This window comes from Clostridium arbusti SL206 (assembly GCF_000246895.1).
In the GTDB taxonomy this organism is placed as follows: domain Bacteria; phylum Bacillota; class Clostridia; order Clostridiales; family Clostridiaceae; genus Clostridium_I; species Clostridium_I arbusti.
The window spans coordinates 1-47225 of record NZ_BAEV01000018.1 but is presented as its reverse complement, the minus strand read 5'-3'; the positions used below and the strand labels follow the sequence as shown (position 1 = coordinate 47225).

Annotated in this window: 34 protein-coding genes and 1 pseudogene; 33 read left to right on the top strand and 2 right to left on the bottom strand. The window is 31.6% G+C overall.

Annotation, left to right across the window (positions count from 1 at the left end):
• Positions 1–326: 326 nt before the first annotated feature.
• From spoIIAA to spoVAEA, 7 genes are all read left to right on the top strand, one after another.
• Positions 327–662 (top strand): anti-sigma F factor antagonist, encoded by a 336-nt coding sequence (gene spoIIAA, locus RH99_RS05340; RefSeq protein WP_010234977.1) that lies wholly within the window; start codon positions 327–329, stop codon positions 660–662.
• Between the two features lie 71 nt (positions 663–733).
• A complete protein-coding gene (gene spoIIAB / locus RH99_RS05335; protein WP_010234975.1) occupies positions 734–1162 on the top strand; it encodes an anti-sigma F factor in 429 nt (142 codons plus the stop codon).
• 58 nt (positions 1163–1220) lie between these two features.
• Complete coding sequence (gene sigF / locus RH99_RS05330; RefSeq protein WP_010234972.1) at positions 1221–1976, top strand: RNA polymerase sporulation sigma factor SigF; 756 nt, start codon at positions 1221–1223, stop codon at positions 1974–1976.
• A 96-nt stretch (positions 1977–2072) separates the two neighbouring features.
• Positions 2073–2522, top strand: coding sequence for a stage V sporulation protein AC (gene spoVAC, locus RH99_RS05325; protein ID WP_010234969.1), 450 nt, complete (start codon positions 2073–2075; stop codon positions 2520–2522).
• 9 nt (positions 2523–2531) lie between these two features.
• Positions 2532–3542 carry a stage V sporulation protein AD gene (spoVAD, locus tag RH99_RS05320; RefSeq protein WP_010234965.1) on the top strand — a complete coding sequence of 337 codons (1011 nt, stop codon included), beginning with the start codon at positions 2532–2534 and terminating at the stop codon, positions 3540–3542.
• A gap of 11 nt (positions 3543–3553) precedes the next feature.
• Positions 3554–3910, top strand: coding sequence for a stage V sporulation protein AE (spoVAE, locus tag RH99_RS05315; protein ID WP_010234964.1), 357 nt, complete (start codon positions 3554–3556; stop codon positions 3908–3910).
• Entirely contained in the window at positions 3907–4479 is a 573-nt protein-coding gene (gene spoVAEA, locus RH99_RS05310) for a stage V sporulation protein SpoVABEA (RefSeq protein ID WP_035776522.1), read from the top strand. Before spoVAE ends, spoVAEA begins: the two co-directional genes overlap by 4 nt.
• A gap of 20 nt (positions 4480–4499) precedes the next feature.
• Here the strand turns inward: spoVAEA and RH99_RS05305 are convergent, their stop codons facing one another.
• On the bottom strand, positions 4500–7013 hold the full coding sequence (locus RH99_RS05305) for a transglycosylase domain-containing protein (protein ID WP_010234962.1): 2514 nt from the start codon (positions 7011–7013) through the stop codon (positions 4500–4502).
• 413 nt (positions 7014–7426) lie between these two features.
• On the opposite strand from RH99_RS05305, the gene yunB reads away from it, so the two are divergent.
• The 26 genes and pseudogenes from yunB to RH99_RS05175 all read left to right on the top strand — a co-directional run bounded on the left by yunB (position 7427) and on the right by RH99_RS05175 (position 46143).
• Positions 7427–8092, top strand: coding sequence for a sporulation protein YunB (gene yunB, locus RH99_RS05300; protein ID WP_010234961.1), 666 nt, complete (start codon positions 7427–7429; stop codon positions 8090–8092).
• A gap of 368 nt (positions 8093–8460) precedes the next feature.
• Positions 8461–10245 (top strand): GTPase HflX, encoded by a 1785-nt coding sequence (gene hflX, locus RH99_RS05295; RefSeq protein ID WP_010234960.1) that lies wholly within the window; start codon positions 8461–8463, stop codon positions 10243–10245.
• A gap of 254 nt (positions 10246–10499) precedes the next feature.
• Positions 10500–11390 carry a nucleotidyltransferase domain-containing protein gene (locus RH99_RS05290; RefSeq protein WP_010234959.1) on the top strand — a complete coding sequence of 297 codons (891 nt, stop codon included), beginning with the start codon at positions 10500–10502 and terminating at the stop codon, positions 11388–11390.
• 18 nt (positions 11391–11408) lie between these two features.
• Positions 11409–12827, top strand: coding sequence for a MocR-like pyridoxine biosynthesis transcription factor PdxR (gene pdxR / locus RH99_RS05285; protein ID WP_010234958.1), 1419 nt, complete (start codon positions 11409–11411; stop codon positions 12825–12827).
• Between the two features lie 81 nt (positions 12828–12908).
• Positions 12909–13568, top strand: a complete 660-nt coding sequence (locus tag RH99_RS05280; RefSeq protein WP_010234957.1) for a HEAT repeat domain-containing protein — start codon at positions 12909–12911, stop codon at positions 13566–13568.
• 19 nt (positions 13569–13587) lie between these two features.
• The gene (locus RH99_RS05275; RefSeq protein WP_010234954.1) at positions 13588–14232 is read left to right on the top strand and encodes a YigZ family protein; all 645 of its coding nucleotides are present in this window, start codon (positions 13588–13590) and stop codon (positions 14230–14232) included.
• A gap of 115 nt (positions 14233–14347) precedes the next feature.
• Entirely contained in the window at positions 14348–15085 is a 738-nt protein-coding gene (locus RH99_RS05270; protein WP_010234952.1) for a YebC/PmpR family DNA-binding transcriptional regulator, read from the top strand.
• Between the two features lie 391 nt (positions 15086–15476).
• The gene (gene pdxS, locus RH99_RS05265; RefSeq protein WP_010234951.1) at positions 15477–16346 is read left to right on the top strand and encodes a pyridoxal 5'-phosphate synthase lyase subunit PdxS; all 870 of its coding nucleotides are present in this window, start codon (positions 15477–15479) and stop codon (positions 16344–16346) included.
• Between the two features lies 1 nt (position 16347).
• Positions 16348–16914, top strand: coding sequence for a pyridoxal 5'-phosphate synthase glutaminase subunit PdxT (pdxT, locus tag RH99_RS05260; RefSeq protein WP_010234949.1), 567 nt, complete (start codon positions 16348–16350; stop codon positions 16912–16914).
• Positions 16915–17463: 549 nt separating this feature from the next.
• Complete coding sequence (ptsG, locus tag RH99_RS05255) at positions 17464–19494, top strand: glucose-specific PTS transporter subunit IIBC (RefSeq protein WP_010234947.1); 2031 nt, start codon at positions 17464–17466, stop codon at positions 19492–19494.
• A gap of 223 nt (positions 19495–19717) precedes the next feature.
• The gene (locus tag RH99_RS05250; protein WP_010234944.1) at positions 19718–20101 is read left to right on the top strand and encodes a hypothetical protein; all 384 of its coding nucleotides are present in this window, start codon (positions 19718–19720) and stop codon (positions 20099–20101) included.
• A 255-nt stretch (positions 20102–20356) separates the two neighbouring features.
• Positions 20357–22312 (top strand): DNA gyrase/topoisomerase IV subunit B, encoded by a 1956-nt coding sequence (locus tag RH99_RS05245; protein ID WP_010234942.1) that lies wholly within the window; start codon positions 20357–20359, stop codon positions 22310–22312.
• A gap of 17 nt (positions 22313–22329) precedes the next feature.
• Entirely contained in the window at positions 22330–25245 is a 2916-nt protein-coding gene (locus RH99_RS05240; RefSeq protein ID WP_010234941.1) for a DNA topoisomerase IV subunit A, read from the top strand.
• Positions 25246–25381: 136 nt separating this feature from the next.
• On the top strand, positions 25382–25951 hold the full coding sequence (locus tag RH99_RS05235) for a DJ-1 family glyoxalase III (protein WP_010234940.1): 570 nt from the start codon (positions 25382–25384) through the stop codon (positions 25949–25951).
• Between the two features lie 181 nt (positions 25952–26132).
• On the top strand, positions 26133–27971 hold the full coding sequence (locus tag RH99_RS05230) for an APC family permease (protein ID WP_010234939.1): 1839 nt from the start codon (positions 26133–26135) through the stop codon (positions 27969–27971).
• Positions 27972–28079: 108 nt separating this feature from the next.
• Positions 28080–29297, top strand: a complete 1218-nt coding sequence (locus tag RH99_RS05225) for a M16 family metallopeptidase (RefSeq protein WP_010234938.1) — start codon at positions 28080–28082, stop codon at positions 29295–29297.
• Between the two features lie 224 nt (positions 29298–29521).
• Entirely contained in the window at positions 29522–30583 is a 1062-nt protein-coding gene (hydE, locus tag RH99_RS05220) for a [FeFe] hydrogenase H-cluster radical SAM maturase HydE (protein ID WP_010234937.1), read from the top strand.
• A 27-nt stretch (positions 30584–30610) separates the two neighbouring features.
• A complete protein-coding gene (recJ, locus tag RH99_RS05215; protein WP_010234936.1) occupies positions 30611–32380 on the top strand; it encodes a single-stranded-DNA-specific exonuclease RecJ in 1770 nt (589 codons plus the stop codon).
• A gap of 31 nt (positions 32381–32411) precedes the next feature.
• Complete coding sequence (gene murG, locus RH99_RS05210; protein ID WP_010234935.1) at positions 32412–33485, top strand: undecaprenyldiphospho-muramoylpentapeptide beta-N-acetylglucosaminyltransferase; 1074 nt, start codon at positions 32412–32414, stop codon at positions 33483–33485.
• Positions 33486–33661: 176 nt separating this feature from the next.
• Positions 33662–35197 (top strand): MBL fold metallo-hydrolase RNA specificity domain-containing protein, encoded by a 1536-nt coding sequence (locus RH99_RS05205; protein WP_010234932.1) that lies wholly within the window; start codon positions 33662–33664, stop codon positions 35195–35197.
• Positions 35198–35475: 278 nt separating this feature from the next.
• Positions 35476–35901 (top strand): flavodoxin, encoded by a 426-nt coding sequence (locus RH99_RS05200; RefSeq protein WP_010234931.1) that lies wholly within the window; start codon positions 35476–35478, stop codon positions 35899–35901.
• A 561-nt stretch (positions 35902–36462) separates the two neighbouring features.
• Complete coding sequence (gene nifJ / locus RH99_RS05195; protein WP_010234930.1) at positions 36463–40008, top strand: pyruvate:ferredoxin (flavodoxin) oxidoreductase; 3546 nt, start codon at positions 36463–36465, stop codon at positions 40006–40008.
• Positions 40009–40462: 454 nt separating this feature from the next.
• A complete protein-coding gene (gene nifJ / locus RH99_RS05190; protein WP_010234928.1) occupies positions 40463–43981 on the top strand; it encodes a pyruvate:ferredoxin (flavodoxin) oxidoreductase in 3519 nt (1172 codons plus the stop codon).
• A 142-nt stretch (positions 43982–44123) separates the two neighbouring features.
• The gene (locus tag RH99_RS05185; RefSeq protein WP_010234926.1) at positions 44124–44513 is read left to right on the top strand and encodes a DUF1292 domain-containing protein; all 390 of its coding nucleotides are present in this window, start codon (positions 44124–44126) and stop codon (positions 44511–44513) included.
• 65 nt (positions 44514–44578) lie between these two features.
• Positions 44579–45220 (top strand): HAD-IB family hydrolase, encoded by a 642-nt coding sequence (locus RH99_RS05180; RefSeq protein ID WP_010234924.1) that lies wholly within the window; start codon positions 44579–44581, stop codon positions 45218–45220.
• Positions 45221–45307: 87 nt separating this feature from the next.
• Positions 45308–46143, top strand: a pseudogene (locus tag RH99_RS05175) (aminotransferase class IV).
• Between the two features lie 175 nt (positions 46144–46318).
• On the opposite strand, the gene RH99_RS05170 reads toward RH99_RS05175, so the two are convergent.
• The coding region (locus RH99_RS05170) for an L-lactate dehydrogenase (RefSeq protein ID WP_010234922.1) at positions 46319–47225 on the bottom strand (907 nt) is incomplete at its 5' end.

Here is a 47225-nt window from a genome sequence, read left to right as displayed (position 1 = left end):
ATACTTAATTATCAATATATTAATAAGTATTGCCAATAATTAAATTTTCATGAAAAATATATAAGTTAAAATTATATATTCAATCCATAATAGATAATGGATAAATTCTAAACAAATTATAGATTTTATAATGAATGTAATTCATTGTAACATATATAATAAAAAAATAATTTACTATATTGTATAAAATAAAAAAAATTGGTAAGAATTAAAGATGATAAAAATATTTTATGACAAAAGAAGGAAAATAAAGAAAAGTATAGAATTAGTTTATAGGTTAATATTTACTAAAAGCTAATTAGCATAAAGATGTGGGGGGAGATTTAATGTATCTAGAGTTTTATAAAAATGAAGACAAGTTAATTGTTAAGTTAACAGGAGAACTTGATCATCACAGTGCAGAAGAAGTAAGAAATAAAATTGACGATAGAATTGCAAGAAATGGATCTAGTAAGGTTATATTAGACTTTACAAATGTAAATTTTATGGACAGCTCTGGTATTGGCGTAGTTATAGGAAGATATAAAAAGCTTTCTATGAAAAAAGGAGAAATATGCATTGCAAGTGTTCAGGAATCCGTAAGGAGAGTATTTGAACTTTCTGGAATGTTTAAGATTATAAAATTGTACGAAAGTGTACAAGAAGCAGTTGAAGTTATTTAGAAGTTAAAGTATTTTAACATAGAAATAATATATAAATATAAAATGTAATTATTTTATACGGGGGGATTTTAATGTGCGATAATATGATGAAAGTAGAATTTTTGAGTAAATCTCAAAATGAAAGCTTTGCAAGGGTTGCAGTAGCAGCATTTGCATCCCAGCTGGATCCTACTATCGAGGAAATCACAGATGTGAAAACGGCTGTTTCTGAAGCTGTTACAAATGCAATAATACACGGATATGAGGATAGTAGAGATGGAATAGTTGAGATTAAAGCAGAGTTAAACAAAAATGAAATTACTATAATAATTATTGACCATGGTTGTGGCATTAAAAATATAGAACAAGCTAGGGAACCGCTTTATACATCAAGGCCGGATCTTGAAAGGTCTGGTATGGGATTCACTGTAATGGAAACTTTTATGGACGATGTTGAAGTAGAATCTAATGAAAGTGGTACTAGAATACGTATGAAAAAGAAATTCAATTCTGTGGAATAGATAAATTTTAATTTTTTATAATGAGAGGAGGGAAAGAGCAGATTTTAGCTTAAGGGATATGGTGAGAGATGAGATGAAAAAAGAAGGTTATGATTACAATGAAAATGTAAAACTTATTGCTGAGGCTCAAAAGGGAGATAAAAATGCATTAAATAAGCTTATAGAAAACAATCTACCCTTAGTATCAGCTATCAGTAAAAAGTTTTTGAACAGAGGGTATGAATACGATGATATCTTTCAAATAGGTTCTCTAGGACTCGTTAAGGCAGTCAATAATTTTGATTCAAAATTTAATGTTAAGTTTTCTACTTATGCAGTACCTATGATAATGGGAGAAATTAAACGATTTCTAAGAGATGATGGCATAATTAAGGTTAGTAGAAGTATAAAGAATGCAGCTAGGAAAATTCACTACGATAAAGAAACACTTACTAAAAAATTGAGTAGAGACCCTACTATTGAAGAACTTTCTAAATTTTCCGGTATGAATGTAGAAGAAATATTATTTGCTACAGAGTCTGCAAATAATCTACAGTATCTATACGATGTAATTCATCAAGATGATGGTTCACCTGTTATGCTTATAGATAAGATTAGTCAAAATGCTGAAGAAGATATTAAAGTGGTAGATAGAATAGCCTTAAAGGATGCTTTAAGTAATCTAGATAAAAAATCAAGGCAGGTTATCATGCTAAGGTATTTTAAAGATAAAACTCAAGTACAAGTTGCTAAAATGCTTGGCATAAGTCAGGTACAAGTATCACGAATAGAGAAGAAAGTATTGAAAGTAATGAAAGAAAAACTTAGTGGATAGTATGAGAAATCATGCTATCTTTTTTATTTATATGTTTAAAAATATATTAAATGCAAATAATATTTTTGAAGATGGTTTATGAAGGGAGCAAAAGGCATGGCAAAACAGGAGGATAAAATAAAAGAAAAATTTCATAGAGTGACGAAAGAAAGTTCACCTAAGTCAAAGATATATAAAAATTGTATTTGCGCTTTCCTTGTAGGAGGAGTTATTTGTGATATAGGTCAATTTTTTTACAATTTTCTTATCAGTATGGGTATACCAACAGATGATACTCTTATATGGGTAACTATTATCATGATATTTATAGGATCCCTGTTAACTGGAATTGGAATTTATGATAAATTGGCAAGTTTTGCTGGAGCGGGAACAGTAGTACCCATTACTGGATTCGCAAACTCTATAGTTTCTCCAGCTATTGAGTTTAAAAAGGAAGGGTATATTCTTGGAGTAGGTGCAAAGATGTTTACTATAGCAGGGCCAGTTTTAGTATATGGAATAACTTCTTCGGTAATAGTTGGTATAATATATTATTTTATAAAGTAGGTGATTGGTTTGGGAAAAAGAATAGGAAAACAGACAATAAAAATTGAAAGTAAACCTAGAATAATTTCCACCTATTCTGTAGTCGGTCCAAAGGAAGGAGCAGGACCTTTAAGAGATTATTTTGATTTAATATTAAAAGATGATTTAAACGGCCAAAAAAGTTATGAAAAAGCAGAAAGCAGTATGCTGCATAGTGCTATTACAGAATGCATAAAAAAAGCAGGTCTTACAGAGCAGGATATAAATTATTTATTTGCAGGAGATTTATTAAATCAGATTAGTTCTTCAAATTTTGCGGCAAGAGATTTAGACATACCTTTCATAGGATTGTATGGAGCATGTTCTACAATGACGGAGTCTTTAAGCATTGCTGCTATTTTTATGGATGGAGGCTATGCTAATAATGCAATAGCTGCTACGTCTTCGCATTTTTCAGCAGCTGAGAGGCAATTTAGATACCCTCTTGAATATGGAAGTCAAAGACACCCTACGGCACATTGGACTGTAACTGGAGCCGGTGCAATGCTGCTTAGTAAAGAAGGAAATTTTCCATATATAAGATATATTACTACAGGTAAGGTTAAGGATTATGGCATTACAGATGCAAATAATATGGGAGCAGCTATGGCTCCAGCAGCTATAGATACAATTAAGCAGCATTTTAAGGATACTGGAACAACTCCAAAGGACTATGATTTAATAGCCACAGGTGATTTGGGTAAATATGGAAAAGTAATAACAGAAAAATTACTTAAAGTTTATGGATATGATATAAAGGATATATATATGGATTGCGGAGATAAAATCTATGGAGGAGATGAAGCTGCTAATGCTGGAGGAAGCGGTTGTGGTTGTTCTGCTGTGGTAGATTGTGGGTACATATATAAGAATATGTTAAGCGGAAAACTAAAGAGGGTACTAATATTATCTACCGGAGCACTTATGAGTACTACCTCAAGCTTACAGGGTGAAACTATTCCGGGAATAGCTCATGCTGTATCAATAGAATTTGGAGTGTGATATTTATGATTATGGATTATTTGTGGGCGTTTATTATTGGAGGAATAATGTGCGTAATAGGTCAGATACTTATGGATAAAACCTCCCTTACTCCAGCTAGAATACTTGTAAGCTTTGTTACTATAGGCGTAATTCTTGGAGCTCTAAATATTTATGATGTAATTGTTGATATTGGAGGAGAGGGTGCTAGGGTTCCTTTGCCTGGCTTTGGATATGTTCTTGCTAAGGCTACTATGAAAGAAGTGGATTCAAAGGGACTTATAGGAGCGTTTATTGGAGGAATAAGGGGATCTGCTGGTGGTGTGGCTGCATCAATAGTATTTGGATATGTAATGGCATTGATCTTTAACCCTAAAACTAAACAATGAACAATTTAAGAAAGAGAGTGATTATAGTTACAGATGGTGATAGAATAGCAAGAAAGGCAGTTGAAACAGCTGCTGATAACATTCATGGAAGATGTATTTCCATGTCAGCAGGTAATCCTACAAGTTTAAGCGGTAGTGATATAATACAATTAATAAATATAGCAAAGTATGATCCTGTAATTGTAATGGTAGATGATAGAGGTAACACTGGTAAGGGAAAAGGCGAAAGGGCTATGGAGTATATTATTAATAGCAAGGAAGTTGAAGTGATGGGTATAATTGCTGTGGCATCTAATACTTTTGGAGGAAGAGGAACAAAAGTAGATTTATCGATAGACAAATTTGGAAATGTAGTTAGCTCTGCTGTAGATAAACATGGAAATAAATTAGACAATAAAATTTTAAAAGGGGATACCGTTAATTCAATAGATGATTATTCTAAACTATTTACAGTGGGAATAGGGGATCCAGGGAAAATGGACGATTTGGATAGTATAGAATCTGGATCGCCAATAATTACAAAGGCATTAGAGAAGATAATATCAGAATATAAAAGAACTAGAGCTTAGAATTCTAAGCTCTAGTTCTTTTATTTTGCATTGCTATTTGTTTTGTTATTACTAGCATTACCTGAATTACTACTAGTATTGGTATTATTAGATTTATTATCAGTATTATTTGAATTATTTGTTTTATCGTCACTTGTATTCTGTTTACCTTGATCAGTTTTTGATGGAGTAGTAGCATTTCCGGTAGTATTGCTGCCAGAAGTAGGAGTAGTCTCTTTAGTATTAGAACCATTAGGTTTTTGAACCGGTATAGTTTCAGTGTTATTATTTGCTCCATTGCTATTAGTATTATTATCTTTTGATTGATCAGTAGTGTTTGTGCTGTTAGTAGTATTAGTAGTATTTTGATTTTGTTTATTCTCTGGCACAGGAGTATTTACATCTTTTGATGTATCCTGAGAATTTTTTTCAGTTGTATTAGTAGAGTCAATAGTTGGCTCAGTACCATCTAAAAATAATTGATTATTTAAATCCGTTATACCCTCAGGCCTTTGTAAATCTTTTACAGGAAGGTTTTTTGTAGCTTCCTGCATAATTAGTCCCCATACCTTTGCAGAAGTATAACTACGTGCAGGAGATTCTGATTGATCATCATTTCCAATCCAAACGGCACCAGAGTAATAAGGAGTAAGTCCACAGAACCAAACATTTCTATTATTAGTACTAGTACCAGTTTTACCAGCTACAGGCATATCTCCATAATTAGCAGCATGGGCTGTTCCACCTTGCCCTACTACAGGTCCCTTTAGTAAATCGTACATTATATAAGCAGTTTGTGGTGAAATTATCTTTTTAGGTGAAGCCGAAGTTTCTAATATATTATTTCCATTTTTATCTACCACTTTTGTATATAATCTAGGAGGAATATAAAGTCCACTGTTACCAAAGGTACCATAGGCAGAGGCCATAGTAGTAGAATTACTACCATAATTTAATTGGCCAAGGGCTATAGCCGCCATGGCTGTGGGTCTCTTATCCTCAGAATTTAATGTTAAACCAAATTTCTCACCATAAGCGGCACCGGTAGTTACTCCTAATTCATTTTCTACCTTTACTGCAACTACATTAACAGAACGTGTAATAGCATCGCTTATAGTTGTAGGACCGCCATATGAATTATCGTCATTGTGAGGCTGATAACCACTGTATTTACTTGATATACTTGAAGATAGAGGACTATCATCCACAACAGTTCCAGCAGTTACAACTTTGTTTTCTATAGCAGGAGCATATACTGTAAGTGGTTTAATACTAGAACCAACAGCTTGATGGAAACTTGCACCATAAGCTCTATTATAAGAGCCTGGTGGCTGGGTGCCTCTTCCGCCTATTAGTGCTTTAACTTCACCAGTACGATAATCTACTATGCTAGCTGCTGCTTGAGGTTCTACTAGACCTCTCCTATCTTTTGTAGATATAAAACCATAGGATGAATCATTATCTAAAACTTTTTTAGTTGCATCTTCAAGATTCCTATCCATAGTAGTATATATTTTTAGGCCACCATCACTAAGTAAATTATTAACTTGCTCATCAGTGTAATTATATTGAGCTTTTAAATCAGTTTTAACCTGCTCCATTGCTGCAGAAGAAAACCATTGATAAGTATAAGTGCTACTGTTTGAACCCTGATTAAAAGCTAATTTATTATTATCTAAATCCGTAAGGGCATTGGAATAATCAGCATCACTTATATAATTATTATCATGCATTTTCTGCAGTACTGTTTTTGTCCTATTTAGATAAATAGACGGATTCTTTTGTGCATAGGATGAAAACGGATAATAGGCTGATGGACTTTGTGGAAGTCCTGCTATAAAGGCACATTCAATAAGATTTAAATCCTTAACATCTTTATTAAAGTATTGTTTTGAAGCTGCCTGAACTCCATTTGCCTGACCACCCAGATATATTGTGTTCATATATGCTTCTAATATTTGATCTTTAGTCAGATTCTTTTCAAGCTCAGTGGCAAGATAAGCCTCTTGAACCTTTCTTTTCCATGATATTCTATTTTGAAGCGAGTCAGTTAAAAACATTCTCTGTTTTATAAGCTCTTGAGTTATGGTAGAAGCTCCTTGAATACCACCGTTTTCCTTTAGAACTTTATTTTTTATATTAATAAGCATAGCACCAGCAATTCTTTTTATATCGATTCCATTATGTTGATAGAATCTTTCATCTTCTATACTTATAAAAGCATGCGACAAGTTTTGTGGTATAGAATCCATATGTACTACAGTCCTTTTTTGTGTGGTTATGACTGTATCCATAATTTCATTTTTGTCATCATATAGTACAGAGGGCTGATCTAAATTTAATATTGTGCCGTTTACGTCTAAAGATGGAGCAGTTTTTATCATAGCTAGACCTACACCTAGACCTGCAACGGAGCCTATAACTATTATACAAAGTAAAGTTATAAAAAATATTTTAAATGCTTTTACAACCGGATTTTTTTTCTTTTTTTGTTTTAAATTTTTTTTATTGTTAGTAGTAGATTTATTACCACTACTACCTGTACTATTTGCCATAAATTATCCTCCTTAAACCATAGCTAATGCTTTAACATTATAGCATAATATTGAGTATTATTAAAATCTCAGTGGCTATAGTTTTGATTGTTTTATCATATTTAATAGTTTATTAATAAATAAATTATTATGATTTAAACATTTATTTATTTCATCTTACAAATATATATTTTTTATTTATCATTATATACCAAAAAATGTAATTATTCCACTAGAATTTCATACATATTTATATAAGGCATGTGAAAATAAATAACAAGTCAAAGATGCGAGGTCTATTTTGAATTATACAAGGAAATAGGTTCTGATGATAGTGGTGCTATCAGAAGGTTCTGTTGACGTAGTAGGATTCAAAATAGACTAGCATACTGACTAGTTATTTATTTGAATATGCCTAAGGACAAGATTAAGGGGTGGTTAAAATACATACTAAAACAAAGATAAAGATATTAATGGTGTTAATAGGTGTATTGGTTTTATTCAATATTTTTCTATATAAATTAAATAGTGTGATAAGTCCAACTGTTGTAAGTATAGCAGATGAAGAAATAAAGAAAAGAACCATAGAGATACTAAATAAAGCTATATTAGAGGAATATAGTGATAAATTTAACTACGATCAGGTTATAAAAGTACAAAAAGATTCTGAAGGAAACATTATAATGCTTAGAGCGGACACATTAAAGATGAATCAAATTGCTTGCGAAGTTGCTATAAAAGCCCAAGAAGATCTGAAAAGTTCAGGGAGTATGGATATAAAGATACCTATTGGATATATTTTAAAAAATAATATAATATCTAATATAGGGCCTAAGGTAACAGTAAGAGCTCAGCCAATTGGGAGCATTGATACGGAATATTCATCTAAGTTTCAAAGCGAGGGCATAAATCAAACTAAACACAGTATATACATAAATGTAAAGACAAATGTTAGAGTGGTTTTTCCAACCAATATTAGTAAATTAGAAGTAAAAAGCCAAATACCATTGGCTGAAACTATTATTGTGGGAAAGGTACCTAGTACTGCACTGCAATTTGATTTACAAAGAGCTGGATTTGATTTGCCTGCCCAAAAATAATGTGGCATATATGTTATTTAGGCATGTGAAAATAAATAATAAGTCAAAGATGCGACGTATATTTTGAATTATACAAGGAAACAGGTTCTGATGATAGTGGTGCTATCAGAGGGTTCTGTTAACGTAGTATGATTCAAAATAGACTAGCATACTGACTAGTTATTTATTTGAATGTGCCTTAGGTATGAAAAACTTATTGTATTTACAATAAAGGTCTTATAGTATAAAATTATAAATAAATTGTCAAGTAATAGCAGATAATATAAGGAAGATGAAAAGAAATAATAAATGAAATAATAAATGAAAATAGGTAGCATACTGACTAGTTTTTCTTTACTATGACTAAGTAGAAAATGAGGGTGGTAAATATGATTTTAGGCAACGTTCAAGGAGTAAAGAACTCTTTATTGCAAAGACTAGAAGAAATATATGAAATTAAGATTCCTAAATATAATATTATAACAGAAGAAATAGCTGAAATAATGAGCTATGTTACAGGAATTATAAATAGAGAAATAAGTGTAGCTATTGATAGACGAGGAAAAGTTATTAGTGTAGTAGTAGGTGATAGTTCCACCGTTGAATTACCTTTAATTGATATAAAGGAGAGAAAGCTTGCGGGAGTGAGAGTAGTTCATACTCATCCAAGCGGCAATTCTAGATTATCAATGATAGACATATCAGCTCTTATAAAATTAAAGTTGGATTGTATGGCAGCTATAGGAGTAAGAGATGGCGATATTACAGATATTACACTAGGATTTTGCACTGTATACAATGATGTACTTAAACCAGAAATAGTTGGACCGATGAGCCTAAATTATGCTATGGATTTTGATCTTACAGACAAACTAAAATACATACAAGACACAATAAAAAGTGAAAACATTATAGAAGATAATAGTGAAAGAGCAATTCTTGTGGGTATAGAGAATGAAGAAAGTCTTGAAGAATTATCTGAACTGGCTAGAGCTTGTGATGTACAATGTCTATATTCTGTGCTGCAAAAAAAGGATAAAATTGATACAGCTTTGTATATAGGAAGTGGAAAAGTAGAGGAGATTGGCCTTATAAAGCAAGAATTGTCTGCAAACTTGATTATTTTTGATGATGAACTTGCAGGTTCTCAGGTTAGAAATTTAGAAGAAGCTTTAGGGGTAAAAGTAATTGATAGAACTACTTTAATATTAGATATATTTGCTAAAAGAGCAAGGAGCAAGGAAGCTAAGATTCAAGTTGAACTTGCTCAATTAAAATACAGAGTTACTAGACTTATGGGACTTGGTAGTGTTCTTTCAAGAACTGGCGGAGGTATAGGTACTAAAGGACCAGGGGAGAAGAAATTAGAAATTGATAAAAGACATATAAGGGAAAGAGTTTATGATCTTACAAAAGAACTTGAAAAGGTAAGAAAGAACAGAGAAGTACAAAGAGAAAAGAGAACTAATGAAAATATACCTAAAATTTCTCTTGTAGGATATACTAATGCAGGAAAATCAACTTTGAGAAATAAGCTTTGTACTATGGCAGCGCCTAGGGATTCAGTGAAAAAGGAAAGTGTATTTGAAGCAGATATGCTATTTGCAACTTTGGATGTAACTACGAGAGCTATAATACTACCGGATAGTAGAATTGCAACTCTTACTGATACAGTAGGGTTTGTAAGAAAACTTCCACATGACCTTGTGGAGGCATTCAAATCAACTTTAGAAGAAGTGATTTATTCTGATTTACTTTTACATGTAGTAGATGTTTCTAATGAAAATGTTATTGAACAAATTGAAGCAGTTGAAAATGTATTACAGGAGCTAAATGCTAGTGACAAGCCTATTATGCTAATATTAAATAAAATAGATAAAGCAGAAGAAGGCAAGATTAATTTTATAAAGGAAAGGTATAATACCTATAAGATTGTTGAGATATCAGCAAAAGAGGGTATGAATTTAGAACTTTTATTACAAGAAATATGTAAAGAATTACCTAATAGCTTGAAAAAAGTAGAATATCTTATACCCTATGTGGAACAAAGTGATGTAGCTTATTTGCATAGACATGCAAGGGTTGAAAATGAAGAATTCTTAGAAAATGGAACAAAGATAATTGCAGAAGTAGATGATAAGACTTATAACAAATATGTAAAATATGAAATTTAGTTATTAGTTATATGAAAAGAAATGAAAAATAATAACCTAGTATATTAACTGGACATTTATTTAAATATGAATAAGGCATATGAAAATAAATAGTAAGTCAAAGATGCGACGTATATTTTGAAGTCTACAAGGAAACAGGTTCTGAGGATAGTGAGCTATCTGAGGGTTCTGTTGACGCAGTAGGATTGAAAATAGGCTAGCATACTGACTAGTTATTTATTTGAATGTGCCTAACATTTAAAGAAGGTGAAAAGATGATAAAGACTATTATACAATATCAAAAAGTATTTAATGATATAGTTGAGAAATTTAAAGAAAATGAAAATATTTTAGCTGTTATGGTATTTGGAAGTATGGTTTCAGGAGATTTATGGGAAGAATCTGATATAGATTTACTTGTTATAGTAAAAGATAAGTTAGATGATATGGCTAATATATACGTAGAAGAAGATCATATTTCAGTACATATTAAATTGCTAAATAGAGAGAAGTTTATATATAGAGAAAATACTAAAGGTGATTTTTTGCATAGAGTTTTATCAGTATCTAGGTTGGTCTTTTCAAGGGATTTAGATATAACAAGTAAATATGATAATGGTAGATACTATCCTGATATGGAAAGAGGAATATGGGATCTTGTTTATAGTGGCAATCTTATAAAATCCTTAGGCATTTGTAGAAAGCACATAAGTAATAATTCCATATACATATGTTATAGTATTGCCATAAGATGTGCTGAAGAATTTGCTAAACTTTATGTTAACTATTCAGGCTATATGATAAGCAATAGTGCTATGGACATGGCACTAAACATGAATGATGATTTTAAAGAGTATGTAGATATGCTCTTTTTTAATAAGGATAATGTGGAAGAATCGATAAAAAATATAGTTGATTATATTGAAGAAGAATTAAATAAGAATATAAGGAATATTACTTCTCTACTATTAAAGTATATGAGAAATAAGGATTGCTTTTTTAGCGCTGAGGATATGAGAAAAGATAAATTATTCAGAAATTATAATATAAATTTTGAAGATATATTAAATAAATTATATGAACTAAACACAATAAAGAGAGATAATAGGAACTTTAAAACTGAAAATGGAAAGACTCTTGTAAATGAAAATGTATATTACATATAATTTTGGAGTGATTTGATATTGGAAATATATAGAACTGTATTCAACGAAGAAATAACCAAATATATGCAGATTGCAAGACATATAAAAAAGTTAATAGATAAAGGAGTAATAAAAGATGGAGAAAAATTACCATCAATAAGAAAATTGGCTTCCTTTTTATCCGTTAATAATGATACTATAATAAATACCTATAAAAAGCTTCAAGATGAAGGATATGCTCTTCAAAAAATGGGAAGTGGTACTTATGCTAAGAAGAAAGAAGATAATAGGAGATTAAAAAAAGACTACAATGATACTTTTAAAAAGATAAGAGGAGAAACTTCAAATGGATATATAGATTTTGCAGGGGAAACCTCTTGTAATGTTTTTTTCCCAATAAGTAACTTTAAAGAAGTTATTAATGAGGTTATAGACAGAGACGGTGTTGATGCACTGATTTATCAAGAAACCTTAGGCTTTGAAGGACTTAGAAAAAGTATAAGTAAGTACTTTTGGAATAGCAATTTGGAAATTGAAGATGTGCTTATAGTATCAGGAGCACAACAGGGAATAGATATTATATCTAAGTCAATAATTAATGTCAATGATAATGTAATAGTAGAGAAACCAACCTATAATGGTGCACTCTTCGTTTTTAAATGGAGAGGAGCAAATATATTTGAAATAGACATGGAAAATGATGGAATAAACTTAGGAAAGTTTAAACAGGTATTAAAAAAGAATAGGATTAAATGTTTCTATACTATGAGTTATTTTCAAAATCCTACTGGAATGACTTATAGCAGAGAAAAGAAAAAGGAAATACTTAAACTAGCGAAAAAGTACGATTTTTACATAGTAGAAGATGATTATCTTTCTGAACTTATTTATAACACAAACATAAAGTATGAAAGTTTTAGAAGCTTAGACAAAAATGATAGAGTAATATATATAAAAAGTTTTTCAAAAATATTTTTACCAGGTATAAGACTAGGATATCTCATATCTCCAAGGGAGATTAGAGAACAAATAGAAAGCTCAAAAGTAAACACTGACATATCTACATCGAGTCTTATGCAAAGAGCTCTAGATTTATATATAATAAAAGGATATTGGAAAGAATACATAAACAAATTAAGAGAGATATATATAAAAAGATATGTTTATATGGAAAGTTGTATTTATGATATTTTAAAGGACAAGGTAAGTTTTGAAAGCCCAGGGGGAGGTTTTAATTTTTACTTAAAGATTAATTCAAATATTTCTATAAATTCAGATAAGTTATTTTATGAATGCAAAAGAAATAAGGTGCTTATCTCCCCAGGAGTACTATTTTATAGAAATAAAGATGATGGACTAAAATTTTTTAGATTAGGATATTCACAGACTGATGAAAATGAAATGAAAAAAGGTATAGAGATTATAGATAAGATACTTAGAAAATATGAATATAAATGATAAGACATATGAAAATAGACTAGTATACTGACTAGTTATTTATTTGAAGATGCCTTATATTAACTAATAGAGAGTGATGAAATGTATAGCGGATTGATAAATTTTAAGTGGGAAAATATTGATAACTACACAAGTGAGCAAATATCATATTTTTTATTTTTAGAAGGTAAGTCTATGGATGTTATAAGTAAGATAAGAAATATTGATAGGGAGACAGTACAAAAACATATTATTGATGGAAAAATAAAATATAGATTTTTAGCAAAGAGTAGAAATCCAAAAGAACTTTTATCTAGTATTGCAAGAGCTGGTAAATATGATAAAATATCCTTGATTTCTAATATAGATAAGGAAAATAAAGATTCACTACTTACCTATATAAGAGAAAAATATGTTGAAATGCAGGGAAAAGATAAAGAAACCGCTATTTGGATTTTGGGAGAATTAAAAGACAATCAGGGTAAAGATATTCTCATAAAGGCATCTGTACATAAATATGTAAATGTTAGGAGAATGGCTATTTCAGCTATGGGAAAAATAAACGATTCTACTTTTGAAAGTGCACTTTTAAGAGCTCTAGAAGATATCAATCCACAAGTAATTTCTTATGCCATAAGAGCATTTATAAAAATGAATAGCAAAATTGCTGTAAGTAAGATAAAATATATAAAACAATCTACAGATAAAGACTATTTAAAAAGATTGTGTGATGAATATTTTAATATTGTAGGGCAGAATTGACTTTTAGGAGATGTTTTAAATGAGTTATTATACAATAAAAGATGAGTCCAGTTGTCAGTTTGAAGAAAAAAAGTCAACTTTTATAAGTAATATTAAAAGAGTTTATAATGAAGAAGAGGCAAAAGACTTTGTACAGGAAATAAAAACTAAATATAAAGATGCTAGACATAATGTATACGCCTATGTAATTGGAGAAAAAATGAATATACAAAGGTACAGTGATGATGGAGAACCACAGGGAACAGCGGGAATTCCTATGCTTGAGGTAATAAAGAAAAGTGAAGTAACAGATGTAGCAATTGTAGTTACAAGATATTTTGGAGGAATACTCCTTGGAACAGGAGGACTTGCAAGAGCATATTCAAAAGGAGCATCTTCTGCCATTAAAGAGGGGAAAATTGTATTGAGAGTTAAGGGCAAGCCTCTTTTTATCACTGTAAATTATGATTTTTTAGGAAAAATTCAGTATTTGTGTGAAAAGAAAATGTGGTATTTAGAAAATACTGAGTATACGGACAGAGTAAAATTAACTATATATTTTGAAAATGAAGTTATAGACAATGCCAAAAATACTTTTACAGAGGCTACTTCAGGAAGCTGTGAGTTTTCAGAAGGTGAAGAGACCTATTATTTTAAAATAAAAAGTAGATTATTTTTAGAATAAAAAGGTATTTTTAATTTAACATAAAATATTTTTTGTGTTATAATATTAAAGATTTGATTAAATATTATAATGATTTGTATAAATACATATATAGTGTTATGTTAGGAGGGTTTTTATGTCAGGACATTCAAAGTGGCATAATATTCAAGCTAAAAAAGGTAAAGCAGATGCTCAAAGAGGTAAGATATTTACAAAGATAGGGAAAGAAATAGCTGTTGCAGCTAAAGATGGTTCTAACCCAGATACTAATGCAAAATTAAGAGATGTTGTAGCTAAAGCAAAGGCCAATAATATGCCTCAAGATACAATAACAAGAGCAATCAAAAAAGGAGCTGGGGAATTAGAAGGAGTAAACTATGAAGAAATAGTTTATGAAGGCTATGGACCAGCTGGAGTTGCAATTATAGTAGATGTTTTAACAGATAATAAGAACAGAAGTGCAAGTAATATAAGATATATTTTTGATAGAAATGGTGGAAACTTAGGAGCAAATGGATGTGTATCATTTATGTTCCAAAGAAAAGGACAAATCATTATTGAGAAAAAAGATGGATTAGATGAAGATGAAGTTATGATGGCAGCATTAGATGCTGGAGCAGAGGACTTTAATGCTGAAGAAGAAATTTTTGAAATAACAACAGCTATGGAAGATTTTTCTTCTGTGAGAGAGGCACTTGAAGAATCAGGTTATGAGTTTATGTCTGCTGAACTTACTATGATTCCAGACACATTAACAGAATTAAACATGGAAGATGCTGAAAAGGTTCAAGATATTATAGATAAACTTGAAGATGACGATGACGTTCAAGATGTGTATTCAAATGCTGAGTTCCCAGAAGAATTTGAGGGATAGAGACTATTAAATAACACTTCTATATAGATGTAAAAAATCTAATATAGAGGTGTTATTTTTTATTATAATATTTTAGAAAATCATATAAGGCATATTCAAATAAATAACTAGTCAGTATGCTAGCCTATTTTGAATCCTACTGCGTCAGCAGAACCCTCAGATAGCCCACTATCCTTGGAACCTACTTCCTTGCTCAATTCAAAATATTCGTCGCATCTTTGACTTACTATTTATTTAAATATGCCTTAAATGTACCCATACATTTTGTAAATATATTAATTGCACTTATAATGGTTATTGTAATTAATAATAAAAAACAAAGATTTTATTATATAGATTTGGGCCTAAATCTCTAGACGGTATCTTTGTATCTAATTAGGGGGATTTTAATATGGGTAAATATGAAATAAATAAAAATTTAGCTCAAATGCTAAAGGGTGGAGTAATAATGGATGTTGTGAATCCAGAGCAGGCAGTAATAGCAGAAAAAGCAGGTGCATGTGCTGTTATGGCTTTAGAGAGAGTACCTTCTGATATAAGAAAAGAAGGTGGAGTAGCTAGAATGTCCGATCCAAAGATGATAAAGGGAATACAGGAAGCAGTATCCATACCAGTAATGGCAAAGGTTAGAATAGGACATTTTGTGGAAGCTCAGATATTACAGCAATTATCAATAGATTTCATTGATGAAAGTGAAGTACTTACTCCAGCTGATGAAGCTTATCATATTAATAAATGGGATTTCAATGTTCCATATGTTTGCGGTGCCAGAAATTTAGGAGAAGCTTTAAGAAGAATTGGCGAAGGTGCTGCTATGATAAGAACAAAGGGTGAAGCAGGAACAGGTAATGTAGTCGAGGCTGTAACACACATGAGAACTATGGTGGACGATATTAGAAAAGTAAAGAATGCACCAAAGGAAGAACTTATGTCTATTGCAAAGGATTTTGCAGCACCTTATGATCTTATAGAATACGTATGGGAAAATGGAAAACTTCCAGTAGTTAATTTTGCAGCAGGTGGAATTGCTACACCAGCGGATGCGGCACTTATGATGCAATTAGGAGCAGAAGGAGTGTTTGTTGGTTCTGGAATATTTAAGTCTGAAAATCCAGAAGAGATGGCAAAAGCTATTGTTTTAGCAACTACCTACTATAATGATCCTAAAGTACTTTCAGAAATATCAGAGGGACTTGGAGAAGCCATGCATGGTCTTGAATTAAATGAAATTAAAGATAGATATGCAGAAAGAGGCTGGTAATATGAAAATTGGCATATTATCACTTCAGGGCGGAGTTGAAGAGCATGTAACACATATACAGGCTCTTAAGCATGAAGCTGTAGAAGTAAAAAAAGAAGAAGATTTAAATGGACTAGCCGGCATAATACTTCCAGGAGGAGAGAGTACAACTATTGGTAAACTTCTAAAGGATACTAAAATACTAGATCCTTTAAGAGAAAAAATACTTAATGGGTTACCTGTTTGGGGTACTTGCGCGGGTATGATACTTTTAGCAAAAAATATAGAGAATTGGAATGATAAATATCTTCAAGTGATGGATATAAGCGTAAGAAGAAATGCCTATGGAAGGCAAAAGGATAGTTTTGAAACTGAAGTATTAGTAGAGAAGGTTTCAAAAGATAAAATACCTTTAGTTTTTATCAGAGCACCATTTATTACAAAACTAGGTGAAGATGTAGAGTGTGTATTTAACTTGAATGGAAATGTGGTAGCAGCAAGAGAAAATAATATGCTTGTAACATCCTTTCACCCTGAGTTAACAGATAATCTGGATTTTCATAGATACTTCCTATCCATGTGTAAATAGATGTAAGAAAATTAATTTTAGGCATATGAAAATAGACTAGCATACTGACTAGTTATTTATTTGAATATGCCTTAAGAGTAAGTCCTAAAAGGTAATTTACATATGAAATTTATAAATAGGTATTTATAATTATAATATAACACTATACTAAATTTACATAGGTTTAAATTTGATAGTGTTATATTAGTTTAAATGGTTTTTCCAAGATTTTTATGTTAATAAAAATTTTAAAATATATTGCAATTTATTTAACAATATGATATTATGAAAACGTAATCAAGTTATGGATTAATATATTAATCCTAAGTTGTGATTAAATTAAATATTATTGCGTGTTACTGATTCGATCAGGCATGAGCAATGGTAAATCTTATAATTTAATATTTATTTGCAATAGCGTTTTATTTTAAAAAGCTATTATTATTTTTAATTTGTATGTAAAAATATAAATTTGAAATTTCGTGATATTGCAAATAAATGTTAGTTTTTAGATTGCCTTGCTCATGCCTTTTGTATTTTAGTAATAATTAAAATTAGGAGGGAAAAATTATGTTTAAAAAATTTTTTGGTGTTTTACAACAAATTGGTAAAGCTTTAATGCTTCCAGTTGCAATTTTGCCAGCAGCAGGATTGTTACTTGCCTTCGGTACTATGTTTCAAGAAAAACAGTTTTTAAATGCTGTGCCAATACTAAATGTAGCTTGGTTTCAGAGTCTTGCTATAGTAATGAGTCAGGCAGGAGGGATAATTTTTGATAACCTTGCCATATTGTTTGCAGTGGGTGTTGCGGTAGGACTTGCTGATGGTGATGGTGTTGCAGGACTTGCAGCCATAGTTGGTTTCTTAATAATGAATAAAACTATTGGAGTAGTAGTAGGAATTACACCAAATATGATTGATGCCGCTCATCCTCAATATGCATCAGCTTTAGGTGTTCCAACACTGCAAATGGGTGTGTTTGGTGGTATTATAATAGGTATTATTGCTGCACAGGCATATAAAAAGTTCTTTAAAATAGAATTGCCTTCATACTTAGGTTTCTTTGCAGGAAAAAGATTTGTTCCCATAGTTACAGCAGTAGCCGCTATTGTTGCAGGTCTTGCACTTACTCTTATTTGGCCTCCAATCGGAAGAGGATTGAATGCATTTTCACATAATATGATAGATGCAAATCCTACTATAGCAGCATTTTTATTTGGTGTAATTGAAAGAGCACTAGTACCTTTTGGACTTCATCATATATGGTACAATCCATTTTGGTATCAATTTGGTGAATATGTAAATAAAGCAGGACAATTAGTTAATGGGGATCAGAAAATATTCTTTGCCCAATTAAAAGATGGTGTTCCATTTACAGCTGGTACTTTTACTACTGGTAAATTCCCATTTATGATGTTCGGGTTGCCAGCAGCAGCATTAGCTATTTATCATGAAGCAAAACCAGAAAAGAAAGCACTTGTTGGTGGTATAATGGCTTCAGCAGCACTAACATCATTTTTAACTGGTATAACAGAACCACTTGAATTTTCTTTCTTGTTTGTTGCTCCAGTGTTATTTGGTATTCACTGTGTATTTGCTGGACTCTCCTTTATGACAATGGAAATTCTAAAGGTTAAGATAGGTATGACTTTCTCTGGTGGTGTTATTGACTATTTACTATTCGGAGTAATACCTAATAGAACAGCTTGGTGGTTAGTAATACCTGTAGGATTAGTATTTGCAGCAATCTACTATTTTGGATTTAGACTTGCAATCAGAATCTTTAATCTTAAAACTCCAGGCCGTGAAGATGATACAGAGGATTCAGTTGGTGGAGTTACTGTTACAGGTGATGAACTTGCTTACGGAGTATTAAAGGCCCTTGGTGGAAAAGAAAATCTGGATAATTTAGATGCCTGTATAACTCGTTTACGTGTAATTGTTAAAGATAGTAAAAATGTTAATAAGGATCAGCTTAAAAAATTAGGTGCAGCAGGAGTTATGGAAGTCGGTAATAACATTCAGGCAATATTTGGACCTAAATCCGATCATCTTAAAGGTCAAATAAAAGATATCATTAGTGGAAAAACTCCTGTTCCTATGGAAAAAGAAGAAACACTTAAGAAACAAAACGTAGATTTAAGTGATGCATCTAGTATAGTTTCACCACTAGATGGGAAAATAGTAAGTATCACAGAAGTTCCAGATGAAGTATTTTCTCAGAAGATGATGGGAGACGGTTTTGCCATTGAACCATCAAATGGTGAGTTAGTTTCACCGGTTAATGGAACTGTAACTACCTTATTCCCAACTAAACATGCTGTAGGCATAACTGCAGAGGATGGATTAGAACTTTTAGTACATTTTGGTATGGATACTGTTAATCTTAAAGGCGAAGGCTTTACTGCACTTGTTGAACAAGGTGCAAAGGTAAAAGTAGGCCAAACAATTTTAAAAGTTAACATAGATGAAGTCAGGACAAAGGTTCCATCTATAATTACACCAGTGGTATTTACAAATTTACCAGAAGGTAAAACTGTAGTAATTAATGAGGGTACAGAAGTTAAACGTGGACAAAAAGGTATAGTAACAATTAAGTAATAAGATAGTATAAAATAAGGCATATGAGAATAAATAGACTAGCATACTGACTAGTTATTTATTTGAATGTGCCTAATGCTCTTTAACAAAAGGTTAGAGAGCATTATTTTTAATATTTGAAGATGCCTAGCAATATACTTTATAATTCTATTAAAGGTACATGTTCTAAAACTGTTGCATATATAAGTATTAGATGTATGTAATTGTTTAAGGGGTGATTCCTTTGTTAGAAATAATAGTGCAATATATATTACTAGTAGCTATAGTTCTAGGAATTTCATATTTTGTATATCTATTAAAAGAAAAGGATGCTAAAGTCAAAGAAGACTATTATGGTATAACCTATACTCTCTTAACACTACAAGGGGATGAAGCTACAGAAGAAAATATAAAAAAGATCCTTAGAGCTATAGGTGAAGCTGTAATTTTTGTTGAAGAAAATTTTAAAACAGACTATAATAATATAAAAGAAGAAAAGGCACTGGTAATTGCAAAAGAATTAATTGGTAATTTAGATTTAAAAAGTAGTATTAATGACAAAACTATTAAACATATTATAAAGTTAATTTGTGCAATATTACCTTCTGCTAATAAAAAATCAATTTAAATTTAGGCATATGAAAATAAATAACAAGTCAAATATACTAGTATACTGACTAGTTATTTATTTGAAGATGCCTTAATATAAAAAGTAAGAAAACCGAAAGTATTCGGTTTTTTTACTATTAGTAAAGAAATACTTTACCTTAGAAGATAAAATTATTAAAATAGACTAGCACACTGATTAGTTATTTATTTAAATGTACCTAAGATTCATAAGGTTAGTATATAATCAACATCTGCTAAAATGGAGGAAATTTTTATGACTTTAGATAATAATGAAAAACAAGATTATGATGTATTATCCCTTACGTCTCTTGAAAAACTAGAACCAGTAAGAATAAGACCAGGTATGTATATAGGTTCTACTGGAACTAAGGGACTTCACCACTGTATTTGGGAAATACTTGATAATGCTATAGATGAGATATCAAATGGTTTCGGAAATAAGGCCAGTATAATATTAAATTCAGATAAAAGTTTAACTATTTCTGATAATGGAAGAGGAATACCTACAGGTATTCATCCTATCAAGAAAAAATCAGGGGTAGAAATGGTGTATACAGAACTTCATACTGGAGGTAAATTTGATAATAAGAACTACAAGACTTCCGGTGGACTTCATGGTGTTGGTGCAGCAGTAGTCAATGCTCTTTCAGAATGGCTTGAAGTTAAAGTTAGTCAAAATGGTCATATATATAAACAAAGATTTGAATATGCCTTTGATAAATCTCTTGATAAATATATGCCAGGTACACCAGTAACAAAGCTTAAGATGTCTGGAAATACTAAGGAAACGGGAACCACAGTAACATTTAAACCTGATAAAAGAATATTTACCTCTACAGATTTCAAATTTGAGGTAATAGATGAAAGACTTCAGGAATTGGCTTTTCAAAACAAGGGCATAACACTTGAATTAATAGATAATAGAAAAGAAGAACCTATTAGTAAAGTATATCATTCTGAAAGGGGACTTCTAGATTTTATAGATTATTTAAACGAAAGTAAAACCCCTCTTCACAAAGATCCTATTATCTTTGAAGGAGAGAGGGAAATTAGTAAAATATATATGCAAGCTGAAGTATGCATGCAGTTTACGGATTCAACTACAGAATATATAGCGAGCTATGTAAATAATATTCCTACTACAGAAGCAGGAACACATGAAACTGGTTTTAAAACGGGAATGACAAGAGCTTTTAAAGAAGGAGCTAAAAAGTTAAACCTCATAAAGGAAAAGGATAAGGAATTTGATGGGGACGATTTAAGAGAAGGAATGACAGCCATAATAAAAATAAAATTGTCAAATCCAATTTTTGAGGGACAAACTAAGACAAAGCTCGGAAATAGTGAAGCAAATACTATGATGAATGACCTTGCCTATACAAAGATTGTAGAGTGGATTGAAGACAACAAGGAGTTGGCAGCATCAATTATAAATAATGCAATGCAAGCTTTTGCAAGAAGAGAAAAGATAAAAAAGATAAATGAAGCAGAAAAAAAGAAAATTGGAAAAGGTGCAGCTCCTCTAGCCGGGAAGGTAGCAGTTTGTACTCTACGAGATTCTTCTGTAACTGAATTTATAATAGTTGAGGGAGATTCTGCCGGTGGAAGTGCAAAGCAGGCCAGAGATAGAAGATTTCAAACAATCATGCCTTCTAAGGGTAAGATTATGAATACAGAAAAACAAAAGCTAGAAAATGTACTTGCTAGTGAGGAACTTAAAATTTTTACGGCTGCCGTAGGAACGGGAGTATTAGATAATTACAAGGAAGATTATCTTAAATATAATAAAATTATAATAATGAGTGATGCAGATGTGGATGGATACCATATAAGAACTCTATGGATGACATATCTTTATAGATACATGAGACCTCTTATTGCAAATGGTCATCTATACATTGCTTTGCCACCACTTTATAAAGTGTATAAGCAGAATAAAAATGGAGAAGTTGTAAAGTATGCTTACTCTGACGATGATTTAGCAGAAGCAAAAAAACAGGTAGGAAGAGGTGCCTTAATACAGAGGTATAAAGGGCTTGGGGAAATGAATCCTGATCAGCTTTGGGAAACTACATTAAATCCAACCACTAGAACACTTCAAAGAGTTACTATCGCAGATGCTTCAAAAGCAGAAAAAATGGTATCGCTTTTAATGGGAGATATAGTGGAACCTAGAAAAAATTATATGTATAAATACGCAGAATTCTAATGGAGGTTACAAGTTAAGTGGTTAAAAAAATAAATATACCAAGAGATAATAATATAATAAATGTTCCCCTAGAAGAGGCTATGCCAGACAATTATTTACCCTATGCAGTGGAAGTAGCAAGGGATAGAGCTCTTCCAGATGTGAGGGATGGTTTAAAACCTGTTCATAGAAGGATTTTATATGGTGCTTATATGATGAAGGCATTTCCTGATAAGCCTTATTATAAATCTGCCAGAATAGTAGGAGACATACTGGGAAAGTATCATCCACATGGAGATACTTCTGTTTATGATGCTATGGTAATACTTGCTCAAAAATTTACTACAAGATATCCACTTATAGATGGTCATGGAAACTGGGGAAGTCAAGATGGTGATAATGCTGCTGCCATGCGTTACACAGAAGCTAGACTTACCCCTAATGCTATGGAAATGCTTAAGGATATGGATAAAGATGTAGTAAATATGGTGGAAAATTACTCTGCCTCAGAGCTTGAACCAGAAGTATTACCAGCTAGGTATCCAAATCTTCTAGTCAATGGAGCATTTGGTATTGCTGTTGGTCTTGCTACAAATATACCACCTCATAATTTAAGAGAGGTTATAGATGCAACACTTATGTACATAGATAATAATGATGTTACTACAAGAGATCTTATGGGGCACATAAAGGGACCTGATTTACCAACGGGAGGAATTCTAATTGGAGAGCAGTCTCTCTTATCCGCTTATGAATCTGGGGAAGGAAAGGTTGCATTAAGATCTAAAACAAATATAGAACAACTGGAGAATGGAAGGTATGGCATCGTTATAACTGAATTTCCCTATAGAAGAAATAAGGCTAAGATTTTAGAAACCATTTCTGAAATGACAGGAGATAAAAAACATCAGAAGGTACTAGAGGGAATTGTAGATATTAGAGATGAATCCGATAGAACTGGAATAAGAGCAGTTATAGAGTTTAAGAAAACCATGGAAATAAAAGATATTGAAAAAGTACAGAAATATCTTTTTAAAAAGACAGAATTGCAGTGCAATGTAAGTTTTAATATGGTTGCTCTTGCTGGTGGAAAGCCGCTTACTATGGGGCTTAAAGCTATTCTTACATATTATGTTGAACATCAAAAGGATGTAATTAAGAGAAGAACTAAAAAAGAATTACAAATAGCAGAAAAGAGATTTCATATAGTACAGGGATTTATTAAAGCTATAGATATACTAGATCAAATAATTGCAACTATAAGAGCATCAAAGTCTAAAAAAGATTCTATAGATAATTTAGTAAGAGAATATAAATTTACAGAAGACCAAGCACAAGCTATAGTAGAACTTATGCTATACAGACTTACTGGTCTTGAAATAAAGATCTTTGAAAAGGAATATAAACAACTTGAAAAGATCATTAAAAAACTTAAGAATATACTTGAAAATGAAAAAGAGTTATTAAAGGTTATAAAAAATGAATTAAAAGAAGTTCGAGAAAAATATGGTGATGATAGACGAACAGAGATAATCCACAATGAGGAAGAAGCAAAAATTGATTTAGAAGAGCTCATTGTGGTAGAGGATATTGTAGTTACTATATCAAAAGAAGGCTATATAAAGAGAATAGCTCAAAAAACCTACGCTAGATCAAATACTAATGTAGAGGATATAGAATACAGAGAGGGAGATTATAACAAATTTCTCTTTGAATCAAATACAAAGCATACAACTATGATATTTACCGATAAAGGTAATATGTATCAGCTAAAAGGGAATGCTATACCTGAACATAAATGGAAAGAAAAAGGTGAAAGGCTGGATTCACTTATAAGGGGATTAGATTTAGATAAAGAGCATATTATAAATGCATTTTCTATAGAGAATATTAATTCCCAAAAGGATATGATTTTTATTACTAATAGAGGTTCCATGAAGAAAACAGCCTTAGATAAATTTAATTCAAATTACTCTAAAATCATGGCATTAAAAATGAAGGCTAATGAGAAACTTATATTCTCTGAATTAGTGGAGAAAAATAGAGAAGAAAAATTCTTAAAGGTTAAAACTGAACTGGACTTTAAGTTCACTATAGAAGAGCCAATACTTGAAGAATCAGAAAGAAATAGTTTTGGTACTAAGCTTTTTAATCTTTCAAATAAAGATAATATAACAAATATACAATTTACTGATCAGCATACTTTTAGAAATTTTAAAGTAAGCGTAAGTGACACAGGACTTATTAAAATAGATAGTAAGGCTAGAGGTAGTTCTAACCTAAAAGAATGTAATACAGACTCAGCAAGTACAATCTTATTTTTTACGAATAAAGGTAAAATTCTATATATACCAGCTTTTTTACTTGAAAATATTAATAGTGAGGATATGAATATATCCAAGATTAATGAGGAATTTGATGATAAAGCTGAAAAGATATTAAATGTAATTTCTGTAAAAAACTTTAACGAGGCTATAGATGTATATTTCTTTACAAAAAATGGGCTGATAAAGAAAACTGCAATTGGAGAGTTTAAAGTTGAGAATATAAGCACTATAGCCTATAAATTTAGAGGAGAAGATACTCTTGTAAATATTGAATTTTTAAGTAAAGAAAAGGATAATGATATTATAATTATAACTCTAAGAGGTATGGGGATAAGATTTTCCTCTAAAAATTTAAATTATATGGGTAAAATTGCTTCTGGTGTTACTGGAATAAGTTTAGATGAAGAGGATCAGGTTATATATGGTTTTCTGTGCAGTGAAGAATACAAATGTGTTGCTGTAAAATCTAAAAACAAAGATAGCAAACTTATTCCTATTCAGGACTTTAAACTCCAAAATAGAGCAGGAAGAGGTAAAAATATTATGATCTTACCTATAGATGACTATATAAAAGAAATAAGGCATATGAAAATAAATAGTAAGTCAAAGATGCGACGTATATTTTGAAGCCTACAAGGAAATAGGTTCTTTAGATAGTGAGCTATCTGAGGGTTCTGTTGACGTAGTAGGATTCAAAATAGACTAGCATACTGACTAGTTATTTATTTGAATGTGCCTAAAGATTAAAAGGAGATGTTAGTGAATGATTAATGTTTTATTATTTATTGCAGATGGTTTTGAGGAAATAGAAGCACTTACTGTAGTTGATGTACTTAGAAGAGTAAATATTAATTGTGATATGTGTTCCTTAGGTGGTATTTATGTTAAAGGAGCACACCATATTGAAGTTAAATGTGACAAGGTTATAGATGAAATTCATAGAGATGAATATGATGCCATAGTTCTTCCTGGTGGCATGCCTGGAGCAAAGAATCTTAAAGAAAATGAAAAAGTTATAGATATAGTAAAAGACTTCTATAAAAACAATAAAATAGTTTCAGCAATTTGTGCTGCACCTATTGTTTTAAAGGAAGCGGATATTTGCAGTGGAAATAAGATGACCTCTTACCCAAGTTTTAAAGAGGAGTTAAAATACTGTACTTATGTAGAAGATATAGTAGTAGAAGATAAAAATATAATTACTAGCAGAGGACCTGCTACTGCATTATATTTTGCACTGAAACTAGTGGAAAGATTAGGGAAACATCAAGAGGCAGATAATTTAAGAGAAGAGATGTTATTAAAATTTGTGGAAAAAAGCATAAAACAGTGAAAATAAGAGCTAGTGGATGAAATATTATGGTATATAGGGATAACTTGTCCTAATTGCTTATTTAGATGAAATTTGTTATTAAAGACAATTTTAATAAATGTAATTTGTAAGATATAATCAATAGAAGTTATTTTATATTAAAGTATAGAGATGACTAATAGTTTCAGCTAGAGGTGAAAAAATGTTTGATAAGATAAGAAATGTTTTGTTAGGTAAATCCTTAAAAACAGAAGAATTAAAATCTGAAAAATTTAATGTTTTTTGGGGTCTACCTATACTTTCAAGTGATGCTATTTCTTCAGTAGCTTATGCTGGAGAGGAAATACTTTGGATACTTGTTCCAGCTATTGGAATTATGGCGTTTAAAAACATGCTGTATGTAGCCTTGTTAATAGTATTGCTTTTGTTTATACTTATGTTTTCTTATAGACAGACTATAGATAGTTATCCAAAGGGTGGCGGTTCCTATATAGTTGCTAAAGATAACATAGGAGTGACACCAGGGCTCATTGCAGGTTCAGCTCTTTGTATAGACTATGTTTTGACTGTAGCAGTAAGTGTATCTGCTGGTGCAGGAGCTATTACTTCGGCTATACCAGAACTTTTACACTATAAATTGATTATATGTCTTATAATTGTGGTAATAATGACCATTGGTAATCTTCGTGGGCTTAAGGATTCTGCAAAACTCTTTGGAATACCTACCTATCTTTTTATTATAAGTATGATTGTTATGATAGTAGTTGGTATTGTAAGAGTAAAAGTATTTGGATATGTTCCAAAACCACTAGAAGTCTTACCTGATTTTAGTGGACAAATTACTTTCTTTGTATTTTTAAAGGCCTTTGCAGGTGGATGTACAGCTGTAACAGGAGTAGAAGCTGTAAGCGATGGTATTCCTAACTTTGAGGAACCATCGCAGAAAAATGCCAAAAAGGTATTACTTATACTAGGATGCATTGCATTTGTATTATTTGCAGGTATATCTTATCTTGCAACAATGTATCAAGCTGTTCCAAGCCTTGATAGAACAGTTGTATCACAAATTGCTTTACAGGTATTTGGAAATGGTATAATGTTTTACGTTATTCAGGCAACTACAGCACTAATACTTATTATGGCAGCAAATACTTCCTATGCGGATTTTCCACTTTTATTATCTATAATATCTAAAGATGGATATGCACCAAGACAACTATGTAAAAGAGGAAAAAGATTAAGTTTTTCAAATGGTATTTTATTTTTAGCTGTAGCAGCAAGTATATTACTTATACATTTTAAAGGTGAAAATCACTATCTACTACCATTATATGCTGTAGGTGTTTTCATATCTTTTACTCTTTCTCAGTTTGGAATGTTTATGAGATTTGTCAGAGGGAAACAGGGAAATTGGAAGCATAAGGCTTTTATTAGTGGATTTGGTGCAGTAATAACCTGTATTACAGCTATAGTTATAGGTGTTACCAAATTTGTACATGGCGCTTGGATAGTATGTTTATTGATACCTATATTGGTGTTTATAATGATGAGAATTAAAAAGCATTATAATAAAGTAGCAGATTCACTTAGACTACCTCTTGATATTAAGCCTAAAAAAATGATATATGGTGCAAATAGAAACTATATTATTGTGCCAATAGATACCCTTAATAAATCTTTTTTAAAGGCACTTAATTATGCAAGATCTTTAACAGAAGATATTATTATTTTCCATGTATCGGTAGATGAAGAATCAACGGACAAACTAAAAAAGAGATGGGAAGAATACAATGTTGGTATTCCATTGACAATAAAGAGGTCACCTTATAGAAGTTTACTCGGACCTTTAGTTAAGTTTATAGAATCAGAAGAGTTTGTTATGGGTCCTAATGATACTATAACAGTTGTAATGCCTCAGTTCGTGGTTAAAAAATGGTGGCACCATGCTCTTCACAACCAAACTTCACTCTTTGTAAAAAGTGCACTCTTAAACAGAAGAAATATTGCATTGACAACTATACCTTATATAATAGATGAATAAATAAAATCTCGAGATCTATTTCTCGAGATTTTATCTTTTTAAACAAGAGAAAATTTTGCACCCCTGGGGTGTAATTTTTTCCAGAAAATATTATTAGGTGGTGATATTATGAAGACTTATAAGTTTAAAAATGGTATAACTATGATATATGAACATAGGGTAGGACAAATAACTTCCTTCTGTATAGGTTTTAATGCAGGAGCGTTAATGGAAAGTGAAGATGAAATGGGAATTGCCCATGTGGTAGAACATATGGTTTTTAAAGGTACCCATAAGAGAAGTGAATTTGAAATAAATAAAGTATGCGATGAAATATTTGGTTTTAGCAATGCCATGACCAATTTCCCCTATTCAATATATTATGGAACAACCTTATCAGAAGATTTCAATATAGGCTTTGAGGTATATTCTGATATAATAAAATCACCTTCTTTTAAAGAAGAAGGTTTTAAAGAAGAAATAGATGTAATTTGTGAAGAATTAAAGGAATGGAAGGATGATAGTTTTCAATTATGTGAAGACGAATTATTAAATAGTGCTTTTAAACATAGAAGAATTAAAACCTGTATAATTGGAGAAAAAGAGATTATAAGAAGCTTTTCATTAAAGGATATAGAGGGTTTTTATAATAAATATTATAATCCAGATAATTGTGTTATAAGTGTGGTTTCTTCATTGGAATATAATGAAGTATTAGATATAGTTAAAAGCTACATGGCGCATTGGGAAAATAATAAAACTAAAATTAAGGATATAGACTATGAAGAAAACTCTAAAGGCCTTTTTGTAAGAAATAAAGCTGGAATAGAAGGAGCAAAAATACAGTATTGTTTTCCAATAGAGAGACTTACTGATAGAGAACTTGCTGTCCTTAATATATTCAATTATAAATTTGGAAGAGGTACTAGCAGCATTTTATATGACAATATAAGGACTAAAGCTGGTTTAGCATACGATGTATTTAGTATTATAAAAAATGAAAAGGGAATTAAACTATTGAATATTTGTATGGGAACTTCTGTGCATAATGTAAATAAGGCAATTGAAATAATAAATAGACTTATATCTAATATAGATTGTTTTGAAAGTGAATTTTCAAAGGATAATATAGACAGTATTATAAAAAGTGTTAAACTCAGAAGAGAACTTGAACTTGAAAAGGCTATAGAGCTTGCAAAGGCACTGACAACAAATAAAATTATGAATGATAATTTTGATTTATTTAGTTTAACTGGTTATAATACTTTAAATATAACTAAGGATGAAATAATAAATACGGCAAAAAAAGTGATGATAAATCCTACAATTGAAATATTAAGGCAATAGGTTTTTCATAAGAAATATGCTATAATGCATATACGTATAAATAAAGTTTGTAAACGAAGAATTAGATTTTGCTTCTCTGATTTCTAAAGGTGGAGATAACAGTTATATACATCCCTTGATAATCCATATAAACTTCCAGGGAGTAACAAATTCCAACAAAGTAAGATTCAGTGATAGCTTATGGTTCTTAGTTTCAGAGTAATAGATCTTTATGAGGTGGAAACATGGAAAAAATTTTACAACTAATAAAAAAAGCGGAGAATACCAATGATTTAACAAAAGAAGAAATAATAGAAATTCTACAAGATTCAGAAAACAATCAGGAATTATTTGATGCTGCAGATAGAATAAGGAAAAAATATATGGGCGATGAAGTTCACCTAAGAGGACTCATAGAATTTTCAAATATATGTAAGAGGAATTGTATGTACTGCGGATTAAGAGCAGAAAATAAAAATGTAAAAAGATATAGGTTGATGCCAGATGAGATAATTGAACTGGCAAAAAAAGGTGCAGAATATGGATATAAAACTTTTGTTCTTCAATCCGGTGAAGATGAATTTTATACTGTAGAAAAGATGAAATACATTATAAGTAATATAAAAAAAATGGATGTAGCAGTAACTATAAGTATTGGAGAGAAAACCTATGAGGAATACAAAGCTTATAAAGAAGCTGGAGCGGACAGATATCTTATAAGAATTGAAACTACAGATAGGGCATTATATGAGGCTATGGATCCAAATATGAGTCATGAAAATAGAAAAAGATGTTTGGAGGATCTAAAAAAATTAGGTTATGAAGTGGGCAGCGGATGCCTTGTTGGACTTCCAAATCAAACCATTGAATCCTTAGCAGAGGATATACTTTTCTTTAAAGAGATTGGTGCAGATATGATTGGAATTGGTCCTTTCATTCCAAATGAAGATACACCTTTAAAGAATGAGGCTGGAGGAGAATTCTATTTAAGTCTTAAGGTTATGGCATTAACCAGACTTTTACTGAAGGATATAAACATACCAGCTACTACAGCTATGGAAACTCTTAATAACAATGGAAGAATAATTGCACTGCAAAGTGGAGCTAACGTAGTAATGCCAAATATAACAGAAGGTGAATACAGAAAACTTTATGCATTGTATCCTGGTAAGATTTGCGTAAATGATACACCATCCCACTGCAGATCTTGTATTACAGGCAAAATTACAACCATAGGCAGAACCATAGGTAAGAATAAGGGATTTAGAAACAGGGAACTTGAAAATCAGTTAAGAGTTAAGAATTAACTGGTTCTGTAATGAGGTGATAATTTAATGGCAAGATGGATGCTTAAAAGAACTAGTGCAGATATTAATTATCTAGCAAAAAATGCAAATATAACTGTAACTACAGCTAAGATATTAGCAAATAGGGGAATAAAAAATATTGTTGATATAAAGAGGTTTTTAAGTGCCAGAGAGGAAGATCTCCATGATCCAATGGCTATGAAGGACATGGATAAGGGCACTGATATAATAAGAGATAGTATTTTACATAAAGAAAAAATAGTTATTTATGGAGATTATGATGCTGATGGGGTAACCAGCACTGTTATAATGTACAAAGCCTTAAAAGCATGTGATGCTAATGTTGGATATCATATACCTAACAGAGAAACAGAAGGTTATGGACTTAGCAAAGAAAGATTAAGATTACTGAAAGAGCAAGGATATAATACAGTTTTGACCTGTGATAATGGGATCTCTGCTATAGAGGAAATTAAGCTTGCTAAGGAACTTGGTTTAAAAGTAGTAATAACGGATCATCATGAATTGCCTTTTATCGAAGAAAATGAAAATAAAAAATATATTATTCCAGAAGCTGATGCAATAATAAACCCTAAACAACAGTTGTGTAAATATCCTTTTAAGCTGTTATGTGGTGCGGGTATATCCTTTAAATTTGCCCAGGTTCTATTTAGAAAAATGGGTATAGATGAGAAAGAGGCTTATGATTATATTGAGATTGCCTGTATAGGAACTATATGTGATGTGGTTGATTTAGTAGATGAGAATAGAATTATTGCAAAGCTTGGCCTAAGCTCATTGAGTAATAGTAAAAATCTTGGAATAAATACTCTTTTAGAAAATTTAGAGATGAAAGATAAAAAAATTAATTCTCATACTGTGGGATTTTTAATAGGACCCTGCATTAATGCTACTGGGAGATTAGAAACTGCTGATTTATCAGTTAAGTTATTATTGACAGATAATAAGGATGAAGCAATTACGCTTTCAAGAGAACTAGTAGCACTAAATAAAAAAAGGCAAGATATGACCGTTAAATGTGTGGATGAAATAATAAGTCATATAGAAAATTCAAAAATAAATAATGAAAAAGTGTTAGTGGTTTATAATGAAAATGTTCATGAGAGCATAGCTGGTATTGTGGCAGGGAAAATAAGAGAAAGATTTAATCTACCTACTATAATTATTACAAAGGGAAAAGAAATGCCAAAGGGTTCAGGAAGATCCATTGAAGAATATAATTTGTTTGAGGAACTTATAAAATGTAAAGATTTACTAAACAAATTTGGAGGACATCCTATGGCGGCAGGTTTATCCATTGAAGAAAAAAATATTCCTCTATTGAGAAAAGCACTTAATGAAAATTGTAAGCTTACCGAAGAAGATATAATACCTAAACTAAGATTGGAAAAACAAGTTTACTTAGAAGAAATAGATGAAAGCTTAGTTGAAGAGATAAATAGATTGGAACCTTTTGGAAAGGGAAACGCATCTCCATTACTAGCTGAAAAAAATGTATTCATAAGTAATATACAGCTTTTAGGTAGGGAGATTAAAAATACATTGAAATTTCAAGTTTGTTCAAAAAATCATAGAAAAATAATAACTGGCATATGTTTTGGTAAAGTGGAAGAATTTCAGAAAATGATAATGGATGCATATTCAATGTCTTTGGAACAAGCTTTGGTAAGCAGTGACAGTATAAAATTAGATTTAGTTTATGTTCCATTTATAAATATTTTTAGAAATAAAAAGTATTTGCAGATGAGGATTGTAGATTTTAGAATTTCCAAATAAAAAATAATTAATAATGTGGGGGTGCTTTTTTTTGGAAGGACATAAAATAATTATGACAGGTGGAGGTTCAGCAGGACATGTTACTCCTAATCTAGCCCTAATACCTAAGTTATCCTATTTAGGCTACGAAGTACAATATATTGGTACTAAAAATGGTATAGAAAAAAACATAATTCAAGGACAAAATATTAAATATCATACAATATCCAGTGGAAAATTAAGACGATATTTTGATATAAAAAACTTTTCAGATCCATTTAAAGTTCTTAAAGGAATAATTCAAGCAACAGTGATTATGAAAAGGGAAAAACCTTCTATAGTATTTTCAAAGGGCGGATTTGTAACAGTGCCTGTAGTTATAGCAGCACATTTATGTAAAGTACCAGTAATAGCACATGAATCAGATATGACACCAGGCCTTGCAAATAGGCTGGCAGCTCCTTATTGTACTAAAGTTTGCGTAACATTTCCAGAATCTATAGAGAATATAAAGGGAAATAAAGGAGTACTCACAGGAACGCCTATAAGAAAGGAACTTCTAGAAGGTAGTAAAATTGAAGGACTTAGGTTATGCAATTTTCAGGATACACATAAACCTGTAATTTTTATTATAGGAGGAAGTCTTGGATCTAAGGTAATAAATGATACCGTTAGAAAAGCTATTGATGATATTTTATTAAAATATAATGTAATTCATATTTGTGGTAAGGGGAATTTGGACAATTCATTAAAAAATAAAAATGGATACAGACAATTTGAATATGTAAGCGATGAATTACCAGACTTTATGAATGCCGCAGATTTAGTTATATCAAGAGCTGGGGCTAATGTTATATTTGAACTTTTAGCTCTTAGAAAGCCTAATATTTTAATTCCTCTTTCAAAAAAATCCAGTAGAGGAGATCAAATTTTAAATGCTGCTTCCTTTAAAAAACATGGTTATAGTATGGTTATCGATGAAGAAGATTTAAATAGCGAATTGTTAATAAATAAACTAAATGAACTGAATAGGGATAAAGAAAATTATATAAGAGCTATGAATGAAAGCCCTGTAAAAAATGGGGTTAATAATATTGTAGCTATAATAGAAAAATATTCTAAGTAATCTTATATTGTAAAAGAAAGGCTATATGCACAAAAATTTTAAATCTTGTGCATATAGCCTTTCCTGCATTCTAATATATATAAGGCATATTCAAATTCTAAGTTTACAATATTACAATTATTGTGAAAATTGAATGACATGGTGTATAATTAAATTATAGAGAGGAGATGGGAAATATGGAATTAGAGTTTTATGGTGCAGCAGGATGTGTCACAGGTTCATGTCATATACTAAGGGTAAATAATAAGACTATATTACTTGATTGTGGTTTGTATCAGGGAAAAGATGAAAAAGAGAGAGGAAATGATGGATTCAATTTTGATCCTAAAGAAGTGGATTACGTAATCCTATCACATGCCCATATTGACCATAGCGGAAGAATACCATTATTATATAAAAAAGGTTTTAAAGGACAAGTCTTTTGCACTAATGCTACAAAAGATCTTTGCAGTGCAATGCTAGTGGATAGCGGGTACATTCAAGAAAATGAAGTGCTATGGAAAAATAAGAGAAGAAAGAGACAGGGGTTAGATATAATAGAACCACTGTATACATCTACCATGGCAGAATTATCAATGTATCTTTTTACTGGAATCCCTTATGGTACAACTATTGAAGTCTTTGATGGTTTCAAAATTAGATTTAGAGATTCAGGACATCTTTTAGGAGCCGCTTTTGTAGAATTATTTATAAGAGAAGGGGAAAAGGATGAAGTTAAAATAGTGTATACTGGAGATGTGGGGAATGTAGATATTCCAATTATGAAAGATCCAGCAGTTCTTGATTATGCGGATTATTTGATAATGGAAACCACTTATGGTAACAGACTACATGATAATTTACACAATCAATTGCATAAATTAACAGATATAATAAAAGAGACTTTTGCAAAGGGTGGAAACGTTATAATACCTTCCTTTGCAGTGGGCAGAGTACAGGAAGTATTATACGAACTAGGTAAACTTAAGAGGAATAATGAAATAAGCAATTTAATGGTATTTGTGGATAGTCCGCTAGCAGCGAAATCTACTAGGGTATTTGAAAAGTACAATGATTGCTTTGATGATGAAACAAAAAAAGAATTTGCTAATGGAAATAATCCACTTAGATTCGAAGGACTGATTTTCACTAATTCTCCAGAGGATTCTGCTAAAATAAATAAAATTCAATCTGGAGCAGTAATTATTTCAGCCAGCGGTATGTGCGAAGCGGGAAGGATTAAGCATCATCTTAAACATAATTTATGGAGAAAAGAATGTTCAATAGCATTTATAGGATATCAAGCACAAGGTACGCTTGGTAATAATATTTTAAGTGGAGCTAAAAAGGTAAAGATTTTTGGAGAGGATATTGCAGTAAATTCTTCTATATATGATATTGAAGAATTATCAGGACATGCTGATAGAGATGGACTAATTAAGTGGTTAGAAAGCTTTAGCAAGAAACCTGAAGAAATATTTTTAGTACATGGAGAAAAAGATGCAGAAGAGAGTTTTTCGAATTTTGCAAAAGAAAAAGGGTATAATACAAAAATAATGAAATCTGGTGATATTATTCGTATAAATGAAGGAATAGTATCTAAAAAAGTTAATAGTAACTCTAATCTAAAAAATCAATTAATAAAACTTCTAGATTCTATAGATAATATAGAGGAGATAAATAAAGAATTGCTCATAGGAAAAATTAAAGATGTTATAAAGAAGTCCAGATAATTATGTAAAATGTAAATTTAATTCTTGTAAAAGGTAAAATGTAGTATTATAATAAAATTGTTAAATAATTATCAATATAATGAGTAAAATATTAATTTAGGCATATGAAAATAAATAATAAGTGAAAGATACCACGTATATTTTGAATCATACAAGGAAACAGGTTCTGATGATAGTGGTGCTATCAGAGGGTTCTGTTAACATAGTATGATTCAAAATAGACTAGCATACTGACTAGTTATTTATTTGAAGATGCCTTATAGAGGGAAGTGGTCAAAATGAAAAAAATTGCTGTAATTTATTGGAGTAATATGGGAAATGTTGAGGTGCTAGCAAACCATATTGCAGAAGGTGCTAAAAAGGCTGGTGCAGAAGTAGACTTAAAATTGGTTGGAGATGTTAAACCAACAGAAATTACTAACTACGATGCTGTTGCGCTTGGAAGTCCATCAATGGATAATAATAGAATTGAACAAGAAGAAATGGAACCATTTATAAAAGAAATAAGAATACTTGCTCCAAACAATATGCCAGTTGTATTATTTGGTTCATATGGTTGGGATAATGGAAAATTCATGGAAGACTGGGTAGCAAGAATGGTAGACGAAAAATTCGACGTAAAGGGAAGTCTTGCAGTTAAAGAGGCTCCTACAAAAGAAGAAATTGAAAAAGCAGAAGAACTTGGTAAGTTATTAGCTTTATAATTAGCTTAAGGCATATAAAAATAAATAGACTAGCATACTGACTAGTTATTTATTTGAATGTGCCTTAATTAAGGTTATGAGAAATAAAGAGTAAATCAGTATATTTTAAAGCTATTAGAAGCTAAATTCTATTTAACAAAATATAACCTAATTCGATAAATTTCGTGTAAATGATGAAGAGTGAATAACTGAGGAAAATCATCCTCAATTTTTCATCCTTCATCATTTATTTTTTCTGTATCACTTATATTTTCTGTTATATTACAGTATAAAAAAAATCTGTATCACTTTTTTTCTTGTGTTATATTACAGCAAAATAAAATACAAAAAACTACTATAAAAATCTAAAATTCGTCTTGTAAAACCCAATCTATAGTATTATAATTAAATCGTTAAATAATCATCGAATATTTTATTAATATAAAATTGTTTGTATCATTGCTTTTTCAAATATACTTTGACAGAAATGATAAATAACATGAATCATGTCTATACAAAGTTTAATAGTAATGATGAAATTATGCCGATTAATAAGGCGTAATAATAAGGAGGAAATTTAATATGTCAAGAGCTAAACAATCAATGGATGGTAATACAGCTGCTGCACATGTAGCCTATGCTTATACTGAAGTAGCTGGTATATACCCAATTACACCATCAAGCCCAATGGCTGATAGTGTTGATATGTGGTCTGCTGCAGGCCAAGAGAACATTTTTGGTAATCAGGTTAAAGTTGTAGAACTACAGTCTGAGGCAGGTGCTGCAGGAACTGTTCACGGTTCACTTGCTGCAGGTGCACTTACTACTACATTTACAGCTTCACAAGGTCTTCTTTTAATGATTCCAAATATGTACAAGATTGCTGGTGAAATGCTTCCAAGCGTATTCCATGTATCTGCACGTACAGTTTCATCACATGCACTTAACATTTTTGGTGATCATAGTGATGTATATGCTTGTCGTCAAGTAGGTTTCGCAATGCTTGCTGAAACAAATCCACAAGAAGTTATGGACTTAAGTCCTGTTGCACATCTTGCTGCACTTGAAGGAAAAGTTCCTTTCATCAATTTCTTTGATGGATTCCGTACATCACATGAAATTCAAAAAATTGAAAAATGGGATTATAAAGATCTTAAAGAAATGTGCAATATGGATGCTCTTAAAGCTTTCCGTGATCATGCATTAAATCCAGAAAAACCAGCTATGCGTGGTTCTCATGAAAATGGAGATGTTTTCTTCCAACATCGTGAAGCATCTAACACAGCTTATAATAATTTGCCAGCTGTAGTTGAAAAATACATGGCTAAGGTAAATGAAAAACTTGGTACAAACTATGATTTATTCAATTACTATGGAGCTCCAGATGCTGATCGTGTCATCGTAGCAATGGGATCTATTTGTGATGTAGCTGAGGAAGTTATTGATTACTTAACAGCTAAAGGAGAAAAAGTTGGACTAGTTAAAGTTCGTTTATATCGTCCATGGGTATCTAATGGCCTTCTTAAAGTTATTCCTAAAACTGCTAAGAAGATTGCTGTTCTTGACCGTACAAAAGAACCAGGAGCATTAGGTGATCCATTATACCTTGATGTTGCTACAACTCTTCGTGAAGCAGGACTTAATGATGTTATATTAACAAATGGTCGTTATGGACTTGGTTCTAAGGATACTCCTCCTTCATCTGTATTTGCTGTATATACTGAGCTTTTGAAAGATGCTCCTAAAGCTCGTTTCACACTTGGTATCGTAGATGATGTTACTAACTTAAGTTTACCAGAAGTTAAGCCAGCTCCTATTACATCTGCAGTTGGTACAGTAGAGTGTAAATTCTGGGGTCTTGGTGGTGATGGTACTGTTGGTGCTAACAAGAACTCTACAAAGATTCTTGGTGATCATACAGATAAATTTATTCAAGCATACTTCCAATATGACTCTAAGAAGACTGGTGGAATAACAATTTCTCATCTTCGTTTTGGTGATAAGGCAATTAGAAGTCCGTATTACATAAATCAAGCTGATTTCGTTGCATGCCATAACCCATCTTATGTTGTTAAAGGCTTCAAGATGGTTCAGGATGTTAAGCCAGGCGGAATATTCATGATCAACTGTCAGTGGTCAGATGAAGAACTTGATTCTAAGCTTAATGCTGCTGCTAAGAAATATATTGCAGAAAACAACATTCAATTATACACAATTAATGCTATTGATAAAGCAATTGAAATTGGTATGGGTAAACGTACTAACACTATTCTTCAATCTGCATTCTTCAAATTAGCAAATGTTATGCCAATTGATGATGCTGTTGGCTTTATGAAAGCTGCTGCTAAGAAATCTTACGGTAAAAAAGGCGATGCAGTTGTAGAAATGAACTACAAAGCAATTGATGCTGGTGTAGATGCTGTTCATAAAGTAGAAGTTCCAGCTTCATGGTCAAATCCAGAAGCAGATGCTCCAGCTCCAGAACTTACAGGTCGTCCAGAAACAGTTAAGATGGTTAATGATCTTATGAATCCTATCGGACTTATGGATGGTGATAGTCTTCCTGTATCTGCATTCTCAGAAAATCCAGACGGACAGTACGAATTAGGTGCTTCAGCATATGAAAAACGTGGTACTGCTGTAATGGTTCCAGAATGGAATCCAGAAAAATGTATTCAATGTAATAACTGTGCATTTGTATGTTCTCATGCTACAATTCGTCCTTTCATGCTTAGCGAAGACGAAGTTAAAGCAGCTCCTGATAACATTAAACTTGCTAATACTAAGCCAAAAGCTGGAGAATACAAATTTACAATGAGTGTAACTCCTCTTGATTGTATGGGCTGTGGAGAGTGTATTACAGTATGTCCTACGAAGGCTATCACAATGGTACCTCAAGAAACTCAATTACATGAACAACCAGTATTTGATTACTTAGTTGCAAATGTAGGTAAGAAACCTGGAATTCCTGCTGATACTACAGTTAAGGGATCTCAGTTTAATCAGCCACTTCTTGAGTTCTCAGGAAGTTGTGCAGGATGTGCAGAAACATCTTATGCTCGTATACTTACACAACTATTTGGTGAACAAATGTATATTTCAAATGCTACAGGATGTTCTTCAATATGGGGTGGTCCTGCTGCAACTTGTCCATATACAGTTAACAAAGATTCAAATAAAGGTCCAGCATGGGCTAACTCATTATTTGAAGATAATGCAGAACATGGATTTGGTATGTACCTTGGACAGAAGACTCTTCGTGATCAAGTAATTGCTAAGATTGAGAAGATTGCTGCTGATGATAGAGCATCTGCTGAGTTTAAAGCTGCTGCTGCTAAATTCGTTGAAACAAAAGAAAGCACAAAAGAAAACACTGCTGCGGTTGCTACACTTGTAGCTGAACTTGAAAAAACTGCTGCTGCAGGCTGTGATCTTTCTAAAGAAGTTCTTGAAAAGAAAGCGTACCTTGCTAAGAAGTCAGTATGGATTCTTGGAGGAGATGGATGGGCATATGATATCGGATTCGGTGGACTTGACCATGTACTTGCTTCTGGAGAGAACGTAAATGTTATGGTATTCGATACAGAAATGTACTCTAATACAGGTGGCCAAGCTTCTAAGGCTTCTAATATCGGTGAAGTTTGTCAATTCGCTGCTGCTGGTAAAGATGTTGGAAAGAAGAGTCTTGCTGAAATCGCTATGAGCTATGGTTACATATATGTAGCACAAATCGCTCTTGGTGCTAATCCAGCTCAAACTCTTAAGACTATTGCTGAAGCAGAAGCTTATAACGGACCATCATTAATAATTGGATATGCACCTTGTGAACTTCACGGAGTTAAAGGTGGTATGAACCACTGCCAGGATGAAATGAAAGCAGCTGTAAAATCTGGATACTGGAATCTATTCTCCTTTAATCCTGCTCTTAAGGCTGAAGGAAAGAATCCATTCACTCTTACATCTAAACCAGGTGATGGAACATACCAAAAATTCTTAAATAATGAAACACGTTATACTCGTTTAAAACGTTCATTCCCAGATCGTGCTGAAAAACTATTCAGTGAAAATGAGAAAGCTGCCATGGAACGTTATGAACATTTATTAAAGTTAGTAGAACTTTATAAATAATATTTTTTAAAAAGAGGAGTCACTTTATGTGGCTCCTCTTTATTATTCTTGTGAATAATAATTATTTACAAAATGGTTAAACTATCTAAAACAATAATTTTTTCATTAGGCATATGAAAATAAATAATAAGTCAAAGATGCGACGGATATTTTGAATCCAACAAGGAAACAGGTTCCGTAGATAGTGAGCTATCTAAGGGTTCTGTTGAGGTCGTAGGATTCAAAATAGACTAGCATACTGACTAGTTATTTATCTGAATGTACCTTAGCTAAGGTATCTAAAAAGATAAGTTGATATTGCAATATAATTTTGTATGATGCAATGAAAAATGTTATACTAATACTAGGTAGTCTTGGTGGGTTCTTCTAGGGCATTGTATTACGCAAAATATTATTATTTGAAGATACCTAAGGGATTATGATTTATTAAATTTATGAGAAAGAAGGGTTTTACATGGTAAAAATGAAGACTATGGATGGGAACACTGCAGCAGCTCATATAGCTTATGCTTTTACTGATGTTACAGCGATTTATCCAATAACACCATCATCACCAATGGCAGAACATGTTGATGAATGGGCAGTTCAAGGTAGAAAAAACTTATTTGGTCAAACTGTTAAAGTAATGGAGATGCAATCAGAAGCAGGAGCTGCTGGTGCAGTGCATGGTTCACTTCAAGCAGGAGCGTTAACAACAACATTTACAGCTTCTCAAGGATTACTATTAATGATACCAAACATGTATAAAATAGCTGGTGAACTTTTACCATCAGTATTCCATGTGAGTGCTAGAGCACTAGCAACAAAATCATTAAACATATTTGGTGATCACCAAGATGTTATGGCTGCAAGACAAACAGGATTTGCACAACTTGCAGAAGGTAGTGTTCAAGAAGTTATGGATTTATCAGCAGTTGCACATTTAGCTGCAATAAAGGGAAAAGTTCCTTTCATAAATTTCTTTGACGGATTCAGAACATCACATGAAATACAAAAAATAGAAGTTATTGATTATGAAGATTTAAGACCATTATTGGATATGGATGCTGTTAAAGCATTTAGAGATAATGCTTTAAATCCAGAACATCCAGTAACTAGAGGTACAGCAGAAAATCCTGATGTATACTTCCAAGGAAGAGAAGCATCAAACAAATATTATAATGCACTTCCTGAAATAGTTGAAAACTATATGGGAGAATTAAGCAAAATTACAGGAAGAGAATATCACCTATTTGATTATTATGGAGCAGCAGATGCTGAGAGAATAATAATTGCAATGGGTTCAATTTGCGATGCAATTGAAGAAACTATAGATTACTTAAACGCTAAGGGCGAAAAAGTAGGTATATTAAAAGTACATCTATTTAGACCTTTCTCAGTTGAACACTTCTTTAAATATATTCCAAAAACAGTTAAGAAAATTGCTGTTCTTGATAGAACAAAAGAACCAGGAAGCTTTGGAGAACCACTTTACCAGGATGTTGTTACATCATTCTATCATAGCGATATGAAGCCAGTAATAGTTGGTGGAAGATATGGTTTAGGTTCAAAAGATACAGTTCCTAGTGATATACTAGCTGTTTATGAAAACCTAAATGCTGCTACTCCTAAAAATGGATTTACAATAGCAATAGATGATGACGTAACATTTACTTCATTACCTACAACTGAAAAAATCGATACTACTCCAGAAGGAACTAAAGCTTGTAAGTTCTGGGGACTTGGTTCAGATGGTACAGTTGGTGCTAACAAAAGTGCTATAAAAATTATAGGTGACCATACTGATATGTATGCTCAAGGTTACTTTGCATATGATTCAAAAAAATCAGGTGGTATTACAATTTCCCATTTGAGATTTGGTAAAAAACCAATAAAATCACCATATTTAATAAATACAGCAGATTTTGTTGCTTGTCATAACCAATCTTATGTTTATAAATATGATCTTTTAGACGGATTAAAAGATGGTGGTAACTTCTTACTTAACAGTATCTGGACTCCAGAAGAAGTTGAAACTCATTTACCAGCAAAAATGAAGAGATATATTGCTAACCATAACATACATTTCTATACATTAAATGCTGTAAAGATAGCTCAAAGCATAGGTCTTGGCGGAAGAATCAACATGATCATGCAATCAGCATTCTTTAAATTAGCTAACATAATACCAGTTGATGATGCAATAAAATACTTAAAAGAAGCAGTTGTAACTTCATATGGTAAAAAAGGTGAAAAAGTTGTTAAAATGAATAACGATGCTATAGATTTAGGTGTAAATGCTGTAGTTAAGATTGAAGTTCCAGAAATATGGAAAGAAGCACAGGATAAAGACATAGAAACATCTACAAAAGCTAAACCTAAATTTATAACTGACATTCTTGAACCAATGAACAGACAAGAAGGAGATAAACTTCCTGTAAGTGCATTCAATGGTCTTGAAGATGGAACCTATCCTAATGGAACTGCAGCTTATGAAAAGAGAGCAATTGCTATTAATATTCCTGAATGGCAAGTAGACAAATGTATACAATGTAACCAATGTGCATATGTTTGTCCTCACGCTGTAATAAGACCGTTCTTATTGACAGAAGAAGAAACTAAGAATGCTCCAGAAGGATTTACAACTAAGCCAGCAATGGGATTAAAAACTGCTGAAAAACTTAACTTTGCAATAAAGATCAGTGCTCTTGATTGTACAGGATGCGGAAATTGTGCTCAAGTTTGTCCTGCAAAGGAAAAGGCATTAGTAATGAAACCAGCTGAATCACAATATAAAGAAGCTGATAACTTTGAATATGCACTTAACCTTTCACCAAAAGAAAATCCAATGAACAAAACAACAGTAAAAGGTAGTCAATTTGAACAGCCATTACTTGAGTTCAACGGTGCTTGTGCAGGTTGTGGAGAAGCTCCATACGCAAGACTTATAACTCAATTATATGGTGACAGAATGATGATCGCTAATGCAACAGGTTGTACTTCAATCTGGGGTGGTAGTGCACCAGCTACACCATATACAATTAACCATAAAGGTCAAGGTCCTGCTTGGGCTAACTCATTATTCGAAGATAATGCTGAGTTTGGGTTAGGAATGTATCTTGGTGTTAAACAATTAAGAGAAAGAATAGCACAACAAGCAAATGAACTTGTAGCTTCAGATGCAAAACCAGAATTAAAAGAAGCTTTAACTGAATGGGTAAATAGTATGGACTTAGCTGATGAATCAAAAGCAGCTACAGCTAAATTATTACCATTATTAGAAGCAGAAAAAGATAGCAATGCTACTGTAAAAGAAATCTTCGATGCTAAAGATCATTTAGTTAAAAAATCACAATGGATATTTGGTGGAGACGGTTGGGCTTACGACATCGGTTATGGTGGAGTGGATCACGTACTTGCATCAGGTGAAGATGTAAACATATTTGTATTTGATACAGAAGTTTACTCAAATACAGGTGGTCAATCATCAAAAGCTACTCCAACAGCAGCAATAGCACAATTTGCAGCTGGTGGTAAGAGAACTAAGAAGAAAGATCTTGGAATGATGGCTATAAGTTATGGTTATGTTTATGTAGCACAAATAGCTATGGGTGCTGACAAAAATCAGACTATAAAAGCAATTACTGAAGCTGAAGCTTATCCAGGTCCATCATTAATCATAGGTTATTCTCCATGTATAAACCAAGGATTAAGAGCTGGTATGGGATGCAGTCAACTTGAAGAGAAAAAAGCTGTTGAGTGTGGATACTGGGCTATGTATAGATTCAACCCACTTCTTAAAGAAGCAGGAAAGAATCCATTTACATTAGATTCAAAAGAGCCAAAGGGTGATTTCAAAGAATTCTTATTAGGTGAAGTAAGATTTGCTTCATTAAAGAAAGTATACCCAGATAAAGCTGATGAATTATTTGCTAAAACTGAACAAGATGCTAAAGAAAGATTAGAATCTTATAAATTCTTAGCAGGTAAATAATACAATAAATCTTAAAAAGAGAGGGAAGTTAATACTTTCCTCTCTTTTTTTAATAAAATAATATAAATTTTATTAAAACCCCTTTTATTATTTTGCTTTTAAGGGTAGAATTAAAATATGACGCAAAAGGAGGTATGTAATAATGAGTGAAAATGAAAAAGTTAATGCATGTAGTATAGATGGGTGCGGATGCGGATCTGATGAACACAAACATGAAGATTCATGTGAATGTGGTGGTGAACATGAACACGGCGGCGAACACGATTGCAGTTGTGGATGTGGAGAAGATCATCATGGTGCATGCTCAGTTGAACTTGAAGATGAACATGGAAATGTTGTAACATGTGATGTTATAGATGGGTTTGTATACAATGAGGGAGAATTTGCATTAGTTCAAAATCCACAAGATGGTTCTGTATATTTATTTAAGGTTGTGGGTGAAGGCGATGAAGGAGAACTTGTAATTCCAGATGATGAGGAATTTAAGGCAGCTACTGCTTACTACGAATCAACTTTAGAAAAAGATAAATAATTTCTATAGGAAGTCGCTGCTTTATGTAGCGGCTTTTAATTTTACATATTTTTAGAGGTGATATTTTGGAAAAACTAGCTATATTTGATGTAGACTATACTTTGACGAAAAGAGAAACCCTATTTGAATTCTATATGTTTATGCTTAAAAAGAAACCTACATTAATTATTCATATGCCTAAGAGCTTTGGATCAGCAATTTTATATGCTTTAGGTTTACTTGATGCAGCAAGGGCTAAAAATAATTTTATGGGTTTTATAAAGGGAATTCATGAGAATGAAATAAAGGAGCTTGTAAAGGAATTCTATGAAAAGAGATTTAGTGAAATCTTTTATGTAGATGCAATAAATACATTAAAGAAGTTAAAATCAGAGGGATATAAAGTATATTTAATTTCTGCATCAGCTGAATTTTATTTAAATGAGCTTTATAATATAAAAGAAGTAGATAAAGTTATAGGAACAAGATTTAAATTTGTAAATGGTTATTATACAGGTGAAATCATAGGAGAAAATAATAAGGGTGAGGAAAAGGTTAAAAGGCTTAAGGAAGTGCTTAAAGAGGAAAATGTAGAGGCGGATTTTAAAAATTCCTATATGTATTCTGATTCTTTAGCAGACTTGCCTTTGTTTAAGCTAGTAGGTCATCCTTATTTAATAAACTCGAAGAAGAAATATAATAATATTGAAGTGCTTCACTGGAAGTAACTAGTGAAGTCTTTAAAATAGTATACAAGGAAATGCAAAATATTTCCCTGGAAAAGACTGTTATGGTTTTTTATGGAGGTAATTTTTATGGAAGACATAAGTTATAGAGAATTTTATATAAAAGATGATGAAGTTAAGCAAAAAGATAGTTTTGATAATAAATTTATAACTTTGGGCAAATCCCTTTACGAAGTTATTAGAATAGAACAAGGTGTTCCACTATTTGTAGAAAAGAATCTTAAGAGGCTAGAGAACTCAGCAAAGATTACAAATTTAATATTGCCCATGACATCAGATAAAATCAAGGCAAAGATTAATAAATTGATTCAGGTAAATAAAGCAGATATAGGAAATATAAAAATAGTTTTTAATTTTTTTATGGAGAATGTAATTTTTATGCCTATTTTTTGAAGCACAACTATCCAACTGAGGAACAATATAGCAATGGAGTAGATACCATTTTTTATCACGGAGAAAGAGTAAATCCAAATGCCAAAGTTGTAAACACAGAATTTAGATCATTAGTAGAGAGGAATATGAGAGAAGCAAAAGCCTATGAGGCAATACTAGTTGATAGAAATGGAAATGTTACAGAAGGTAGTAGATCTAATATATTTATGATTAAAGATAAAACTGTCTATACTGCTCCTTTAGAAGATGTTCTCCCGGGAACTACTAGAGATTCTATTATAGCAGTTGCTTTAAAATGTGGATATAAAGTTATTGAGGAGAGAATAAACTATAAAGATGCAATTAGAATGGATGGAATATTTATTTCTGGTACATTGTCAAAGGTGTTACCTATAAGAAAAATAGATAATACTAAATTAAATTCTTCTCACAATAATATAATTATAAGTATAATGAAAGAATACAATGAAATGATTAAAAGGTATATTCATAAGAATAAATTAAATAGGTGAGAATTTATTCTAGTTGAAAGTTTTATTTAGTGAATAATTAAGAATTAAGAGTGAAGAGTGAAGAGTGAAGAGTGAAGAGTGAAGGAAGATTTTTCTGCTGTGCAGAAAAATCAATTAAAATAAATTTATTATTTTGTCTAAAGACAAAATTTCTTTAACTCTTCATTCTTAATTCCTAACTCTTAATTTCTTTAATAAGGGCTTTTTCAAGAGATTCTTTTAGTGTTTTTGCAGATTCCTGTAGAGCAGTTAACTCTTCTTTATCTAGAGGAGATTCCACTATATTCTTTATTCCAGCAGCACCTACAATACTTGGAACACCCATGTATATATCCTTAATGCCATACTGTCCTTCAAGGAGAGTGGATATAGTTAATATAGAGTTTTCATCCCTTAGTATAGCTTCTACAATTCTTCTTATAGCCAGGGCAACAGCATAATAAGTTGCTCCTTTTTTCTTGATAATTTCATAAGCTGCATTTTTTACTTCTTCATGAATGTTATATCGTATATTTCCATCACATTTATTGCAATATCTGCTGCAGTATTCAGCAATATCAAGGCCTGCTATATTAGTTATACTCCAAGTGGCTATTTCTGAATCACCATGTTCTCCCATTATATAAGTATGAATATTTCTTGCATCCACATTAAAGTGATTGCTTAACATATATTTAAATCTTGAGGTATCAAGAACTGTACCGGATCCAATAACTCTTTCCTTTGGAAAGCCTGAGATCTTGTAAGTTATATAAGTTAGTACATCTACTGGATTAGAAACTACTAATAATATTGAATTTGGACTATATTTTACAACTTCCGGTACAATGGAATTCATTATTTTATAATTTTTATTTATTAAATCTAATCTAGTTTCACCTGGTTTTTGTGGAGCACCAGCTGTAATTATAACAATATCAGAATTGCTTGTATCTTTATACTCTCCAGCTTTAATTACTGTGGGCTTTACAAAAGATGCACCGTGAGATAAATCCATTGCCTCACCTTCAGCTTTATCTTTGTTTATATCTACTATTACAATTTCCGAAGCAAGACCTTCATCCATAATGGCAAAAGCAGTA

Coding starts and splice junctions, on each gene's coding strand:
- spoIIAA (WP_010234977.1), top strand. CDS start 327: ATGTATCTAGAGTTTTATAAAAATGAAGACAAGTTAATTGTTAAGTTA.
- spoIIAB (WP_010234975.1), top strand. CDS start 734: ATGTGCGATAATATGATGAAAGTAGAATTTTTGAGTAAATCTCAAAAT.
- sigF (WP_010234972.1), top strand. CDS start 1,221: ATGGTGAGAGATGAGATGAAAAAAGAAGGTTATGATTACAATGAAAAT.
- spoVAC (WP_010234969.1), top strand. CDS start 2,073: ATGGCAAAACAGGAGGATAAAATAAAAGAAAAATTTCATAGAGTGACG.
- spoVAE (WP_010234964.1), top strand. CDS start 3,554: ATGGATTATTTGTGGGCGTTTATTATTGGAGGAATAATGTGCGTAATA.
- spoVAEA (WP_035776522.1), top strand. CDS start 3,907: ATGAACAATTTAAGAAAGAGAGTGATTATAGTTACAGATGGTGATAGA.
- RH99_RS05305 (WP_010234962.1), bottom strand. CDS start 7,013: ATGGCAAATAGTACAGGTAGTAGTGGTAATAAATCTACTACTAACAAT.
- hflX (WP_010234960.1), top strand. CDS start 8,461: ATGATTTTAGGCAACGTTCAAGGAGTAAAGAACTCTTTATTGCAAAGA.
- RH99_RS05290 (WP_010234959.1), top strand. CDS start 10,500: ATGATAAAGACTATTATACAATATCAAAAAGTATTTAATGATATAGTT.
- RH99_RS05280 (WP_010234957.1), top strand. CDS start 12,909: ATGTATAGCGGATTGATAAATTTTAAGTGGGAAAATATTGATAACTAC.
- RH99_RS05275 (WP_010234954.1), top strand. CDS start 13,588: ATGAGTTATTATACAATAAAAGATGAGTCCAGTTGTCAGTTTGAAGAA.
- RH99_RS05270 (WP_010234952.1), top strand. CDS start 14,348: ATGTCAGGACATTCAAAGTGGCATAATATTCAAGCTAAAAAAGGTAAA.
- pdxS (WP_010234951.1), top strand. CDS start 15,477: ATGGGTAAATATGAAATAAATAAAAATTTAGCTCAAATGCTAAAGGGT.
- pdxT (WP_010234949.1), top strand. CDS start 16,348: ATGAAAATTGGCATATTATCACTTCAGGGCGGAGTTGAAGAGCATGTA.
- ptsG (WP_010234947.1), top strand. CDS start 17,464: ATGTTTAAAAAATTTTTTGGTGTTTTACAACAAATTGGTAAAGCTTTA.
- RH99_RS05245 (WP_010234942.1), top strand. CDS start 20,357: ATGACTTTAGATAATAATGAAAAACAAGATTATGATGTATTATCCCTT.
- RH99_RS05235 (WP_010234940.1), top strand. CDS start 25,382: ATGATTAATGTTTTATTATTTATTGCAGATGGTTTTGAGGAAATAGAA.
- RH99_RS05230 (WP_010234939.1), top strand. CDS start 26,133: ATGTTTGATAAGATAAGAAATGTTTTGTTAGGTAAATCCTTAAAAACA.
- RH99_RS05225 (WP_010234938.1), top strand. CDS start 28,080: ATGAAGACTTATAAGTTTAAAAATGGTATAACTATGATATATGAACAT.
- hydE (WP_010234937.1), top strand. CDS start 29,522: ATGGAAAAAATTTTACAACTAATAAAAAAAGCGGAGAATACCAATGAT.
- recJ (WP_010234936.1), top strand. CDS start 30,611: ATGGCAAGATGGATGCTTAAAAGAACTAGTGCAGATATTAATTATCTA.
- RH99_RS05205 (WP_010234932.1), top strand. CDS start 33,662: ATGGAATTAGAGTTTTATGGTGCAGCAGGATGTGTCACAGGTTCATGT.
- RH99_RS05200 (WP_010234931.1), top strand. CDS start 35,476: ATGAAAAAAATTGCTGTAATTTATTGGAGTAATATGGGAAATGTTGAG.
- nifJ (WP_010234930.1), top strand. CDS start 36,463: ATGTCAAGAGCTAAACAATCAATGGATGGTAATACAGCTGCTGCACAT.
- nifJ (WP_010234928.1), top strand. CDS start 40,463: ATGGTAAAAATGAAGACTATGGATGGGAACACTGCAGCAGCTCATATA.
- RH99_RS05185 (WP_010234926.1), top strand. CDS start 44,124: ATGAGTGAAAATGAAAAAGTTAATGCATGTAGTATAGATGGGTGCGGA.